At 45.3% G+C, this 52,742-nt stretch carries 41 protein-coding genes and 3 pseudogenes (1 of these 44 only partly in view); 9 read left to right on the top strand and 35 right to left on the bottom strand.

Annotation, left to right across the window (positions count from 1 at the left end):
• From AB4Z45_RS23550 to AB4Z45_RS23615, 14 genes are all read right to left on the bottom strand, one after another.
• A protein-coding gene (locus AB4Z45_RS23550; protein WP_441911992.1) for a family 4 glycosyl hydrolase crosses the window boundary here: on the bottom strand, positions 1–164 show its 5' end (the start). Its footprint begins 1,183 nt before the window's first position; 164 of the gene's 1,347 nt are visible here — the first part of the coding sequence; it begins with the start codon at positions 162–164; the stop codon falls past the left edge of the window.
• Between the two features lie 49 nt (positions 165–213).
• Positions 214–993 (bottom strand): SDR family NAD(P)-dependent oxidoreductase, encoded by a 780-nt coding sequence (locus AB4Z45_RS23555; protein WP_441911994.1) that lies wholly within the window; start codon positions 991–993, stop codon positions 214–216.
• A gap of 36 nt (positions 994–1,029) precedes the next feature.
• Entirely contained in the window at positions 1,030–1,860 is an 831-nt protein-coding gene (locus tag AB4Z45_RS23560) for a carbohydrate ABC transporter permease (RefSeq protein ID WP_441911995.1), read from the bottom strand.
• Positions 1,861–1,869: 9 nt separating this feature from the next.
• Entirely contained in the window at positions 1,870–2,736 is an 867-nt protein-coding gene (locus AB4Z45_RS23565; RefSeq protein ID WP_083681827.1) for a carbohydrate ABC transporter permease, read from the bottom strand.
• 67 nt (positions 2,737–2,803) lie between these two features.
• Positions 2,804–4,129, bottom strand: coding sequence for an ABC transporter substrate-binding protein (locus AB4Z45_RS23570; RefSeq protein ID WP_441911996.1), 1,326 nt, complete (start codon positions 4,127–4,129; stop codon positions 2,804–2,806).
• A 152-nt stretch (positions 4,130–4,281) separates the two neighbouring features.
• On the bottom strand, positions 4,282–5,856 hold the full coding sequence (locus tag AB4Z45_RS23575; protein ID WP_441911998.1) for a response regulator transcription factor: 1,575 nt from the start codon (positions 5,854–5,856) through the stop codon (positions 4,282–4,284).
• Positions 5,853–7,673, bottom strand: a complete 1,821-nt coding sequence (locus AB4Z45_RS23580; RefSeq protein ID WP_441912000.1) for a cache domain-containing sensor histidine kinase — start codon at positions 7,671–7,673, stop codon at positions 5,853–5,855. Before AB4Z45_RS23580 ends, AB4Z45_RS23575 begins: the two co-directional genes overlap by 4 nt.
• Before the next feature lie 297 nt (positions 7,674–7,970).
• Positions 7,971–9,851 carry a molecular chaperone HtpG gene (htpG, locus tag AB4Z45_RS23585; protein ID WP_441912001.1) on the bottom strand — a complete coding sequence of 627 codons (1,881 nt, stop codon included), beginning with the start codon at positions 9,849–9,851 and terminating at the stop codon, positions 7,971–7,973.
• A 266-nt stretch (positions 9,852–10,117) separates the two neighbouring features.
• Entirely contained in the window at positions 10,118–11,176 is a 1,059-nt protein-coding gene (locus AB4Z45_RS23590) for a polysaccharide pyruvyl transferase family protein (RefSeq protein WP_441912003.1), read from the bottom strand.
• Between the two features lie 16 nt (positions 11,177–11,192).
• Entirely contained in the window at positions 11,193–12,314 is a 1,122-nt protein-coding gene (locus AB4Z45_RS23595) for a glycosyltransferase (RefSeq protein ID WP_441912005.1), read from the bottom strand.
• Between the two features lie 6 nt (positions 12,315–12,320).
• Positions 12,321–13,013, bottom strand: a complete 693-nt coding sequence (locus AB4Z45_RS23600) for a glycosyltransferase family 2 protein (RefSeq protein WP_441912007.1) — start codon at positions 13,011–13,013, stop codon at positions 12,321–12,323.
• Positions 12,989–13,864, bottom strand: a complete 876-nt coding sequence (locus AB4Z45_RS23605) for a glycosyltransferase (RefSeq protein ID WP_441912009.1) — start codon at positions 13,862–13,864, stop codon at positions 12,989–12,991. Before AB4Z45_RS23605 ends, AB4Z45_RS23600 begins: the two co-directional genes overlap by 25 nt.
• Positions 13,848–14,048, bottom strand: coding sequence for a hypothetical protein (locus AB4Z45_RS23610; protein ID WP_076267366.1), 201 nt, complete (start codon positions 14,046–14,048; stop codon positions 13,848–13,850). Before AB4Z45_RS23610 ends, AB4Z45_RS23605 begins: the two co-directional genes overlap by 17 nt.
• 187 nt (positions 14,049–14,235) lie before the next feature.
• A complete protein-coding gene (locus AB4Z45_RS23615) occupies positions 14,236–21,777 on the bottom strand; it encodes a glycoside hydrolase family 3 N-terminal domain-containing protein (RefSeq protein ID WP_441912011.1) in 7,542 nt (2,513 codons plus the stop codon).
• Between the two features lie 334 nt (positions 21,778–22,111).
• Between AB4Z45_RS23615 and AB4Z45_RS23620 the strand changes: the two genes are divergently transcribed.
• Positions 22,112–22,558, top strand: a complete 447-nt coding sequence (locus AB4Z45_RS23620; protein WP_441912013.1) for a tellurite resistance TerB family protein — start codon at positions 22,112–22,114, stop codon at positions 22,556–22,558.
• 79 nt (positions 22,559–22,637) lie between these two features.
• On the opposite strand, the gene AB4Z45_RS23625 is transcribed toward AB4Z45_RS23620, so the two are convergent.
• From AB4Z45_RS23625 to AB4Z45_RS23700, 16 genes and pseudogenes are all read right to left on the bottom strand, one after another.
• Positions 22,638–23,228 carry a thymidine kinase gene (locus AB4Z45_RS23625; protein WP_339205085.1) on the bottom strand — a complete coding sequence of 197 codons (591 nt, stop codon included), beginning with the start codon at positions 23,226–23,228 and terminating at the stop codon, positions 22,638–22,640.
• 53 nt (positions 23,229–23,281) lie between these two features.
• Positions 23,282–23,851 carry a hypothetical protein gene (locus AB4Z45_RS23630; protein WP_441912015.1) on the bottom strand — a complete coding sequence of 190 codons (570 nt, stop codon included), beginning with the start codon at positions 23,849–23,851 and terminating at the stop codon, positions 23,282–23,284.
• A 314-nt stretch (positions 23,852–24,165) separates the two neighbouring features.
• A complete protein-coding gene (locus AB4Z45_RS23635; RefSeq protein ID WP_076267371.1) occupies positions 24,166–25,260 on the bottom strand; it encodes a toxic anion resistance protein in 1,095 nt (364 codons plus the stop codon).
• 18 nt (positions 25,261–25,278) lie between these two features.
• Complete coding sequence (locus tag AB4Z45_RS23640; protein ID WP_441912017.1) at positions 25,279–25,971, bottom strand: hypothetical protein; 693 nt, start codon at positions 25,969–25,971, stop codon at positions 25,279–25,281.
• 169 nt (positions 25,972–26,140) lie between these two features.
• Positions 26,141–27,169 carry an ATP-grasp domain-containing protein gene (locus tag AB4Z45_RS23645; protein ID WP_076267373.1) on the bottom strand — a complete coding sequence of 343 codons (1,029 nt, stop codon included), beginning with the start codon at positions 27,167–27,169 and terminating at the stop codon, positions 26,141–26,143.
• Positions 27,170–27,217: 48 nt separating this feature from the next.
• Positions 27,218–28,015, bottom strand: a complete 798-nt coding sequence (locus AB4Z45_RS23650; RefSeq protein ID WP_441912019.1) for an HAD family hydrolase — start codon at positions 28,013–28,015, stop codon at positions 27,218–27,220.
• The gene (locus AB4Z45_RS23655) at positions 28,012–29,166 is read right to left on the bottom strand and encodes a cysteine protease StiP family protein (protein ID WP_441912038.1); all 1,155 of its coding nucleotides are present in this window, start codon (positions 29,164–29,166) and stop codon (positions 28,012–28,014) included. Before AB4Z45_RS23655 ends, AB4Z45_RS23650 begins: the two co-directional genes overlap by 4 nt.
• 27 nt (positions 29,167–29,193) lie before the next feature.
• Positions 29,194–30,495: pseudogene (locus tag AB4Z45_RS23660) on the bottom strand (phosphoribosyltransferase family protein); the annotation flags it as partial.
• Positions 30,437–31,642, bottom strand: coding sequence for an HpcH/HpaI aldolase/citrate lyase family protein (locus AB4Z45_RS23665; RefSeq protein ID WP_441912021.1), 1,206 nt, complete (start codon positions 31,640–31,642; stop codon positions 30,437–30,439). The gene AB4Z45_RS23665 and the pseudogene AB4Z45_RS23660, both read right to left, overlap by 59 nt.
• Positions 31,643–31,742: 100 nt before the next feature.
• Positions 31,743–32,534 carry a TerC family protein gene (locus AB4Z45_RS23670; protein ID WP_076267376.1) on the bottom strand — a complete coding sequence of 264 codons (792 nt, stop codon included), beginning with the start codon at positions 32,532–32,534 and terminating at the stop codon, positions 31,743–31,745.
• Between the two features lie 23 nt (positions 32,535–32,557).
• Positions 32,558–33,838, bottom strand: a complete 1,281-nt coding sequence (locus tag AB4Z45_RS23675; RefSeq protein WP_339205092.1) for a TerD family protein — start codon at positions 33,836–33,838, stop codon at positions 32,558–32,560.
• Positions 33,839–33,911: 73 nt separating this feature from the next.
• On the bottom strand, positions 33,912–34,490 hold the full coding sequence (locus AB4Z45_RS23680) for a TerD family protein (protein WP_076267378.1): 579 nt from the start codon (positions 34,488–34,490) through the stop codon (positions 33,912–33,914).
• A gap of 168 nt (positions 34,491–34,658) precedes the next feature.
• Positions 34,659–35,240, bottom strand: coding sequence for a TerD family protein (locus AB4Z45_RS23685; protein ID WP_076267379.1), 582 nt, complete (start codon positions 35,238–35,240; stop codon positions 34,659–34,661).
• Positions 35,241–35,268: 28 nt separating this feature from the next.
• On the bottom strand, positions 35,269–35,862 hold the full coding sequence (locus AB4Z45_RS23690) for a TerD family protein (RefSeq protein WP_076267380.1): 594 nt from the start codon (positions 35,860–35,862) through the stop codon (positions 35,269–35,271).
• Between the two features lie 542 nt (positions 35,863–36,404).
• Complete coding sequence (locus tag AB4Z45_RS23695) at positions 36,405–37,100, bottom strand: response regulator (protein WP_441912023.1); 696 nt, start codon at positions 37,098–37,100, stop codon at positions 36,405–36,407.
• Positions 37,097–38,689 carry an ATP-binding protein gene (locus AB4Z45_RS23700; RefSeq protein ID WP_441912025.1) on the bottom strand — a complete coding sequence of 531 codons (1,593 nt, stop codon included), beginning with the start codon at positions 38,687–38,689 and terminating at the stop codon, positions 37,097–37,099. Before AB4Z45_RS23700 ends, AB4Z45_RS23695 begins: the two co-directional genes overlap by 4 nt.
• Before the next feature lie 262 nt (positions 38,690–38,951).
• Between AB4Z45_RS23700 and AB4Z45_RS23705 the strand changes: the two genes are divergently transcribed.
• The 5 genes from AB4Z45_RS23705 (at position 38,952) to AB4Z45_RS23725 (ending at position 43,811) form a co-directional block, all read left to right on the top strand.
• Positions 38,952–39,968 (top strand): Bug family tripartite tricarboxylate transporter substrate binding protein, encoded by a 1,017-nt coding sequence (locus AB4Z45_RS23705; protein ID WP_441912026.1) that lies wholly within the window; start codon positions 38,952–38,954, stop codon positions 39,966–39,968.
• 108 nt (positions 39,969–40,076) lie between these two features.
• Positions 40,077–40,532, top strand: coding sequence for a tripartite tricarboxylate transporter TctB family protein (locus AB4Z45_RS23710; RefSeq protein ID WP_339205098.1), 456 nt, complete (start codon positions 40,077–40,079; stop codon positions 40,530–40,532).
• 17 nt (positions 40,533–40,549) lie between these two features.
• Positions 40,550–42,076 (top strand): tripartite tricarboxylate transporter permease, encoded by a 1,527-nt coding sequence (locus tag AB4Z45_RS23715; protein ID WP_441912027.1) that lies wholly within the window; start codon positions 40,550–40,552, stop codon positions 42,074–42,076.
• A gap of 39 nt (positions 42,077–42,115) precedes the next feature.
• Positions 42,116–43,537 (top strand): NAD-dependent malic enzyme, encoded by a 1,422-nt coding sequence (locus tag AB4Z45_RS23720; protein ID WP_441912028.1) that lies wholly within the window; start codon positions 42,116–42,118, stop codon positions 43,535–43,537.
• A 28-nt stretch (positions 43,538–43,565) separates the two neighbouring features.
• Positions 43,566–43,811, top strand: coding sequence for an HPr family phosphocarrier protein (locus AB4Z45_RS23725; protein WP_339205101.1), 246 nt, complete (start codon positions 43,566–43,568; stop codon positions 43,809–43,811).
• Between the two features lie 104 nt (positions 43,812–43,915).
• Here AB4Z45_RS23725 and AB4Z45_RS23730 read toward each other — a convergent pair whose 3' ends face one another.
• The 4 genes and pseudogenes from AB4Z45_RS23730 to abc-f all read right to left on the bottom strand — a co-directional run bounded on the left by AB4Z45_RS23730 (position 43,916) and on the right by abc-f (position 47,468).
• Positions 43,916–44,104 (bottom strand): hypothetical protein, encoded by a 189-nt coding sequence (locus tag AB4Z45_RS23730; RefSeq protein WP_076267388.1) that lies wholly within the window; start codon positions 44,102–44,104, stop codon positions 43,916–43,918.
• A gap of 546 nt (positions 44,105–44,650) precedes the next feature.
• A pseudogene (locus AB4Z45_RS23735) lies at positions 44,651–44,857 on the bottom strand (helix-turn-helix transcriptional regulator).
• Positions 44,858–45,172: 315 nt separating this feature from the next.
• Positions 45,173–45,622: a DUF4362 domain-containing protein gene (locus AB4Z45_RS23740; RefSeq protein WP_441912030.1), complete on the bottom strand. Its 450-nt coding sequence runs from the start codon at positions 45,620–45,622 to the stop codon at positions 45,173–45,175.
• Between the two features lie 31 nt (positions 45,623–45,653).
• Positions 45,654–47,468 carry a ribosomal protection-like ABC-F family protein gene (gene abc-f / locus AB4Z45_RS23745; RefSeq protein ID WP_441912032.1) on the bottom strand — a complete coding sequence of 605 codons (1,815 nt, stop codon included), beginning with the start codon at positions 47,466–47,468 and terminating at the stop codon, positions 45,654–45,656.
• 434 nt (positions 47,469–47,902) lie between these two features.
• Here abc-f and AB4Z45_RS23750 point away from each other — a divergent pair, with 434 nt between their 5' ends.
• Together AB4Z45_RS23750 and AB4Z45_RS23755 are read left to right on the top strand one after the other, a co-directional pair.
• Positions 47,903–49,777, top strand: coding sequence for a 3-oxoacyl-[acyl-carrier-protein] synthase III C-terminal domain-containing protein (locus tag AB4Z45_RS23750; RefSeq protein ID WP_441912033.1), 1,875 nt, complete (start codon positions 47,903–47,905; stop codon positions 49,775–49,777).
• A complete protein-coding gene (locus tag AB4Z45_RS23755) occupies positions 49,774–50,658 on the top strand; it encodes a DUF6999 family protein (RefSeq protein WP_441912034.1) in 885 nt (294 codons plus the stop codon). Before AB4Z45_RS23750 ends, AB4Z45_RS23755 begins: the two co-directional genes overlap by 4 nt.
• A gap of 65 nt (positions 50,659–50,723) precedes the next feature.
• Here AB4Z45_RS23755 and AB4Z45_RS23760 read toward each other — a convergent pair whose 3' ends face one another.
• On the bottom strand, positions 50,724–51,962 hold the full coding sequence (locus AB4Z45_RS23760; RefSeq protein ID WP_441912036.1) for a TraB/GumN family protein: 1,239 nt from the start codon (positions 51,960–51,962) through the stop codon (positions 50,724–50,726).
• A 564-nt stretch (positions 51,963–52,526) separates the two neighbouring features.
• Between AB4Z45_RS23760 and AB4Z45_RS23765 the strand changes: the two are divergent.
• Positions 52,527–52,732, top strand: a pseudogene (locus AB4Z45_RS23765) (transposase); the annotation flags it as partial.
• Positions 52,733–52,742: the final 10 nt, after the last annotated feature.

Consider the following 52,742-nt stretch of genomic DNA (forward strand, 5'->3'; position numbering starts at 1 on the left):
TTGGCGTAGCGTTCGCAAAGGGAATATGCGCTTTCCAATCTCTGCTCATCTATATCCATAAAGCTGACGACACTGCCTTCAAGAGAAGGCGTCAAGCAGATGTCCTTGATTAGGCTGAGGGAGAACATCGCAGAGCCTGCTCCGATAATACTAATTTTAGCCATAGGTATAACCTCCATATGAGAGTGAATGATTTTGATTGAGGGCTTGTTATCAAATCGCAGCCGATGCTGCTCCGTCAATGCTTAGATTAGAGCCATTAACGACGACCGATTCGTCAGAGGCCAGAAATAACACTGCATACGCGACCTCGCGCGTCGTTGCCATTCTTCCGAGCGGCTGCTGCTGCTTGATGATCGGGTACAATTTATCCATTCCGCCCATGCTTTCGGCGAGACGGACGTTCATGTCGGTCTCCACCCAGCCTGGCGAAATCGAATTGCAGCGGATGCCTTTCTCGGCATAGGAGACGGCAATCTCTTTGGTTAAACCAATAATGCCTGCTTTGGAAGCAGAATAAGCGGTATAGCCAGGCTCCGTTAAGGAGGCCATGACAGAAGATGTATTAATGATGGAACCGCCATTTCTCTTGAGCATTTCGGGAATCGCCTTTTTACACATTAAGAACATCGACTTTAAGTTAACCTGCAGCACTTCATCCCAAGTTTCTTCCTCATAATCCAAAATATCGCCAACAGGCATAATGCCCGCATTGTTAAAAACGATATCTAGCCCGCCGTAAGCGTTGACCGCGCTTGCCACCGCATCTTCAGCTGTCTTCATCAGGCCCACGCTGCCGCATACGATCTCGCAGCTTCCGCCCATTTGGCGAATTTCGGCAGCCACATCGTTTAATTTCTCCTCGTTGATGTCGACCAGGATAAGGCTCGCGCCTTCTTCAGCAAAGAGCAGCGCCGTTCCTTTACCGATTCCTGATGCCGCTCCTGTAATAATCGCTACTTTTGAAAAGAGCCGTCCTTGCTTCGTACTCATGTGATGACATCCTTTCCTATCCTCATTCGATATCGTTTATTTAACAGCTCCGATAACCAGCCCTTTACGAATATAGCTTTGAAAAATAATATAAATCGCAATGGGCGGCAGCGAAGCAAGCAACAGCCCTGACAATAACAGCGGGTAGTCTGAGCTGAACCGATTGAGCACAGTCGCCACCGCAACGGTTACGGTCTTTAAGCCATCCGATTGCAAATAGATGAGCGGGGTTAACAAATCGTTCCACCAGTTCGTCGCATTGAAGATCGAAACTGTGACCACGCCCGGCAAGCTCATGGGTAAAATCACTTTGAACATCGCCTGATAATATTTGGCACCGTCTATTTTTATCGCTTCGAGCACTTCATCGGGCATGGCTCTCATTAGTGAAGTGAGTAAGAAGACCGTGCTCGGAATAGCCGAGACAGACCAGATGGTCACCACGGATATGATATGGTCGGTCCAGCCGATCTTTGACATCAACAAATAGTTTGGAATGATAAAAGTAATACCCGGTATGGTCATCGTAGCGATCATAATAATATAAAATCCGTTGCGGTATTTGAATTTTAATTTGGCAAAAGCATAGGCTGCCGGAATAGACAAGGCTAGGGAAGCAACTAAGCTAAGTCCCACGTAGACAAGCGTATTGCCAAACAACCGAACAAGAGAGAAGCGATAAATGAGTGCGATGAAGTTATCAAAATACCAGCTTTTTGGAAGACCCATCGGATGTTTGATATATTCTATCGTCGGCTTCATACTGCTGATGGCCATGTAGAACAACGGATACATCGCCATGAAGGCAATGACAGCGAGCACGATAAAAATCAGAAATCTAACCATTCTTCTAGAGGCTGTTTTCATAATGTCCTCCTATTGCTCCAAGCGCTTGGATATTTTCAACTGAATCCAGGTAATGAACATAACAATGAAGAACAAGAAAACCGAAAGCGCGCTCGCATAGCCCATATTTCCGCTTCGGAAAGCTTGAATATAAATCATATAATCGATTGGCGTTGTCTCGTAACCGGGCCCGCCGCCTGTGATCGAATAAACAAGGCCAAACAGCCCGACAAAAACGTAAATAACATTGACGATCGTAAAGTAAAATATCGCTGGATATAACGACGGTATGACGATGTACATTAATCGCTGACGCCAATTGGCTCCGTCTATTTTGGCCGCATCAAACAATTCATTGGAGATCGAAGATAGCCCCGATAAAAAAATGAGCGTTCCTTGGCCCAGCGTCTGCCAGTAAAAACATAAAATCAAGATCATAAATTCGGTCGGCACCGTATTCAGCCAATCCGTCGTGAACGCGCCAAGTCCGGCATTTTCCAGAAGCGTATTCACGATCCCTTTGTTCGTAAACATGGATTTTGCCAAAAAACCGATAACGACCGAGGAGAGGATCGCCGGCAAGTAATACACCGAACGAAACAAGCGCCACCCCGGAACCTCCTCATGCAGCAGAACCGACACCGTAAGCGATATGAACAAGATGCCCGGTACCGATAATAAAAAGATCAGATTGTTGCGCAGCATAAGCGGCAAATCGCCATTACTAAGGATCGTCTTAAAATTATCCCAGCCAACAAACGTAGAAGTGACCCCATCCCATTCCGTAAAGCTATGAAAAAACGTGTTGAACATGGGATAACCTACGAATACAGCTAGCAACAGAAAAGCCGGCAGCAAGGAGAACAAACCTACCCATCGTTCTTGCTTGAGACCCATCCTTCTATTCCTCCTTGCCTTTTGGTAGAAGCGGCCTCCTTTCCTATGAAGGCCGCTCCTTAACCGCCTATTTATTTTTTAGAAGCGAATCGCGTTTCTGGTCGATTTTTCTCATAAATTCCTCTGCCGTCATTTTCCCGCTGGAAACCAGGGATTGCAGCGACATCATCTCGCTTGTCAGCTCCGCTGGGTAAACATTGTCCGGCCAGAAAATAGTGCTAGGTTCATTGGCCATATCCTGCATCGTTTTCACTAGCGGATCGGATACGTACTCGTTCACATCCACATCGTTGACGACTGTAATACGTGCTTCGCCCGACTTAATTTTATTGATTTGCTCTTCCTTGCTCATCAGGAATTTGACGAAATCAGCCGTTTCTTTCTTGTGCTCCGAGTAGTTCGTCACCACAAATGCAGCGCCCACCCCGCCAGGACCGCCATCGTGGATTTTGACATCCTCGCTGAAGTCTGGAATTTTCATAAAGCCGACCTTGTCGCCCATCTCCTTGCTGAAGTTCAAGATGTCCGCATTTGCTCCAACCGTCATGCCGAGCTGCTCTTGAATAAACAGTTGTCGAACGGAATCATCGGCAATGACCAAGTTTTTCTCGAACAGCTCGCGCCAGCCCTTCATGACATTCACCAGCTTAGGATCGGAGAAATTGGTTGTGCCTTTGACCAAGCTGTCGAGACCCGGAATATCCACCGTTTGAGCAATCCAATAGTCCGGTACATGAAGGAAGCTGTCTTTAAACAAACCAAGCGGCGTAATATCCTTCGTCTTCACTTTCTCCAGCATAGCCACAAACTCTTGAAAATTTTTCGGGCGCTGGGCAATGGGATCGATTCCGGCATCCGCAAAAATTTTCTTGTTATACGCTAGAAGAAAAGTTCCGTCTGTCCCAAATGGAACGCCATAGGCTTTGCCATCAGCCGTAAAGTCTTCCGTTGTTGCGCTCCATCCAACGATTCTGGATCTTTCTTCACCTGAAAAGTAACTATCCATCGGCTCTAAAAATTGCTTAAACCGAAGCATATAGGAACCCGACCAGAGTACCGTTAAATCAGGACCGTTCTTGGCAATGCTGGCCGTTTGGAATTTAGCAAACAGCTCATCTCCGGAAGGAACATCCTGCACATCAATCTTCACATTGGGATGGGCCTTCTCATACCTTGCAACGGCCTGAGAAATGTAGAAGTCTTCTTTTTTCTTCGCTTTGTTATTTTCATCAATGGTCGCAAACCCTGAATTCCAGAAAACAATATTGACCTTCTCCTGTCCTTCTCCACCTGTAGAAGCGCTTTCATTTTCATTCTTGGAACATGCAGAAAGCGACATTGTAACCAGCATCATTAAAGCTATACTTAAAACAGACCATCTTCTCATTCTCATGGAAACCTTCCTTCTTTCGTTAGTTGATGTCTTGCTTCCTAGTATAGAAGCTTTCCATAAGCAGATGAATCTCCTAAGCCAACCATTTGATTTATCACTTTATATCCGAAGAGGATACCATTTATCATTTTTCAAGCCGCAGTTAACATCTTTTAATTCTTTTCAGCATCTGCATAGTGTGAGGGTGCAATCCCCTTAATTTTTTTAAACATGCGGGTAAACGAGCTTAAGTTTAAGTAGCCCAGCTTGTCCGAAACCTCAGTTAAGGTCATTCCGCTGCGGATCATCGTTTCGGCCTGCTCCACCTTGGCTGTCAATACAGCGGTGCTGAAAGAAATCCCTTTCTCTTCTTTATATATTCTGCTGAGATATACAGGGCTTACTTTAAGATGCATTGCGATGGCATTTAAACTAATTTCATCAAACCTGTGCTCTTGAATAAACATTTCGGTGGCTTCAACAAACTTCTTTCTTTCATGGCCGTTCTTCTCTTTGAATGCCGGTTCCTGCAGCACATGGATAGCGTTGTATAACAAATGCACCGCTTGCGTTAATGAAACGCAGTCCAGCAGCTCAGATCTTTGGAAATAAGTCTCCGATGGTCGCCGTCCCGACATTTCGCAAATTTGCTTCAGCTGAAATAAAATATCCTCCAGTACATTTTGCAGCAGGTTTGGTTTGGGATATGGCGGGCCGACGACCTGCTTGAGGTTTGCCAGCAGATCTCCTGCCTGCTCGTATTGAAAGCTGGACAGTTTGTTCATTATCGCCTTTTTCCAAATAAACACGGCATCGGAAAGCGTTGCTTCAGGCAGCTCGCCCTGAAACAGGTGGTCATTTTCACAAAAATATTTGAGGCTTAGCAGGTCGCTGGCAAAACGATCATACACGGTCCACTCCCGCCAGTCTGTAAACCTTTTACTCACAGCAATGGATAGAGCATGGCCCAGATACTGCGAAACCGAGTCGATCAACAGCTTCGGGTCGATATCCGAGCTATTCGTGCTGCTTACCAATACATGCCATCGGTTATCATTTATGTTTTCCACGAACCCAATTAGCCTGCTGCGGTAAAGTTCAACAGCCATATGGTCAATCGAATGGCCTATTTTAACGATTTCTTGGGAAGTTAATTTGGATTCATCCTGAGAAGGATCTAACGCCACAACCCATGCCTCATATTCTCCCTTTTGCAGAAAATATTTATACTCTCCCAGCTTCTCGGCAAACGCTTCTGTCTCTTCACTGTTATACAAGCCGTGCAGCCAATCTCTTAATAAGCTGGCTTTACGAACGAATCTTGAACCCGCTTCCGGCGTCCCTTCTTCCTGAAAATGATGCTCCAGCAGCTTGGCCTTCATCTTCGCTGTCAGCTGCTTCAAAATAAGCTGAAGCTCTTCAATTTCCATCGTTGATTTTACGATGAAATCATGAACGCCCAGGCGCAGCGATTTGCGAACCGTTTCGAAATCTTGATTGCAGGTCAAAATAACAAATTCCCCGTCCGGATTTAAGGGCTTTACCTTCTCAATAAAATCAAGCCCATTCATTCTGGGAAGCAGAATATCCACTAGTGCGATATCCGGCAGAAATCTCTCATACAGCTCAACAGCTTCAACACCGTCTCTGGCTTCACAGACGACCTCCAGCCCCATTTCAGACCAAGGAATTAATGATTTGATCCCCATTCTAACTAGCATATCGTCTTCAATAATCATCACTTTCATTCCGAATCTCCTCCATTATGATCGATATAGGGAAAGGTAAGCGTTACGTTCGTCCCTTTACCCACTGCACTTCGAATTTCGATGCCATACCTCTCGCCATACTCCAGCTGCAAGCGACGATGCACATTTTTAAGCCCGATCCCCGAGGTTCGTTCCTCATCCTCGTACTCATTCGAATCCGTTATCAGCATACCGGCAATGGAGCCTTCTTCAATTCCGACTCCGTTATCTATAACCTCCACCCGTACCTGCTCCCCTTCCATCGCGCAAGTAATCGTCAGCTGTGGCGTAATTCCATCAAGATTAGTAAATCCATGCATGATTGCATTCTCGACAATCGGCTGCAGCGTCAGCTTCAATATTCTTGCACCCTGCACCTCATGCGGCACATCCCATATCGTTTCAATTTTGATGAACATCCGTTTTTCCTGAAACGCAATATAGCTTCTGACATAATCCATTTCCTCGCCGACCGTGCTCCATATGGTTCGTGATTTGCTTAGTGTATAGTTCAGCATGCTGCTTAAATTAACAAGAGTCTGGGCAATCATCTTCTCGCCCTTCATTTCCGCCATCCAACGGATCGAATTAATCGAATTATGCAGGAAATGAGGCTTGATCTGGGACAGCAAGAGATTGAGCTCCAGGCTCGACTTTTCCCGTTCATCCGTTTTAATTCGCTCAATCTGTTCATTAATCCGGCTTAGCATTTGCTGAATGCCCGAGAATAAAATTTCGATTTCCTCCAAGCCTTTGTATTGAAAATTTCCAATGACATCCTGCCCCTGCCCAGTGTCATTAAAGCGTATTTTCCGAACCATCCTCGATAAATTCAGCACGGGTATCATCGCTTTTCTTGTGAATATATACAGGATAAGTGAAATCAAAAGAATGGACGACACGGTTACCGTGAGCGTATGGCTCCACAATTGCTTAGTGGGACTTGCCAAAAGCTCTTCCGGCGTTAACGCAATTAAATACCATCTTAAGAAGGGAATGTTTTGGATGGAGCAAAAGTAGCTTTGGCCGTTCCACTGAATCAAAAAGCTTTCATATCCCCCGCCGTCCACCTTCGCCTTCGATATCGCCTGTCTGGATAGCTCCTTCAGGCGGTCGTCATCATCTTCGCTAGAAATAAGCAATTCGCCGTCTTCCTGACTTATGAATGCAAGGGTTGAGCTGTTCAGTTGAATTTTGCGCAGCAGCCGCTGAAATAAACTCTCGTTGACCTCTACGTTCAAGAGGCCTAACGCCGAATTGCCATGTACAATATTTTTAGTGAAATAAAATGCGTTCTGCCCCTCCGAGAGGTCGTGAAAATTGGGGCCCACATTGCGATACATGACGTTATTATCATAAGGTATCCTCTCGGAAGGCCAATTAAACTGCTGCACCACTTGCTTTAACCGTTCAACTTCTGTGTCATGCAAAACGCTATTGCTGAATACTTCCCCTTGATCGTTAATAATTTGTACGTATAAGGGCACTCTTAACCGATACGCAGCAGTGAACGACTTCAGCCGGTCTCTGACCGCATGTTCATTTATGGGAGCGTTATTATTTCGACTTAACAGCCTCTGTAATTCCTGATCCTGCGACAAGGTGCGAATATAATCCTCAATATGGTTCACATAAAAGTCCAAACTGATGGAGAGCGACTCCATATTGCTCGAAACCGATTTATCATATAGTGTCTCCACTTGCTGAACCGCTCCTTTGCCCAACATATAACCTTGGATAAGAACCGGAACAATAATAATACACATGAGCAGCAAAATAAGCGTAATTAAGTTCAGCCGGCGTTTTATCCGTATCATCTATAAACCCTCCTCTGCGGCTTCACATTTATTCATACAATGAATATTGTTTATTTATTTATTTGTTTATTTATTTGTTTCTGCATTCTTATTCAATTATTTCTTATCTTGTAGTGCTATTATATCCGGAATAATAATCAATACCATGATTTATTATATTTCCGCAAACACACCACGCGCCTCGTGTAATTTTATCGGTAGCTATGATCAGCATCCATAATTGTGCTATCGTAGAAAAAAAGCCCGTACGGGAATGACCCCGTACGGGCTTTTTACGCTTGCTTGTCGCTTGCTCTATTAAACCATTACTTTGCAAATATCGTTCGTAAACGCAACTGGATCTTGAATTGGCAAACCTTCGATGAGAAGCGCTTGGTTGTAAAGCAAGCTTGTATAAAGAGCCAGCTTCACTTTATCCTGCCCAGCAGCATCCTTCAACGATTGGAAAATTTCATGGTTCACGTTAATTTCGAGCACCTTGTCTGCTTTTACGTCTTGGCTGTTCGGCATCGCATTCAAGATTTTTTCCATTTCAATCGTTACTTCGCCTTCTGTGGATAAGCACACAGGGTGTGTTTTAAGGCGTTTTGAAGCTTTTACGCTTTTTACTTTATCGTTAAGAATTTCTTTCATCTGCTCGAAAAGCTCTTTATTGGCATCCTGCTCTTCGGCCGTTTCCTTGTCCTTCTCGTCCTCTTCAATACCAAGATCGCCGCTTGATACCGACTTGAATTCCTTATCCTTATACTTCGCAACCATCTTGATAGCAAATTCATCAATATCGTCCGTGAAGTACAAAATTTCAAAGCCTTTATCCGTTACCAGCTCGGTTTGCGGAAGTCTATCAATCCGCTCAATCGATTCACCGGAAGCATAATAAATGTACTTTTGATCCTCGCTCATTCTTGACACATACTCGTCCAGTGTAACTAGCTTCTTCTCTTTCGAAGAGTGGAACATAAGCAGGTCTTGAAGCACTTCTTTGTTCACGCCGTAATCGTTGTATACGCCGAATTTCAGCTGTCTGCCGAATGCTTTGTAGAACGACTCATACTTCTCTCTGTCATCCTTCAATATGCCAAGCAGCGCGCTCTTGATCTTGCTGTTGATGTTTTTCGCAATCAGCTTCAGCTGACGGTCATGCTGCAGCATTTCACGTGAAATGTTGAGCGATAGATCCTCCGAATCAACCATACCTTTAACGAAGCTGAAATAATCCGGCAGCAGGTCTGAGCATTTATCCATAATTAGAACGCCATTTGAATAAAGCTCCAGCCCCTTCTCATATTCCTTCGTATAATAATCGAAAGGTGTGCTCTCTGGAATATACAAAATCGCATTGTACACAACAGCGCCATCCGCACTAATATGAAGATGCTTGATCGGTTTGTCGAAGCCGTAACGTTTTTCAAAATAAAACTGATCATAATCTTCCGATGTCAGCTCATTTTTATTTTTACGCCAGATCGGCACCATGCTGTTAACGGTTTGCTCTTCTTGATATTCCTCAAACTCGTTTTCCGCATCTGCTTTAGGCCGTTGGCCTTTGACATCCATCTTAATTGGGTATCGAATAAAATCAGAATATTTTTTGATGATCGACTTCAAACGGTACTCTTCCAAGTACTCATCGTATTGATCATCTTCGGTATTTTCCTTAATATTAAGTACAATTTCCGTACCAACGGAATCCTTCTCGCATGACTCAATCGTGTAGCCGTCCGCGCCAGTTGATTCCCATTTGAACGCCTCATCGCTGCCAAGCGCTTTGGTCACAACGGTAACCACATCCGCCACCATAAATGCAGAGTAGAAGCCTACGCCGAATTGACCGATAATGTTATGTCCATCCTTAAGCTCATTTTCCTTCTTAAAGGCAAAAGAGCCGCTCTTCGCAATAACGCCAAGGTTATTCTCCAGCTCTTCCTTCGTCATGCCAATCCCTGTATCGGTGATCGTTAATGTTCGTTTTGCCTTGTCGGCAACGACTTTAACATAATAATCCTCTTTGTTAAATACCATTTGGTCATCAGTTAGCGCTCTGTAATATAGCTTGTCGATCGCATCGCTGGCATTCGAGATCAGCTCTCTCAAAAAAATCTCGCGCTGCGTATAAATGGAATTAATCATCATTTCCAGCAATCGTTTCGATTCTGCTTTGAACTGTTTTTTGGACATGGATAGATCCCCTTTCCATTCATCAATAATTAGTAAGCCTAAAGGTAACGCAACAGGAAGGCTTGTTCAACGTTTATTAAACCGCTACCTTATATTTTAGCACTCAAACTCTTTGAGTGCCAATCCTTCTTTTTATATATCATAAACTATTTTTCGATGTCAACCTTCTTCCTATAATATCCATCCTTTGTCTATTAAAAAAAGGAGCTGCCCCGAAAGGTAATAAACCTTCGGGCAGCTCCTCTTACGCTGTTGCAGCTATTTCCTTAAAACAGTTGTTCTTGAAATGGCTTTTTCAGCAGCTTGCGATAACGGCTCTGATGCGAATAAAACTTTTCGCGAATCATATCCGTTTCTTTTTCAATTTTGGCTGCTCTGTCCAGAATGCTTTCGCCAAGTGCCGTATCGCCGGTGGAGAGCACATAATCCTGAAGATCCACCGAACAGCCAAAGTCTATGCATTTGAATCGATATCCAAGGCTTACGAACGGCACCCCTGCCGCTGCTGACAGGTAACTAGCATGCAATTTGAAATTGATCGTCAGCGCATAGGACTTTAGCTTCTCCATCAAATCCTCATGATGGTACAGCTCCAAATCAAGATCCACATTCGTCTGGTTTCCCAGCTTCGAATATAGACGCTTGCAAGCTTCTCTATCAGGACCCCAAACGGAGAAAATATTGATGCGATAGCCCTGCGATATTAATATACGCAGCGCCTCTACCAATTGCTGCTCTACCTTTTCCTCATTGCCGCCGAATATTCGATTATAAGCAGTTCCCCAGTTCACACCAATCGTTCTGCTAGCCTGCCCATTCTTGCGTGGCGACGGTGCAGGCAGCAGAAATGCCGGGTCACCGCTTATGATCGCCTGCTCCATTCTGACGCCAGAATCCTCGAGAAACTGATAGGACAATGGACCTCGGACGCCGCAATACTTTGACATCTTCACTAGCTCAGCTAATTTCTCATTAGTTGCCAGGTTCTCATCGGTGTAGGCCAAATGGGCTGCGACCTTCCCCGAGGCATCAAATACAGGAAACTCCTGTCTGTCATGACCGCTGCCCCAAATCATTACTTTTTTATGGTTCCTAGCCGCTTGATAAGCAACATCGATATAACCTGGAATGAGCAGCGAGCCGCCGCCGAGCACAACAACATCATACGGACCCGAATTCCGAATATCTACGCCCGGTATTGACGGAATGACATCATATTTTTTCTCAGGCAGATAAGCTCTGCACAGGTCGCGAAACAATAGCCACATTAACTCATCACCAACATTGTTAAACCCTAACCAGCCTACATACAAAATTCTTTTCACTCCGTACCGCCCTTCATTAAATCTCTCCTATTGCTGAACGATATACGCTCATAATTTGATCAATGGAATGATCGATATGAAACTCATGTTCCACCCACCGTCTTCCCTCTATTCCATTAGCGCGCAGCCCCTCCAGCCTGCGGCATCCATCTGCAATCTCGCTTGCAAACAAATAACGGGAATAAGCGGCAGACGAACCGTGGTCTCCAAAATAGTTAAGCCAAGCCTGCTCATAATTGCTCGGCTCCACCCAGCCAAAATAACCATGGTTGCCGATGGCAAGCACTGGCTTCTCGCAAGCCATTGCCTCCAGCGCAACGCGTCCCGTACCGACAACGATATCTGAAGCATTGTAATACTCTCGCATTTGAGATTGTTTTCCAACCATATGAATGAACCGTCTTCCGATTTCCACCTGAATGAATTCCGCAAGTTCTGAAATTGCATTATATTTAGGGCCATCCCCGACAACGACAAGCTCAAGCTTATCCCACCCATAACGATAAAGATCCTTCATCGCCCGCAGCAGGACATCACATGCTGTTGCCTTTCCCCAAGCCAAGCGGCTAGCATACATAAGTACAATTGCATCTTCAGAAATACCTAAGTCTGAGCGAAGCTTTGCGCCGCTGGATGGATAAAACTCCGCTAGATCGATGCCGTTCGGGACAACGATAGACGGAAAGCCAAGCCGCGTGATGTAGCTTTGAAGAGGATCACTTACACAGATGATCGATTCCGAGTAAACAAGCAGCGATTTTAGAGCAGTTTCCGGATAATAGGTGCCATGAACGGTAAATATAGACGGAATTCCTAATAGATTAGCTGCCTTTGCCGTAAACAAGCCTGATGGAGTCTGATGCACATGAACGCAGTCTACTTTCTCGCTTCGCATAATTTCCTGCAGCCTAACGATTCGCTCCGTTTGAACTGACGCTCCAGCTGGCTGGAATTCAAACAAATATACATGGCACCCGGCATCCTCAAACCGAAACCGCATAGGGCCGTCCGCGGCAATTATACTCACTCTTTGACCTATTTTTATTAGTGCTTTTGCTAGACTTAATACATGTGTTTCCGTACCGCCGGCATCCATACTGTCCAGAGCCATTAAGACGGATAACGGCGAGCCTGCCATTTCACCTCACTCCTTTTTCGCATAAAAAGCCAATGATCGTTGGCTCGCATGCAGACGATAGTAATAAAGAATTTCAGGTATATTTTCAATACGAGCTTTGTTATTCAAAAATTTAACGATAAACTCATAATCCTCCGCCCCGACAATTCGTCGGCTCAATCCGCCCATTTGGTCAAAAGCATCGCCGCGAAACATGATCGTCCCATGGCAAACACAGTGACCGCCGCTGCAGTAAACATCATGAATATCATCACCGAAACGCAGCCATTTTTCCTGAACATACTGCCTTTTCTCGGCCTCATCAAAGCTAGCGTAGCTCGTTCCTACCAGTGCAACCTCTGCATGGCTTTGGAGATATGCTACTTGTTTCTCTAAACGCTGCGGATGAGAGAAATCGTCCGCATCTTGTACCGCGATATATTGTCCGCGAGCGTGGAAGAAACCCGTCGTTACGGCTCCAGAAAACCCAATATTTCTAGGAAGTCTAACGAGTACTATAGATTCTGTACCCGCTACTCCGTTCGCTTCGCACCAAGCCTCGATAACATCCAGCGACCTATCGGTCGATGCGTCATCTACAATGATAATTTCTTTATTCAAATACGTTTGACTCAACAAGCTGTCCAAACATTCAATGAGATATGCTGCACGATTATAATTTGCAATAACGATACTTACTTTTCCAAATTCCCGCTGCACCCTATCTCTCCTTTCTTGCCCTCTCTCCTATGAATGGCATGCAGAGCCTCAAAATGATCCCCTATTATTTGCATCGTTGCAATGGAATGGTCTCCTCCGGCATTGCTGTGTTTGCTCGGACGATAACGGTTTAAGCGATCAACTTCCACGCAGTGAACGGGTTGGACGGTTAACCCCCCGAGCAGTCCCAGCGCATAAGCTTTCGGCGGACATAATAAATTGGACCAATGAATAACATTAAGCGCCCGCCTATTCAGCGCAAATGGAACATGCACGAGTGAAGCATTCGCCAGATCCTCGCGGCCAACTGCCATATTCAGTGCTATTTTCAGCGTTGTCACGGCACTCCAAGGCACGCGCATGCTGAGGTGGTGATCCAGCTTGTTAATAGCCAAATCACATTCCCTTAGCAGCGCATAAGGAAAAGGAGCAAGCTCCTTCCAAGGGATATGAAAATCACCATCCACAAACAGCAGCGCATCGCCAGTGGCTGCATATGCGCCAATAGCTCTGCCAACATCCGTTCCGAGCGGCTCCTGAAAAACAATGACCGACGCGCCAAGCTCTCTAGCAATACTCTCTGTACGATCATTGCAGCCATTAACAACTACGATAATTTCAGCTGGCGACAGCCATGTTATTTCTTGGATGACACGTCCTATTGTCCGCTCCTCGTTTTGAGCGGGTATAATCACTGACAAGCGCTGGTGCACCCCGCGCCGATTGCCTGCTTGGGAGAAATCTCTTCCTTTTCGTAAAGGAGGCAGCACATCCTTATCTGCAATCAATCGCTCGACATAGTCACGCCTTCTTCCATCATCCGTACAGCCATTCCTATAAAATCCGGACATATTCGATGACCCGCAAACGTATCAACACATCTTCCGTCCCACCGTATCCGGGTACACTCAAGGTTCGAACCACAATGTACGAGAATCCTACCGTCAGCAGCACACCTGCAACCACATCCCCATTAGAGAGAATAACTTCTACATCTCTCCCTAGGTACGTGCGCAGCTTAAAATAAAATGACACCTAATCAACTCCTACCGTATGATACCCTCATCCTATTCGCTAGATTAATAGAGAGAACGGCATACGACTATTTTGAAAAAAATTTCATAGAATAGGCAAAAAAAAGAGAAGCCCTCTTTCCCACTTTATCAGTGAGTTCGAAGGCTTCTTCCTCGTCATTCAATGAGCCGCATCGCTCATCCCAATCTTATTGCTTGTTGTAAATGGCATACATAATAACTGCTGCTTCCGCGCGGGTTGTATAACCAAGCGGGTTAAGCTTAGCGCCGTCGCCCTTCACAATGCCGTTCGCTACGAGAAGAGCAGCACTGTCCGTTGCATAAGCTGCTAACTGCTTCAAATCGGTGAAAGATTGCAACTGCTCCGAGCTTCCTGCTTGCAGCTTTTTGCCAGAAATATTTAACGCTCTTGCTGTCATCGCGATCATTTCTTGCCTTGTAATGGAGGCATTCGGATCAAACGTACCGTCCGCACGGCCAGTTACTACGCCAAGCTTCTTCGCAATGGCAACCGCATCATAATAATAAGAACCCTTTGCCACATCGGTAAACTGACTATCATACGCAGCGTTAAGACCTAAAGTTTTCACGAGCAGGGTAATAAAATCTGCCCGCTTCACATTTTGAGCTGGAGCGTATGCTTTATCCGATATGCCGTTGATGACGCCTTTAGCCGACATTACCTTAATCGCTTGTTGCGCCCAAGGATATTTGCCAAGATCGTCAAACGTTTTGCTTACGAATACTACGCCATACGTACTGAAATGATTTACTGTGAAAAGCACAGCACCTTGCGATTTGTCATACTTGCCGCTTGGCACTGCAATTACTTTACCTGCTGCGTCGAAATACCACACTGTAATTTGCTCGCTGCTCGCCAGCTCATCAGCTGTTGGAGTATAACTAAGCGATACGTTTACAGCAGCTTCTGGATTGCTCCATTCCACTTTAACGCCGTCAACGTAGAGATTCAGCTCAACCGCAGGACGGCTGCCGATGGCTGCTCTCACTTCTTCGCTAAGCTTTGTTTTATCGATGTTCGCAATCACAATGGACACGTTTCTCGCATCCGAAGGCAGTGATTTCAACATATGGCTTGGTACAACAATCGTACCCGTACCTGTCTGAATTTCATACTTTACCGATAGCTTAGCCTCGCTAATAGTCCCTTTAGGCAATTGCACCTCGTAGCCATTAGCTCCATTTACACTCGGTACTTTAATTGTAATGGTTTGAACGGTACCATTATTTCCTTCTACTGCTTTCAAAGCTTCGTCGATAAGCGTTTGGCTTATCGCAGTTTTACCAAGTCCGCTAGCCGTGTCCATGACCGGAGTTGGTGCCGGTATTGTGCCCTTCCCACTCGGAGGCGTCGTAGGAGCTGGCGTTACAGCTGGCCCCGTCGGTGACGTCGGTGTTGGCGTTGGCTCCGTTGGTGTCGTCGGCGTTGGTGTTGGTGTTGGTGTTGGTGTTGGCTCTTCCCCTGGCGTAATGATATACGTAAATGGTGCAACAAAGCTGTCCTTCATTCCTGCTTTAATCGCAATCGTGCGGAGCACTGTCAGCTCCGAGAGCTTAAGCTCTCCTTTGTACAATTGCCCGTTTGTACTGCTAGGCAGCGATCCATCTGTTGTATAGTAAATGGCAGCCCCTTCTGTAGCAGTCGTTAAAGCAACCGTTTTGGTTCCTTTGTAGGCTCCAGCTTTCAACGAAGCAGTCGGAAGCGCTGTGGCACCTGTAATTTGCGTAACCGCTTCAGTCTGCTCAAGCGTAATCCAATCCAGGTTTGCCCCATCATTATTGCTAGTAAATTGAATCGTTTGTACGCCTTCCGCAAGCTCTACAATGCCAGAAGCCTCCGCATATTTATCCCATCCGCCACTTGCTCCTAGCGGCGTAGTAGACAACTTTTGCCCATTCACGGACAACGTTCCACTCACGCCAGCTTGCGGCGTTGCATAACGGTAGGTCACTTTGTAGAAGCTCGATTTTGCGATATTTACGTCAAAATAAAGCGAGCCTGCTGCCGCGATAAAACCTACATTTTTGAATAACAGCGTTTGTCCGTCCATATTGCTTTGAACAGCAGCCGCATCCGCATGGGTGTAGCTTTCCGCTTCAATTTTCATAACGCCGCTCTGATCCATTACCTGTACAACATAAGGCTCAAACTTAATGCCTCTAAGCTCGTAGCCGGATGCTCCAGCCAGAATACGAAGCTTTTGGTCACCTTCAACGAGATCAATGACGATTCGCATTTCAACGACCTGGTTGTAAAGGTTTGGTACGTTAATCGTTTTCCGAACAGCGCCGTCTTGCGCCTCCAGCACGATGCCATTCACAGCTTGGCCGCCAGATGTAGCCTTAAAGGTTGCAACGTAGGAACCAGTTTCTGGCACGTGTACCAAATAATCAGCATAATCGCCCGCATCAATTTGGGTTAGCCTGCTCGCGCTTCCTGTTCCAGTCACTGCGAATCCTTTTAATCGATTGAACTGATCCAATGAATCAAGGGACAAAAGATTTACTGGCTCCTTCACATTTTCGGTTCCAAGCAGCACTGCCTTAGCGTTTAACGCCGTACCTCCTGTTGAATCATCGTAGGCTTGCAGTGGAACGTTAACCTGCAATTCCAATTCATTATAGTAAACGGTTCCGCTCCAGTTCAGCGTAAGCTTCACTCGATTAGGGCTGAGAAGCTCCGCCGAGCGCAGTGATACGCCTCCTTGCGTGGTCGCCGCTCCCGATACGGTTATCGCTCCAAGCTGACTCTGCACGAATGTACCGCCAGCAAGGGTAACGATTAGCTCCTTGTTATTTACGCCATAAGCAATCTGACTCTCCGACAAGGATAACGACTCCGCATCATCAATAGCCTTAATGATAACTTTAGAGCTCATCGTCTTACCTGTGCTTCCAGAAGCAGCTTCATATGTGCTGGCTGTTACCGTAGCGGTACGATCAGAGTCATAGTCTCTAGTCGCCCCTCCTCCTAAGGTAAGCTTAGCCATATGGTCATCAACACGATAAACGCTGTCTACAACCGTTCCCGCATACCCTTCGATGGACCAGTTGGAGGAAATCAGCTCCTCTTTATACGTGTCGTTAAGCAGCCGGACAAAAATATGGCTTCCAGCCTCTGCACCTTCTGTTACGGCTGAGGCATCTGCGATAATAGCAGGCCCAACCGCAATGGCATTCAAGTTGAAGCCTTGATCAACGATTCGAACTCTTAGCGTATGAACACCTTCAGTCAGAGCAACTGTATCTGAAGCCATTGCCCAAGCATCCCAGCTCTCGCTGTTTGGAAGCTCAGTCGTTTTCAGTACATTTCCTCCTAGTGAAAGCTCTGCTTTCGCTCCGTCATAGGTCGTGGAATATTGATACGTTATACCGTAGTTTCCATCCGCCGGAACCTGCACCTTATATTCCATCCAATCATTCGGATCGGCATAGCTGACCGCTGAGCCGTTTACGAGTACATTATAGGCAGACGTGAATTTACTCGCCTCTATAGATGCAGGAAGTGAAATAGCTGCCTTATCCGCCTTCGTGAACGCAATACTTCTAACATTGAAGTCGTTTTTACTCACTTTCATCGTTAATTTATGCGCACCCTCTGGAAGCATAACGCGCTCGCGGCGATTAGCGAAGTACTCCCATTGGTACGTCGTCTGATTGATCGGCAGTGACACAAGCGGCTGGCCATCCAGTTCAAAGCCAACTAGACCATCCGTTTGGAAACCTGCAATCGCCAGATCGAGTTCATACTCGCCTGCTTCTGCTACATTTACAACATAATCGAACGACGCTGTTCCATTTGGTGCAAAAGAACCTAAGTATCCGTTCGGATTAACCTGGAACTCGCCTTCTGCTGAAGCAAAGCGCGTAGCGTCAATCGTTGCTGGAACGTTTGTTATTTGCGTACGATTCCAGCGATAGGTTGCTGCTGATTTGGCTGGAATGACCGCTTCAATTTGAAGTCCATCAACTATAATTTTAAATGGCTGCGGGTCACTCGTTTGGTTGATGACAACCGTTACAATTTCTTTGCCGTCTGGGCTTGCAAACGCAACGTTGGTTACTGTCGCAGCCGAGCCGTAATTGCTATCGATTCGCACGTAACCAGGCTTCACGAATTTCGTAAACTGCCCCATCAAATAATACTCCGGCAGCAGCCAGTAGTGATCTGGATTCGAGGAATCCTGTACGACTGGGGTCGGATCAGGAATGCCTACCCATTGATGGGATGAAATATCGCTGTCCAGCATCGTAACCCAGCTGTTATAGCTTTTGGCATAGTTGCGGAAATATTGTGTGATTCGGTCAGCACCCGTAGTGCCCCATACCGCACGCTCCGTCAAATACACGCTTTTCTGCGGGAACAGCTTTTGAAGCTCCGTCATCATGGACAGCTCGCCGCCATAATCGTGGAACGCCGTCCCTTCTATGGCGTCGTAAGCCCCTTCTACGGAATTGCCCAGAATTTGTGCTGGATAAGCCATCGTATCGCCAGGATTGTGGTCGAACATCCATAGCTTTACACTTTTGATTTTTGCATTGCTATTCTGATCTAGCTTCGCCCGCAGCAGCTTGGCTAGACGTGACGCTTGCTGCCATGACATCGCTGTACTTGGATAATCAATTTCGAGCAGCGGCTCATTTTGCAGCGTCATGCCTTCAAAGTAGATGCCATGCTCTGCGTAAGCCTCTAAAAATTTCACATAATAATCTGCAAGCACAGGAAGGTATTCTTCCTTCACTTGGCCTCTAACCATGCTGCCCGTTGTTTTCATCCAGCCTGGAGGGCTCCAAGGCGATGCAAAAAACTGAACATCGGGATTAATCGCTTGTATCTTTTTGACGGTTGGAATGATGCCAAAATCAATATCCTTCTGAATGGAAAATTTCTTAAGCTCAACGTCCGTTTCACCGGCAGGTAAATCATCGTACGAATAAAACTTTTGCGCTGTAAAATCGGAGGTTCCGATCGTTAGGCGAATCAAGCTCATGCCGATGCCGTTATCCTTGTCGATTAATTGGCGAAGCAGCTCTGTCTGCTTCTCCGGAGACATTTTCACAAGATTATGAATCGTCGCTTCTTCCATGGACGAACCGATTCCTAGCATCGTTTGATACTTTTTATCCGGATTTATCGTAATCGTTGTCGCTTTGCTGTTATCTGGAAGGGTAATATCTAAATTCGTCTGCTGCTCCAGCTTCTTATCGCCAGCTTGATAACGATCCGCATAATACCATTTGCGGTCACCCGCATCACGTTCACTGGAGATCCATGCCTCAACAGCTCCGCTAATCAGTGCTGGCTGTTCGCCGCCTCCATTACCTGGATCAGTGCCGCCACCGTCGCCGCCAGCTGGAACATCGCCTGTGCGCGTAAACTCTACCCAGTTAAAATTAATGTCTCCGGCAATAAACTCAAGCCTCAGCTTTTGAATGCCTGCTTGGCTTAGCACGATATTCTCGACGCTGGCCGTTTGCCAGCTTTGCCAGCCTCCGGTGGAGCCTACGCTCAATGTGCCAAGCGTCGCTCCCCCTTCGCTCTTAATCTTAATCCCAGTTGCGCCGCCGTTGCCAGCATAGCGGAAATCGGCTTTATAGGTACCCGGTTCACTCACTTTCACCCTATAATCCAGCCATGCGCCGCCGGACGTCCAGCCAATATTTTTGCCGCCGCCAATGTCCTGCGTGTCCTCTGTATTCAATCCGCTGCTCTTCGCATCGAACGCTTCCGCCTCGACCTTGCCCGGGATAGGCAGTGAAGGCTTCTCTGGTTCTACAGGTTTGCTCGGCAGATCAGGCGTAGCCTGTCCGCTCGTCAAGCCGTATCCGATAGGAAACAGCAAATTCGGGCTGGCATCGGTCATAATTGGATAATTATTCGTTACATAAAATGGCCATTTGATCGGGTTTTTCCCTTTAAACGGTTTGCCCCCAATCAGTACATCAGCCACGCCTTGACCTTCCGTACCTGGAAGCCATGCTGCGACAAGCGCATCCCAGTCACCCAGTTGATCCGCTATCGTAAGCGGGCGTCCGGATACAAGAACAACAACGAGTGGAATGTTCGGATCAGCTGCACGAATATTTGCAATCGTTGCCAGATCCTCTTCGTCGAGATTCAGGCTCGTACGATCTCCATTCGTTTCTGCATAAGGCGTTTCGCCTACAACAGCAATAGCTACGTCATAGCCAGCAGCGCCGCGGCCATGCTTGTTGTACGTTACCGTCTTCGCGGCTCCTGCAACCTCTTTGAGCCCTTCATAAATTGTCGTTCCGGTCGTAATCGCCCCGGATGCTCCCTGCCAAGTAATCGACCAGCCGCCAGATTGGTTGCCGATATCGTTCGCATTTTTACCTGCTACGAAGATTTTGTCCATATCCTTCAGCTGAGACATAATCGGTGAACCGTTCACCTCATCGTTCTTCAGAAGAACGAGCGACTCCGCCGCAGCTTGACGCGCAAGCGCACGATGCTCAGATGCACCGAAGTAGCCTGCCAAATCCGTATCTGTCTTTGGATTCTCAAATAGGCCAGATGAAATTTTCACCTTCAAAATACGAAGAACTGCATCATTGATACGCTCTTCCGTAATGCTGCCATCCTTAACAAGACTAATTAAATGCGCAAGGCTGGCTCTCCAGTCACCTGTCAGCATGAACATATCTACACCTGCATTAACAGATGCTTTCAGCTGATCTTTCAAGCCGCTGACTGCTTTGCCATCTTGATCACGCGTGATTTGCTGAATCGCGTTATAATCCGAAATAACAAAACCTTTAAATCCAAGCTCACCCTTCAGCACATCCGTAAGAAGCCGCTTATTCGCATGCATCTTAAGGCCTTGAATGCTGTGGTAAGATGCCATTACCGTTTGTACCCCTGCATCAACGGCAGCTTTGTACATCTCTAAATCACTTGCAATGAGCTGATCCTCTGTATACTTCGTTATATTCCCTTGGTTAACGCCGTTATCCGTATAGCCTTCACCTAAAAAATGCTTCGCAGCGCCAACGACATGTTTCGTCTGACTGCGCTCCGCAGCTGTTTCTCCTTGCAGCCCTTGAATGTACGCTGCACCAAGCACCTTGGATATCGCTTGATTGCCGCTGTATCCTTCATAGGTCCGGCCCCATCGAATATCCTGCGGGGCTGCAATCGTCGGCGCAAAATCCCAATTTGCTCCGGTTGCGCGTATTTCCTTTGCTGTCGCGGCGCCGATTTGTTTCACCAGCTCAGCATTATTCGCTGCACCCAAACCGATATTATGAGGGAACAAGGTTGCTCCCTTCACATTGTTATGTCCGTGTACTCCGTCTACGCCATACAGCAGCGGAATCCCAAGACGCGTAGAAAGCGCGCCGTCCTGATAGCCGTCTATAAGCGTCTGCCAATTTTCACGCGTGCTGTCCTGCTGCTTGCCGCTTGGGAACGAACCGCCGCCGCTAAGCACCGAGCCGATAAAATATTGCCTTACTTCCTCAGGTGTAATATTCGACTTCTCTGGCTGTATCATTTGTCCTGCGCGCTCTTCTAGTGTCATCCGGGCAAGCAGATCCGCCGCCCTTGCATCCACGCTTTTTGATGGGTCCAAGTACGTCGGCAATCCCCCATTTGACTGCATCAATGGCGCTGCTCCTACTGAAAACAAGCTCGTCATTAGCGATATGACCAGCAACATCGCCGTCATCATCGACATTTTTCTTTTCAAACCAAACCCTCCCCATAACTATAATTGTCGTCTCACGGCATATCCCTTCTTTATTGAAATGGACAGCTGTAGACGAGATTACTTACAAGTATAAAATTGAAAACGATTTCATAATATGAGTCATTTTTAAGATGATGTGCGTTGTTTTTTGTATAATATAATCGATTTCAAAAATACATCGTCTCTCCTTCTATAGTTCATCCTATTTCCTTTTCATTCAACAATCTAATCTAACAGCATAAACAGACAATTTACCGCAAAATTTGCTAAATGACCCCAATTAAATCTACAATAGAATAATAAGATTTAAATTCACTCTAGGAGGCTGAGCTAAATGAGCTCTTTCAAATCATGGCTGCAAACAAGTAAGCAAGGACTAACCGATCAGGTCAAAAAATTTAAAAATAAAGATTTCCTAGATGCGGTAGTAGCTGGCTGTGCGATTGTAGCAGCAGCAGACGGTTCCGTCGACTCCAATGAAAAACAAAAAATGGCCGGCTACATAGGCCGCAGCGAAGAATTAAAAGTTTTTGATATGAGTGATGTGATTAACCGTTTCAATCACTTTGTAGGCAATATGGAGTTTGACGCGATGATTGGCAAGCAAGAGGCGCTTAAAGCGATTGCCAAATTCCGCAGCAAACCAGACGTTGCTCGTGTAATCGTTGGTGTGTGCAGCGCAATCGGAGCAGCAGACGGCGATTTCGATATGAAGGAACAAGCTGCTGTGCGTGACATTTGCAATACCCTTGGACTTAATCCAAGTGAATTCAGTCTTTAATAGCAAACCAAACAAAAGAACCTCCAAAGCCACTGCAACAGTGGATCTGGAGGTTCTTTTGTATTGTTATTACCTCTGCTTACGCATTGCGAAAAGCTTCATTATAGCAGCGTCTGCATACAGGCTTATAATCCTCGTTGCCGCCAATCTGGATTTGCGCACCTGCATTCATCGGCTGTCCGTCATTATAGCGTATAACCATTGTTGCTTTCCGATCACAGAACCAGCAAATGGTTTTAATCTCTTCAATTTTATCCGCCTGCACGAGCAAGTTATAGCTGCCCTCAAATAATTGATTTTGAAAATCGTTTTTGAGCCCAAATGCCATAACAGGGATGTTAAGCTCATCGACGACTTGTGTAAGCTCCAAAATATGATGTTTCTTCAAAAACTGCGCCTCATCCACGAGTACGCAATAAATTTTGGATGGTGCAGCTCCTGCAACGAAGCTTTTCACACTTTCAAAAAGGTTCGTATCCTCTTGAACCGGAATGGACTCCCGCTCGAACCCTACACGAGAACCTACACGATCCACACCGCCTCTTGCACTTACCGATGGTGAATAAATAAGAACCTGCTTGCCTTGCTCTTCATAATTGTGAGCCACTTTAATGATTTCGAAAGATTTACCGCTGTTCATTGTTCCATATTTGTAATAAAGCTGTGCCAACCTAATCTCCTCCAGAACCATTCAGTGCTTCTATTATACAGGAAGTGACTCCGTTATTGTATCGTTTGGAGCCTTGTTTTCGCTTCCCCATATGTTTTGACAATTTGTTGAATTTTCTGGAATTCCGGGTCGGTTGGACCTAGATCAGCCATGAACATTCGGTGCAATATTTGATTATAAAGATTTTGACGCGATTCAATCATTTGTACCTCGAGCCGAATAAGATCCTCCAGGTCGTTTTCTTCAATTAACTGTTCGATATTGATTTCTTCTGGCTTGGAAGAACGCTGTTCATCAAAGATTAGGTCCGAACCACCGCGCCCTATACGAGGAAGCGCTTCGTACTCCACCTCTGTCTCCTCCTGCTGTCCAAGCGGAATGGATGTATTCAGCTCGGAAAGAAGAATGCCTTCTTTGGCTAACATCACTTGAAAAGGCTTATGCTGGATCAAATCTGCTATGACAAGCCTGCTCATATCTTTATTGCGAATCAAAGAGGAATCAAAAGGATGAAGGACCCATTGCTGGTCTCGATTGAACAGATTAAAAGTAAACCACTCGCCGCCATAGATGAACCGTACATTAATATTCGACTCCGAAATAATTTCATAGGTAAACTCCAATTGGAACACCTCCGATCAGCCAGTATAATTCATCCTATTATACCAAATCAGAGGTGAACACAAACAGCGATGCTTAAAAATCTTTCAAAATATCCTCCGCCCGTTCAAAGCTGGCAACAACAATTAAGACGACAATGAGTGCAGCTATGGCAATTTCGCCAATCATAGCATGATCACCTCGTTTTTTCTTTAAGACTATGCTGTTTCTTTATGCTTTATGAGCCATTACTTGTAGGACATCCGTCATTTCTTCTCAAAAAACGCAAAAAAACGAGCCCTTGGAGAGCTCGTCCTGCTAATTATGCTTTTTTGATTTACTCCAAAAATCCTTTGGCTGCTGAAGAAGGAAGCTCCGCTTGGCTAGCTCCAGAACCCGCTTGAATGCCTAAGCGTTGTCCAACCTTTTGATTAATTTGCGTCATTTTTTCCGTTTGCTGGGATACCGTTTGTATAATTTGTCGATTGGAGTTCTCGTACTTGTCCATCGCGGAGAAGAGATCCGACATTGCCCGCTCCACAAGCTCCATGCTCATAGCCGGCTTCGTTAATGCTTGATTAGCTCGCTCGCTCGTTTCATTCAAAAGACGCGCGTTCTCAGCAAATTGATTGCCTAACATTTCATTCGTTGAATTGACAGCTTCTATTGCCTTCATCTGGTCATCAATCGCACTGGCAATCAAGACTGAAACCGACATGAGATGCTGGGTTTTATCAATCGAGCTGTCCAGCGCATCCATTAGCTTATCATTTGTATCATTAATAATATCCGTTGCGGCAATCGCTTGCTGATAAAGCATGATCATTTCCGTATACGTTTGAAGCTTCGTTACAACCTTGCGTAGTCCGCGCTCCAAATAGGTTTTCCGGTGCTCGTTCTCTGGCTTAGCAATTTCCTCTTCGAACATTTTTTTGAGACGATTGCCATATTCGACAAGCAGCTGCAGGTCATATACATTGTCTAGACTGCTGCGCTTCAAGTTTCTCATGTGAATGACGTTCTCTTCCAAGTTGTCGCGGCCGTCTCTGAGCGATTTGACGATCACCTGCACGTTAGACTTTGCAGATTGATATTTATAAATATAAGCCTTCATCGGTGCTTTCCGAAGCAGCTTCTGCACGAGCGAGAGCTGCTTGCTTTTGCTCAAATCCTCAACCTCGCTGCGAAGCTTAAGCATGTTGTTTGCTACCTCAGACCGTTTGCCTGACATGAGATCCGACAGCGGTCTCTCGAGCATCGTAAGCGTCTGGCTTGAGCGCTCAAGCGTCTTCTGGCCTTTTTTCGTAATCTCATCCATTAGTGTATCCAGATGCATAGCATCGGTTGTCGCTACCTTCTGCATCGTGCTTTGCACTTCTTGCTCCAGCTTTTGAATATCTTCATTTTTTAATTGTACGAGTTGTTGCGCCATTGTTCATTTCCCCCTTCATTAGTCAGTAAGTCGATAACGCTGCTGAATTAATTCAGCCTTTGTATGAAGCTCCATAAGATCCTTTTGCTCAAGCGTCTTCGTATAAAAAGTAAGCTTGGAATCTACATCCTTAATGCCATCAAGCAAAAGCCGCCTATTCTGGCGTTTCGCTTCGCCGCTGAGCCGAAGAAATGGATTAATGGTCGAATTTAAATCCTTTCGCACCAATCGCAAAATGTTGTGATTAATGCTTGAGTCTCCTAACGCCATTAAATCCGGAATTAATCGGTTTAGCCGCGATAGCAATGCAAGCGTCTTCTGAACAATTTCATCGTCTAAATTATTTTTCTCGCCTTCGAGTAAAATCATATCTTCAATGATTCCGATGTATTCTAATGCAGAAGCAAGCTCCGGATCTAGAACCTGCGGCGGAATAACAGCTGCAGGAGCTGGCTTTGAGGCCAATGATGCTTGAGCAGCTGAAGCTGCACTTGGTTGTTGTATGGGCGGGTTTTGCGTATTTTGCTGCAGCTCTGGCTCGCGTGTTGGCTGATTAATTTCTTTCCTTGGACGCTGCTTCCATGATAATGCGATTAACAAACCGAACACGGGAACCGCCATAGCTATATATGGGGAGGTAATCCCATTAACAACTAATGCGACAGCATAAACGCCAATCGCGATGGCTGCGTTTTTTTTCAATGCATTCATTGCTGCACCTCCATATGAGCTTTCTGAACCTAATCTTTATGCTCGTCTTCTTCCTACAATTATCTCGTTATTGGTATATAGAAGTCAATTTTAAAAAATAAAAAAAGGATGTTGTGCCAAATTAATGAGCACAATATGAAAAAAAAGGGGCTCTCGCCCCTTTCTTCGGTTATTCTACTCTGTTCATTTCCATGATCAAAGGCTGCTCTACATAACCCGCTTGTATGCCGAACTTCGGATCAGGCGGATCAATCGTTTTTCCTTGCAGCGCTTGAACGGCCAAATAAGGCATATTTACGCCAGACAAGCAGGTAATATAAAGGCCGCCAGACATCCGCGGGTTGATCTCCAGCAATTTCGGTATGCCATTGTTGTAACGCACCTGAATATTAAAGGCATAGGGAATGCGAAGGCTTGTCGCAATACGATCTGCAATCGCCAGCAGCTCCGGCGTATCCTCCAATAGATAAGTCCTGCCCGTTGATTTGCGGCGAGGAATAGCTGTAATGAGTTCACCCTCAGCAGATGCCACACAATCGATACTATACTCCGTACCGTCGAGCAGCTCCATCACCATCAGCGTGTCAAAATGCTCCGTTAATGACAACGTTTCATAAGCTTGCTCAAACGTTGTAGAAAGGGTTACATAGCCATACAGGTCACGCAGCGGGTCCCGTTCATTATCAATAATCCGGAAACCCATGCCGCCTTCTGACTTCGTTGGCTTAAAGCACACCTTATGGCCAGCAGCTGTGAGCTCCTCATAAGCTTGCTTGAACTGTTCTGCTGTATTTACGACACGGTAGTCTGGAATCGTCACGAGATCTTTTCCTTGTAGCGCTTCGTAAAATTTATCCTTCTCAATCATGGAGTCCAGCAATTCGATATCACGGCATACCATAACCTTCGTGCCGATCTCATCAAATAAATGAACATATCTTGATATTTCCTCCATATGCAAACGAGGAATGAAAATATCAATTTGGTTTCTTTTGCAGAAATCCACACAAAAATCTACGTATTCGCGACCAAAAACAGCGGGCTCTGTTCCGATATGATCGGATGCAAGCAAGGACATATGATTAATATCCGGATGCGTGCCAAAAAACTCAAACGACTCGCCGTCTGGATTATTGCGAATCATATTAATGTAATGGTAAGCTACCGAAAACCAACGATTCATATAAACTCGTGTCATGTATAAAAACCTTCTTCCATCTGATTAGATATATTTTTGCGATTGCATTTATAATCTTCGTGCATGCTCTAAGATGGAGTCTAGCAGTTCTTCCGAGGCAAGCGCGCCTCTTGCTTGTGTAAATTGAATATGCGGATGTGCCGAATAGGATCGTCCTAGTTCACCATGTACAGGCGATATGGCATAATCAGCTGCCAGCAGCAGACTCTCATCGAGCAGGCTGTCGCCAGCCGCATATACGAAATTTGAAGCGAGCTTCTCTTTCACATACTGGATGGCCGCTCCCTTGCTTACCTTCTCTGGAACCAAATATATTTTACGGCCTTGAAGTGAGTAGCTCCAGCCAAGCGAAGCAAGCTTCGGCTTCAGCTCCTCCAACGTTTCATGAGGCAGCTGATCTCTCTCTACCTTAATGGAATAAAATAGCTCATCACAAAGATCAGTCGACTTCACCCAGTGGGTAGAAGCAATTTCCGCAAACAGGCTCGCAATTTCCGTATGCTCAGCACAATTCTCCTTCACAGCTTCACGAACGAAGCTATGCCACTCCTGATCAATTTCTCCGTTACGGAGAACGGTACCGCCGTTGCTGACGATCACATATTCAGGACGGAACTGTTCTCTTATCGCGAAGATACGGTTGTATTGCTCCGGAATTCGCGTCGTCACAGGAACAAATCGCATAATGCTGACAAGCTCTTGCAGCTTCTGAATCGCCGGCTTGGTCATATAAGAAATATATCTTTCCTCATAACGCTCAACGGGTACCATTTCTTCAAGCTCTATCTCGCCCTTGGATCTTACGGAATAAATTAAAGTTTGGTCCAAATCGCTCGCAAAAATCATTCCGTCTCCCCCTTCAAAGCCTTAATAATACCGCAGCAGGAATAGGTCATGTTTGGATATTCCTCCACAGGTACACCACGGTCCTTAGCCAGCAGCAGGATATGCTTCAAGTTAGGATTATCAAGACGATCAACGAGTATTTTCCAAGGGACTCTGCGCAGAAGAACACGAGTCGTTTCACCTACGCCAGGCTTGATGAAATTAATATCAGTGATTGCAAAATCAGTTTGGATACGAGCAATATCCTGCATCCCTTGCCAAGTCATTTCATTTTCCGCAGGATTTGCTTCCATTTGAAGAGCTTCCGCTTTGGAGTCATCAGCTGTCTGATCAAAATAAGCAGAAATCGTGTCCACAAATAATTGAGACAGATCAGAGCTCTCCCACTCCTTATAATACTTTGCACCATGGAAATCATCGGCGCCAATAAGATCGCTGCGCAATACAGTCCGGCTGACTAAACCTGACACCGTTGAATTAAGGCAAGCGCTTGGAATGAGGAAATCCTCTCTTGTCCCGAACGTACTTGCACAATAGCCGGGGTCTGCGAGCACCGCAAGCTCATCGTTCAGTTCAATGCCGTATTTTTGCTTCATCTGGCTGCAAGCTGCTATGAGCACTTTGGCAATTGCACCTTTGCCCGTCCAGCCATCTACAAATTGCACGCGTTTATGCGGATGGTTCTGATTGATATACAGCAGCGCATTCTCATCAATGCCTTTGCCTCTAATAATTGAAAGGCTATAATGCGGAACCTCAATACCATACATATGCTTGATATATCGCTTAATTAATACGCCAATTGGCGTACCGCCTCGCGCTAAGGATGCAAGCACAACATCAAATCCATTTTTTTGAATGATTCGCTCGGAAACCGTTCCTACCGCTCTTGCGATTCGAATGGCCGAATCACTGAGCGTGTTTTGAAACAATTGTATATACTCATCAGTAGGCTGATATTCAATCGGCAAGCTTTCCGAATAGTGGCCGCCTGTTTGCATGGCCGCTTCCCGGTCCTCCGTTCGCTGCTCTAACGAAATATCGCTAAGGTCTTTTAGCAAAAAAGTAACATCCTCCTGCTTATAGCTCCCGATAGGAGCCGGATCGGCAAGCCTTTTCCGACTGAAATAAACGATATGAACACGCTGGATTCCTAAGGAGAGAAGCACCTTATTAAGCTCCTCCATTTGCGCTCCTGCAACCTCGCGCTCCATAAACAAAAACATCTCATCATAATAGCCATTCGGTATGTTGTACATAAAATTCATGACGTCAGCATGTTCAGGGGAAATAAAGGGATAAGCTGTATTCACCGCATATTGTGAACTGGAGTCCGGATGAATGGGGCTTCTTGTACTCGATTGATACCATACATCATCGCCTAGTTCTGCTGCTACGCGCATAGGAATGAACATAAATTCGCCGGTTCCCATGCAAAGCACCTTGCTGCCCGTTCTATGTTCTCGGAGGAACGCCGCCGCCTGTCCTACTTCTGCGTCAAGCACCAGGCTTTCTTCAGCCGTTAATCCGAAGCGGCCAGTATGCTTCAGGTAGGAAACTTCTCGATTCAAAGAGGGAAGGCTAGCAAACCGATTGTTCACATAGAGAACATTAATGGCAGGCTCCGACTCATTTGTTTGCAACTCTGCTGTTTTGTCAGCATTTTGAATTGGGGTACCCTTAACAGATATCCGCCCCGTTACAAGCGATAGGCAGTTTACCGATATGCCAAGCTCTTGCTCCAGCTCATCAAAACGTTCCATATCCTCGTTTGAACGCCAATCAAGCAAACTAGCAACAATATATTTTTTCTTCCCATACCTTGCATTCAAGTCGTGAATTATATTGATGGCCGTTTTCCCGGTCGTCATCTCATCATCGACCAGCACAATCGTTTCTGCATTCTCGAATACAGCTGGATTGTCAGCATAGCAGCGATGTGTAGTCGCATGGGAATGCTCTTCCTCAAAATCGATGCAGGACGTCATATAGTCGATTTTTTCCCGCGTGGTGTGCAAGAAAGACGCATTACCCTCGAACATATCGAACATGCTGTGTCCAAGCGCTGTTGCCGTTTCCGCAAAACCGATAAACAGCGTTTTTTCATCTATAATCATTTTGTTTTGCTTCATCTGTTCATAGATTTCACCTGCTGCCTCAGGAGATTCAAAGGCATGCAGCAGCTGCTCCATCTGGATAGGAAGCTTCTCACCTTTAAACTGCTGATATAAAAGCCCCAGTGCCGCACCCGATAATAAGGACACATGCGGGCGAACAGGAATATGCTTGCCAAGCACCTTGCTTACGAATAAAAAACTGCGTTTTTTATTAATTCGGGCTGCCATTTGAAAAAGCTGCTCAAGCGGTATATGAAATGAATTACTCGTAACCTCAATGGTAATCTCTAAATCTCCGATAATATTAAACGATTGCTGATTCTCGTTCTTCTGCGAGCAAGCAGGTGAAGTTTTGGTTTTCATTTAGCACCCCATAAATGTCTGATCTGAACAATATTCGTTTGGCCCATGTCATATGCGGCTTAAACTCATTCATTTTGTTCGAATAACGGCTCTTCATCACACCCAAATCGCCTTGTTCATTTTCCATAATGTGCAGGGCATCCATATACTCCTCATGCGTCACCACAAGCATCGACTGTACAGGCTTAATATGGGTAGGATGGATAATGGTTTTGCCGATTATCCCGTTTTCCTTATCCATAGCGACCTCGCGAATAAGCCCGTCCACATACTTATTAATATAATCCATACGCAAAATCCGTCCGTGTCTTCCCATGCTTTCCTCAAAAGGCGTTTGCCTGAGCTGGGGCTTAAATACGCGATCGCTTTTAAAATATTCCCATACGGGGCCGGAGATCACATAATGATTATCCATCCGTCCAAACACATTTACGATATCCGCAATACAATCACGAATGACGCCGATGTCGTAGATCGTATGATCCGGACTTCTTCGAAGCCCAAATAAACTCGAAAAATCTGTTGCTCCAATCCGAACATTCAGCACATAGGCCTTATATTCATTCAGCAACTGGGAAATGCCCATTAGCGTTTCCATTCTTTTCTCGCGATAAATGACGTCAGAGCTTTCCAAAATAGGCATGCCGTATAGCGTAGAGCTTGTAGATCGTTTGTTCGTGTTGTATTCATGCAGCAGTTTTAAATACTCACCGCCAGTCTCCACATTGAACTTTGGAAACACGATTCCTGTAATATATTCAATCTCTTCACCGAAAAACGAGAGCAGTCGTTTAAGCTGTTCAACAGAGCGCACTCTTATAAACATAAGCGGAATATCGTCGGCATGGAGCAAACCAATCGAAATGTAACGGCCAATCTTAATCAACGTTGCCTTCAACGTCTCTTCGGCAAATTCGATTTGATTATCACCTACTGCATCTTCAAGGTCTATCACCATAGACACGAGTCCTTCGTGTTTTCCGGTTACCAAATCATCTGCTATGTTATCCTTGGTGGCAGGCATGTAGAGCGCTGCACCAATCGCGTGAGCAATAACTTCTTTGTCAGCATAATTATTGAACTGAGTTGGAAGGGAGTAAAAGAAATTTTGCTCTTCTTCATTGGTAAGATAGTTAAAATACCTCAAAGTGATCCCTCCTAAAAGTTGTGTAAAGCAATCTGAGAGTGAAAAAATATCCCTCGCGATCCATTGAGGGATATTTTTCATAAACAGAGTATTATCGAATCTAAACCGCTTTTGATTCTCTTTTCTTACGTGCTGCGCTGTAAAGAAGGGTACCGCCAAATACAGCTATAATTAAACCGAAGAACAAAGCGTGCGGCACATGCAAGCCATACGCTCCGCCAATCATTTTTGCTGCGATAACGATGATTAGAATAAACGCCGCTTTCTCAAGCTCAGGGAACTTGTCAATCAACTTGAGGAATACTTGAGCGACGCCACGCATCATTAGAACGCCGAGAATACCGCCGAGGAACAGAACCCATACCTCTTCGCTTACGCCGAATGCAGCTAGTACGCTGTCGATACTGAACGCGATATCCATAATTTCAACAGCAAGTACCGTACGCCAGAAGCCGTAGCCTTTATTTTGAACTTCAGCATCATCGTCGTTGCCCTTCTTGCCGATGTAAGGAATTAATGGAATGTTGCCGACACGAGCAAGCTTGAATTCCAGATGGAATAGATTGCTTAACGCAATCCATAACAGATACAATCCGCCCGCTACTTTAATCCATGTAATTTGTACGAGATAGACACCTACTCCGATTGCGATAAATCGGAAGATATAGGCACCAATAATACCGTAGAACAACGCTTTTTTCTGCTGGTCTTTCGGCAAATGCTTTACCATAACCGCTAGTACTAGCGCATTATCTGCCGATAACAAGCCTTCCAAAAGAACGAGTGTTGCAATTATTCCCCAGTTTGTCGGGTTGGTGAGAACTTGTGACAAGTTGTCCCAGTGAAAGAAGCTCCCGAAGTTGGCTATTACATTTTGAAAAAAGTCGACCATCTCTTAAACCTCCGCATTTTTCTTTATTTGCTTCCTTGTACCCATCTGAGACCCCAGCGATAAGCCTCGTCAAGCTCTTTATGGCCTGAGAAATATTGCACGAGCCGCTGAATGCTGAAGGTTTGATCATTTACATTCTCGATCATCGCAATCGCACACATACCCTTGCGATTATTATGCTCGTCCATCCGCACCTCTATATCAGGCCCGCCTGTTTGTGTGATGGTTACAATACCAGCAGCCTCCGCCCAGTTCGTGGCTCCTTCATAGATGTATGCGTATATGACAATTCTCTTAATCTCAGAAACTTTATTACCGTTGATTCTAAGATTTTCACCCGTTGTAATAGAGCCGGTTCGGTCATCCCCGTCAAGCGAAACGTACGGCGCTCGCGAAAAATCTCCGAAGCTGTTGCCTAGCGCTTGAACAGAACCTTTCATACCATTTTTTAATTCATACAAACATCCGACATCTAGATCTACACCGCTGCTTGAACGGCCAAAAAAACCAGTGGAGGCTTTTTTCTGATTCCAGTTCAAATTAACGACAATCTCACCAAGTGATCCGGCACCTTTTTGTAAATTGATGACATCACCGCGTTTGGTAAGCGAGATTTTGCTGAGGCTTATTGGCGGACTGCTTGGTTCTGGTACGATTGGTGCGGGAGGTTTAGGTGGAATAAGTGGAGCTTTCACTGGTGCTGGTGCTGGAGTTGGCGCTTCAGCAGGAGCGTCTGCCTTTACTTCAATACCAAAGCTATTGCAGAGTGCAGCAAGACCGCCTGAATAACCAGACCCAATGGCATTGAATTTCCATTCGCCATTATATCTATATAAATCTCCTACGACTATCGCAGTCTCAATAGAGAAATTTTTTCCAAGATCATACCGCAAAATTTCGCGTCCTGTTCCTTCGTCAATAACCCGGATATAGGCATCATTCACGCTAGAAAAATTTTGTCTCTTCGCTTCCCCATCATAAATGGTTAAAGTAAATGAAATACGTTCAATCGTTTGAGGCACATCGCTAATCGCGATCAATACTTGTTCCGTATCCGTTTTTCCTGCAAAACTTCGTTTATTGCCGCTTGCCAGTTGTATAGAACCGCTGACATCCTTAGGATTGCTGTAAAAAATCAAATCTTGGTCTCCAGCTGTTTTTCCATTCGCTCGTAATAGAAAAGCCGAAAAATCGACATCTACACCTGCTGCAGTGTTCCATCCCATGCCAACTAGAAGGTTTTTTATGGAAGGATTATTTTTGGTAATATCCGCTTTTTGACCTTTCATTAATGCCAGCTCCATGCTTAAACCGCCCTTCGGTAATAATAGAATAGGGTGACAAACCCTCAAACTGCCACCCTATACGCCAGATGAATTAAACCGTAAGCCCGTAATTACGACAAAGCGCTGCTAGTCCGCCCGAGAAACCTGAACCTACCGCTTGGAACTTCCAATCGGCATCATGCCGGTACAGCTCGCAGAAGACAATCGCTGTTTCAACGGAGAAATCTTCTCCCAGATCATAGCGCAGCACTTCTCTTCCAGAAGACTCGTCTACTAGACGAACAAAGGCATTGGATACTTGACCAAAGTTTTGCAGCCTGGACTCGGCATCATGAATCGTAACGCTAATTCCGATTCGTTGAATGTGCGGAGGGACTTTTTGGAAATCAATTTTGATTTGCTCATCGTCACCTTCACCCTCACCGGTACGATTATCGCCTGTATGCTCAACAGCGCCGTTATAAGCAATCAGCGCATTGTAGAATACAAAGTCCTTCTCGTCCTTGGCTTTGCCATCCTGATGAAGCAAAAACGCGCTTGCATCAAGGTCAATTTCTCCGCCGCCTGAATATTTGTTCGTATCCCAGCCTAGACCGAGAACAACCTTCGTAAGACCTGGGTTTGTTTTTGTAAGATCAATGCGTTGACCTTTGGAAAGATTTATAGACATCGTTCTATTCCTCCTTGAATTGACTAGGTTTGAACGCCAAAGTCAGTGCAAAGGCCTACTAGACCGTTTTGATATCTGCTGCGACTTTCCGCTGTTCACTTACTTATAAATTGTTATATTTTAAAAAAGGGCCGCCGCTGGCGACCCTTTACGGGTAGATAAGTATGACTAGCTAGCAGAAAGACCAAAGTTGCGAGCAAGACCGCCTAGGCCGTCTTGGAAGCCGCTTCCGATTGCGCTGAATTTCCACTCGCCGGAATGACGATATAGTTCACCAACGATTACTGCTGTTTCTACAGAGAAATCTTCTCCAAGATCATAACGGATAAGTTCTGTGCCGCTTTGCTCGTCCACGATACGAACGAATGCGTTGGATACTTGTCCAAAGTTTTGGCTGCGTTCTGCGCCATCATAGATCGTGATGCAGAATGCGATTTTGTCAGTTTCAGCTGGGATAGCAGAAAGGTCAACGTTTACTTGCTCATCGTCACCATCGCCTGCGCCTGTACGGTTGTCACCTGTGTGAACAACTGAACCGTTTGTGTTTTTTGGGTTGTTGTAGAAAATGAAATCAGATTCAGAACCCGCTTTGCCTTGTGCATTCAAGCAAAATACAGAAGCATCAAGGTCAAAGTCTTTTCCGCCGTCATATTTATTAGTATCCCAGCCTAGACCTACTGTAATCTTTGTAAGACCTGGGTTTGTTTTCGTGAGATCGATTTTTTGTCCTTTGGATAAGCTGATTGCCATTTTAAAAGCCCTCTTTTCTCACATAAATTTATTGGTATTGACGTGCAAGGATATCAACATGGGCAGCATGAGTGCCTTCCCCAATTGCATTAAACTTCCATTCACCATTGTGTCTGTAAAGCTCACCTACGACTAGAGCCGTTTTGCCTGAATAATCATCCGTCAAGTTAAAGCGAATCAGTTCTTGATTGTTCGCAGGATTGACGATACGAATAAAGGCAGATTTGATCATGCCAAAATCTTGTCGTCTGGATTCACATTCGTAAATGTTAACTACGCAAAGGATTTTGTGAATATTAGCAGGAACACGATCAAGCTGCACGATGATTTGCTCATCATCGCCATCGCCCTCACCAGTAATATTATCACCCGTATGAACGACCGAGCTGCATCCGCTTTGCTTGTTGTAGAAACAAACGAGATTTTTCTCGCCACTTAGCTTGCCGTTTTCATCAAGCAATAATGCCGATGCGTCACAGTCAACGTTAGCCGCTTTTTTCATTCCGAAAAAACCGCCTTTAGTTTGAGCCGGGTCCCAGCCTAAACCAACGATAACTTTGCTGAGACCAGCATTGCCTTTCGTTAAATCTACCTTTTGACCTTTTACGAGAGAGATAGCCATTGTATTTGCACCCCCTTTCCATAAGGTTCACTACTAAAAAAATATCCAAATACAGCGATTCTGAACCTACTAACCAACAATACGCCTATTCGACATGCAAGTTCCAAAAAAAAATGTATGATCCATACATTATTCTACAAAACCTGAATATTACCTCTTCTTTACGGCAATTTTACATAGAAAAAAGTGCATTGGCAGCAGGCAGTTCCTTATCGCCTCTCCCAATCAATTTTATAACAATTGCTGCTCCAAATACAAATTTCTACAAATAGTGAACCTTAAAGCGGAATAAACATAGGCTTAGGCACAAAAGCACGTATTTTTTCTGTCACAAACTTATTAATCGCTTCATTTTTACCAAAAAAAAGGTGGAAAAATGAGCCCAAAAACGAGATAATTATATGTAGTAAAAAAAAGTGGCGAGGTGTTCAAATGGAATTTATAAAAAAGAATAAAACCGGCCTTATCTTTGGTGCGCTGCTCCTCATTAACGGGCTATTTTTATTATCCATTGTCCTCTCGAAAAACTAAGTATAGCAGCCTCATATTTGCTCTTTTCTTTTGTAAACCCGCTCCGGCCTTCCAACGGTTCCATAAGAAATATCAGCTATTAATTCACCCTTGGCCACATAATACTCCAAGTAACGCCGAGCGGTCGTACGGCTGAAACCAGCCTTTTTCCCAAGCTCCTCCGCCGTTAATACTTCAGGACCTGCCTGAATGAAGGAGAGTATTTTCTCATTCGTTATCTTATCGATGCCTTTTGGCAAATAAGAATCCTTATCCGTACGATCATTTACGCCCCACAGCAGCTGATCAATCCCCTCTTGATCCACTTGTTTATTTGAGCCGCCGAGCAGTGCCATTTGGTTATGATATTTCTGATAAGACTTCAGCTTCTCTTGAAAACGTTCAAATACAACCGGCTTGATCATAAAATCATATACCCCGCCGCGAATGGCTTCACGAACCGTTTCAAATTCCTTAGCGGCCGTAATAATAATGACATCTGTTAACGGGTTGTTTTTCTGTATGTAGTGAAGCAGGTCAAGTCCGCTCATATCAGGAAAATATAAATCAAGCAGCACTAAATCCGGAGCCAAAATATCTAAATGCTCATGCGCCAGCTGCTTATCTGTTGCAATTCCAACGACTTCGAAGCCCTCTATCTTCTCTAGAAAGCGTCGATTGATTTGTGCAATTCGAAGGTCGTCCTCGATAATGACCACTCGTATCATATATCTTTCCCCTTTTCTTTTGGAATCACAACGGTAAAGATCGTCCCTTCCTGCGGACGCGATTCAAAACGGATATGACCCCTTAACTGTTGTATCGCCTGCGTAACAATCACTAGCCCATAACCCCGATGATCCTCATTTTTCGTGGAGAAACCGAGCTCAAACAGCCGCTCTGCGACATCCTCCTTAATGCCGCTCCCATTATCTTCAATAATGATCGTAAAAGCTTTACCTACGTCAGACAGAAACACCTTCACGGTTCGATTCTCATCATTTTTCTCGAGAACAGCATCCAGCGCATTGTCAATTAAATTGCCGATAATCGTTACCAGGTGATTGCGGTTTAGATCATCGGGGATCGTTTTAAAGGTGCTCTTGGAATCAATCTCAAGCTTCACCTTAAGCTCATTCGCACGATTGAACTTGCCAATTAGTATGCCGCCAATAATAGGATCGGGAATTTCCTGCAGGAGGAAATGGATCAGATTTTGATGAACATCGGTTTCATGTGTAATAATATCCATCGCTTCTTGATACGACTCCAGCTGGATTAGCCCATAAATCGTATACAGCTTATTGGAGTATTCATGCGTTTGTGAACGCAATGCCTCGGTATATCGCTTCACCTGCGTCAGCTCCTCCGTTAATCGAAGCAGCTCGGATTTGTTGCGAAAGCTGGAAACCGCCCCTACGACCCGGTGCTGATGATCGAATATCGGCAAGCGATTGACGACGACACTGCTTTCGTTAATGGTCATTTCTTGATCGATTTCCGATTGCCCTGATTTAATAACCTCCATTAGCCGCGATTCTGGAATGACATCCCGCACATGCTGCCCGGTAATCTCCATTTGCTCGAGCGGATCGATCAGTTTCAAAGCCGTTTGATTAACAAGGGTAATCGTTCCCTCTGTATCAACGGCAATTATGCCTTCATGGATCGTTTCCAAAATAGCTCTCTTCTCCTGATACAACAAGCCGATTTCCTCAGGCTCTAGACCATGGATCGATCGTTTTACGCTATTGGCAATAACAATGGCTCCGCCAGATCCAACCATCAGCGCAATGGCTGCAAAAATAATCATCGCATTACGATAAGTCACTGCCGATTGTTCAATGTCTTTTAATAAAATACCCACTGATACAATGCCTATAACTTCATTCTGATCATTAAAAATGGGAGTTTTTCCCCGCAAGGAGGGGCCCATCGAACCAACGGCCTCTGAAATGATCGATTCTCCATTGAGCACAGGCCCATTGTCACCGCCGACCATTTCTTTCCCGATTCGGTCCGGCAGCGGATGCGCATAACGAATTCCCTCTTTATTCCCAATGACGATGTACTCAGCGTCTGTTTCCATTCTAATTTTCTCAACGATGGGTTGAATGATGGCTGAAGGATTCTCCTCTTCAAAGGCATGCCTAATGACGTCCATCAACGCTACTGTCTTCGCAATTTTCAGAGCTGATGCACCTACATTTTTCTGCAGCGTCGTCACTAGTATTCTCTCAAAGCTGAAGGTAAGTGCAATGATAATAATAAATAGCAAAGTTCCAATTAACAAAATCAATCTCGTTTGTAATCGCATTCAATTACCTCCATGCAAAAACTTCTCATCCGCGGGACGCTGATTTTATTGTATTCTACATGCTTCCCCGAACATAGTCCCTTGAGTCGATAATGGCCGTAAATTTTATGAACAAAATAAACAATATGACTACTTTTCAACTTATGTGGTTATTGTATTCAACCCCAATTCGCGATGATAGTATGAAGCATATCAAACAGGTAAGCGCTTACAGTAATCATTCATACGTTTACTTGAATGAAACTAAAGGGGGATTATTCGTATGGGATACCAAACAAAAAATTGGAAAACTATAGTAGCTGCTGCTTTTGTTGCTGTTAGTTTGACGGCCTGCGGCGGAACAGCATCAAAAGGCGGATCGGCTAATTATCCTGAGAAACCTTTCATTGTGACAGCCCCATCGGGAGCTGGCGGCGGATGGGATAAGACAGCAAGGTCCTTGGCCAAAGTGCTGGGTGAAACGAAGCTCGTTGATCAAACGATGACTGTTGAGAACAAGCCCGGTGGCGGCGGCACTGTGTTTTTAGCCGAATATGTAACCAAAGACAAGAATGACCCATACAAGCTGTTTGTCAGCTCCCCGCCTATTCTTATTAACAATCTCAAAAAAGAAGGAAACAGCCCTTACGGCTACAAGGATGTTACCCCGCTCGCACAAATAACGAAGGATTACGGTGCAATCGCGGTTGCTGCAAATTCCAAATATAACGATCTTCATTCACTAATTAACGACATTAAGGCAGACCCTTCTAAAGTTACGCTTGCCGGCGGATCAGCGCCTGGATCTATGGATCATTTAATTAGCGTACTGCCTGCATTTAGAGCAGGCGTTGACCCAAAAACAGTCAAGTACTTGTCCTATGATGGCGGAGGCGAAGCCATTGCTGCGCTGCTCGGCAACAATGCTGATGCGATTGGAACAGACATCTCTTCCCTCGGCAGCTATTTAAAAGCAGGAAAAATCAAAATTTTGGCCGTAACTTCTGATGAGCGTATTGGAGGCGACTTTAAGGATGTGCCTACTTTAAAAGAGCTGGGCATAGATGCAGAGTTCACGATCTGGCGCGGCGTATTAGGTCCGAAAGGCATGACAAAAGACCAAATCGCATATTGGGACAAAACATTGCAATCGCTTTCTGAAAACGAAGCGTGGGCGAAAGAATTGGAAGCTAACGATTGGGTCAGCGAATACAAAAACTCCGAAGATTTCACTGCCTTCCTTGCTGAGCAAGAAGTTGCGGTGAAAGAGCTATTAACAGCTCTTGGTATGCAGAAGTAAATAACTGAACGAAGAGCAAACGCTTGATAAAAGCATAAGCATGAGTGATTGGATGGGAGAGAGCTAGTCTCTCTCCTCTCCTTTCATCATTCATCGGAGGTGAAGGCCTTGAACAAAACATTTGATCGATACGCCAGCATTATATTTTTCCTTCTCGGTGTTGGATTCATGTGGCAGAGCACATTAATTAGCGCTTCATCCTACGGCAGCAAGGTCGGTCCTAATATCGTTCCCTTTGGTCTGGGGGCGCTGCTTGTCATTTTAAGCTTACGTCTATTTTACGAAGTATTAAAGTTTAAAGGCTCTAGCAGCAAAGCGGGAAAGCTTGATTACAAGAAATTTCTCATTATTTTCGCTTCTGCTTTTTTATACGCCTTCTTCTTAGAAACGATCGGCTATATCATCGGGACATTCCTCTTCCTTCTCATTAGCTTTCAAGTTTTGGAAAGAGGAAAATGGCTAAAATCGATCTTGATCTCCGGATTGTTTGCAGTCGGCGTTTACGTCATCTTTGTTGTCATTCTGGAAGGTTCAATGCCTGGTTTTCCGTCATGGCTATCGTAACTAAAGGAGGCATATGAATGGATACACTACAATTTCTCGCAGACGGCTTTGCGACCGCCTTTCAATGGCATAACTTGCTCTTTGCTTTCATCGGCGTATTGATAGGGACGGCTGTAGGGGTATTGCCTGGTATAGGACCCATGAGCGGTGTCGCCTTGCTTATACCTGTAACTGCATCAATGACGGGCGGATTAGCTCCTGAAGCAGCGGCCACAAGCTCTATCATACTTTTGGCCGGCGTTTATTACGGTGCGATGTACGGAGGATCAACGACCTCTATTCTGCTTAATACACCTGGGGAATCCTCCTCTGTCGTGACAACATTAGACGGCTATCAAATGGCTAGACAGGGTAGAGCTGGTGCTGCCTTATCCATCTCTGCAATCGGTTCTTTCGTTGCAGGAGTATTTGCTGTCATCGCGCTCATCGCATTAGCAGAACCGCTGTCAGAGGTTGCGATAAAGTTTGGTCCTGCCGATTATTTCTCCTTAATGCTTCTTGGACTATGCGCCGTAAGCGGCTTGGCTGGAAAGTCCATTACGAAAGCCCTCATTATGACCGTATTCGGATTGCTGCTCGCAACCATCGGGATGGATACCGTATCGGGTGTTGCAAGGTTTACTTTCGGCATGCCGTTGCTTTATTCCGGCCTTGAGTTTTTAACAGTAGCAGTTGGTCTATTTGCATTGGGAGAAGTATTCAAAACCATTTTGGAGAGAGACTACACCGCCGGTAAAGCAGCAAAAATTGAACGTATCCTGCCGACAAAAAAGGATTTGAAGGATAGTGCAGGACCGATTGCCCGCGGTTCGGTTTTAGGCTTTTTTATTGGTATTTTGCCGGGTGCCGGTGCGACTTTAGCTTCTTTCTTCAGTTATATTTTGGAGAAAAAAATAAGCAAAAATCCAGAAACCTTTGGCAAAGGCAATATTGCAGGAGTGGCTGCTCCTGAATCAGCGAACAATGCTGCATCAGGCGGGGCTATGATTCCTTTACTTACACTCGGTATACCTGGTTCAGGTACAACCGCTATATTGATGGGCGCTTTAATTATGTATAACATTCAGCCAGGTCCTTTGTTATTTGAGGAGCATCCGCAAGTAGCTTGGGGGTTAATTGCCAGCATGCTAATCGGAAATCTCATTTTACTCGTACTCAATATGCCGCTCGTGAAGGTGTTTGCGAAAATCATTCAAACGCCGCCAAAATATTTGATACCGATTATTATTGCGATTTCTATATTTGGCGTTTATGCCGTGCAGGCTCAAGTTTTTGATTTGATGCTGCTGCTCGGCTGTGGAATTGCAGGATTCTTTCTTGTACGAAATGATTATCCGCTAGCTCCACTCGTGCTTGGTTTAGTGCTTGGGCCTATGATTGAAAACAATATGCGGAGAGCTTTAACGACATCTAACGGAGATTTTATGATTTTCTTGCAAAAACCGATGTCGCTTGTTTTCTTAATTATCGCAGCGCTCTGGTTAATTATACCTATTTTGCTAAAGAAGAGAGGGAAAGAGGTTGTCATTAACGAAGAAGGTTAATCACGAACGATAAAAAATACAGATTTGATGGGGGTAGCCATGGATAACAATAAACTAGGTGGGAAAAGTGTCATACTGCGTCTCGAAATGAATACGAAAGAGGTACATTTCGGACAGGTTGCATCCTCTATTTTCGAAGCCGGTGGAGATATCGTGGCCATTGACGTCATTCAGACCAGTCAGCATATGACGATAAGAGATATTACCATTACCGTCACGGATACAGTCGATATTAACATTATTACCGAAATGATTAAGAACCTGCACGGGGTCAAGCTAGTGAATATTTCGGATAGAACATTTCTGCTGCATCTTGGCGGTAAAATCGAAACTAAACTGAAATCGCCTATTCAGAACCGCGACGATCTCTCTCGTGTTTATACGCCCGATGTTGCGCGCGTCTGCTTAGCCATTCATGAAGAACAAAGAAAAGCATTTACATTAACGATCAAGAGAAATACGGTTGCTGTCATTTCGGACGGCAGCGCTGTCTTGGGGCTTGGCAATATTGGCCCCTATGCAGCTATGCCCGTTATGGAAGGAAAATCTATGCTGTTCAAGCAGCTGGCAGACGTAGACTCCTTCCCTATCTGCCTTGATACGCAAGATACCGAGCAAATTATCGCAACTATTAAGGCGATTGCTCCCGGCTTCGGCGGCATTAACCTAGAGGATATTTCATCGCCGAGGTGCTTTGAGATTGAAGAAAGATTGCGTGAAGAGCTCGATATTCCTGTATTTCATGATGACCAGCATGGTACAGCAGTTGTATTGTATGCAGCGCTAATCAATGCATTAAAAATTGTAAATAAGCCCATTCACGACATTAAGGTCGTTGTTTGCGGAATCGGTGCAGCAGGCGTCGCTTGCACAAAAATTCTTTTATCCGCCGGCGCTACAAACATCATTGGTGTAGATCGGAACGGCGCGATAACCGCTGGAACTGACTATGATAACCGCATGTGGAACTGGTATGCCGAGCATACCAACCCGAACCGCGTTGAAGGCTCTTTACGAGATGTAATCCAAGGGGCCGATGTATTCATTGGACTTTCTGCTGGAGGACTGCTGCGACGCGAAGATGTTATGGCGATGGCCGAAAACCCTATCGTCTTTGCCATGGCGAATCCAACACCTGAGATCAAGCCTGAGGAAGTTGAGGATATTGTAGGGGTAATCGCCACCGGACGTTCGGATTATCCGAACCAGATTAACAATGTGCTGTGTTTCCCCGGTATTTTCCGCGGGGCACTGGACTGCAGAGCTACTACGATTAACGAGGAAATGAAGCTGGCGGCATCAGAGGCGATCGCATCCGCAATCTCGGATGAAGAACGAAGCAAGCACTACATTATTCCAAGCGTTTTCAATCAGGCCGTTGTGAAAGCCATTCGTGATCTCGTCATTAGAGCAGCGATCAAGACAGGCGTAGCACGCAGAATACCGCGGGAGTACAGATAAACAAGAAAGTGGAACGGAGGTTATCCAAGTGACAGCTGGAATCAGAGCTATCGTTGATATTAATCAAATGGCGGCCGATTTTAAATCAAGCATCGTTCTCCGCACCAGTGATTCCAAATTTATCGATGTCAAAAGCATCCTTGGACTTAGCATCATCTTGTACCAAACCCATGCCTACCACCTTGAAATACATGGTCCAGATGAAGAGGAAGCCAAAACCGCCATGATTCACATTTTCAAAAAACATAATCTTCAAGTCGATGTGAATCGATAATCCCACGCTTCAATTGCCTCGTACGTTGGTTGCAGTCCTTTTAAAAATAGGGGTTGTCCCATAAGCAGATGTCATTGCTTATAGGACAACCCCTTTCCTCTACCTCACGGCCCCGTCCCTACGCTCGCTACGTACCATAACGGCCCCAGCTTCTTCAAATAAACGGCTCCCAGCTCATCTCCCGTAGGGTAATGCATATACCCGTTCACATTGTATAAATGACCGTACTTTTCATCGACTCTGCTCGTTGTGGAAATATCCGCTTTCAAGCTATTGATAGGCTGCAAGCTCATTAGTATATGTCTGCGGATCGTCCACTCGGGAGATAGAAAGGTAAGAATCCATGTAAAAACAACTACAATAGCTACAACGATAAATATTGCCTTTTTCTTCTTTAAGATCGCATTCACCTCCGAGTAATGGTTAAATCATTAACGTTATAGATACTTCCGATAATTGTAAATGCTTATATTACTCAACACTCAATTATCAATCTCTACTAAAATATTTCAATGCTTTAGTCCAAAGCATTCTAGCATGGTGGCTTACCTCAGCCATCTGTGTTTCATGCTTTATCCTAACGAACTCAGGTGTTGTTATTCTTGAATATCAGGGCTATATTAATTTCTAACGAACTCAGGTGTCGTTATCTGCCCTTAATAGAGCCAAATGATTGAAATTACAAGAAATAAGGCTCGCTGTGTTCGTTAGATTCAAAAATAGAACGCTAAGCAGCAAATAAGGCCTCTGGAGTTCGTTAGCTAAAATGCCAAACGCGTGATGCCCCTACTTTTGCACTTCTGACGTGATCCGTTTATCTCCGAGCTTCTAAACCTTCATCAAGACGCCTCCCAAAATAGATCGTTTAACGTTTTGCCGAGTGTCTTGCAAATAGCGATACAAAGAAGAATACTCGGATTGTAATTGCCAGCTTCATTGTGTGCGACCGTCTACCTAGTAGCACCAACCGCTTCAGTCAGCTGCTCCTGCGACATATCGTTTTCCACTCTTGCCAGCTTTAATTTCACATTTCCATGTTCACCCATCCGTATTCACAACATCTGCCATCATTCACATTGTAAATACTGTAATTTATATCCATATAGATGTAAACCATATATTGCATTTCAAACTTTCAAATTCCAGTCGTACTACTCTTCACTATTTCAAAGCAACAAAAAAAGGGGATATCCTAAAAGGGTAAATCTGAGTAAGAGAATCCCATAGTATTTGCAAAAGAACCTTCAAAACCACTATGAAAGTGAGTTTGAAGGTTCTTTTTTTTCAGATTATTACGTGGAAAGTGGGGGCTGTATATTCGGAGATTGCTTTAAGGAGAGCCCCTCCCTTATATCTCCTGCCTAAATCGGAACGTCCAACAAATCTATCGGCTTATTGGCTGCGCCACAGCCGCTTAGCTTATAGGCGTAAGCGCGCCCCGATTCTTCTTTTTTCAACCCGTCACATGAATAGGTTTTTACGCTTGATGATCCATACTGATCCTGTGATGTATCGTAACGCACCTCGATCTGATCCTCCGCCCACGCAAGATTATAAAAAATCGGGTTTCCTTCCGTTATAAAACGTACAACTCGCACCTGATCTACAGCTCCGCTCACAAAAGCATCTAATTTCTCGCTATTCGTTACTTCACCGGACCTTGCAATAACATCCTCAATCTCATTAATCGTATAGTCATAGGGTTCATCTGAAGCTGAAGTTTGCTTCGGCACTTTATCCTGCTCCTGACCAGCACATCCAGCCAGCATGAGCATCGCTAAGACTATAAACGCCATGTTTCTCCTAACCATGCTGTAAATCCACCTTCCTCCAGCCTGCCCATCAGCTACTTATTTGCGCGCGCAGCTGGCGAATTTCATTCATCAATTGCTTCTGCTCCGCTGGATCTTCCGGCTCAGCGCAGCTCATAAGCTGCGTTAAACGCAGCTGCAGCATCTCCCGCTCATTTTGGCTTACCTGTTCATCCGCTGAAAGCAACCGGCTTCGATCCTTAGACATATATTCCTCATACGATCCGTGGAACAAGCTTGGTTCACTTTTTCCATCGAGTACGAGCAGTCGATTAGCCGCTTGGCGAATTAAATAGCGATCATGCGTGACAAGCAGAACGGCGCCCGGATAATGCTGAAGCGCTTGTTCGACCTGCTCTCTCGTGCTAATATCCAAATAGTTCGTCGGTTCATCGAGCACGAGCAGATTTGCTTTGCCAAAATAAAGCTTCAAGAATGCGACTCGGCATCGCTCACCCATGCTTAAGTCCCCGATTCGCTTAAATACGTCCTCCTTCGTAAACAGGAAGCAGCCCAAAATCGTCCTTGCATGCGACTGCGTCATCTCCGGCAGCAGCAATAAGCTGTCAAGGATGGTCATCTCATTGTCGAGCTTATCAAGCTCCTGCTCGAAATATCCGATTTTCACCTGTGGATGAATGCTAACCTTGCCCCAGCTAGGCAGCAAGCTCCCTGTCGCAAGCTTTAACAATGTCGACTTGCCTACACCATTCGGACCAAGCACAGCTAATCGATCACCTCTACCTAAGGTGAGGTTTAACCTGCTTATAACGCTCCTATGCCCCTCATAGGCAAAACTAACGTCCTCCATCCGAAGCAGCGTAGTCGCTCCAAACCCGCCCGACTCCAGCTGCATTCGCAGCTGTGAGTCCTCGCGCGGCTTCTGCACCTTATCCTTGTTCAAACGCTCAAGCGCAGACTCCTTCGCATGCAGACGCGACACGTTTTTCTTAGATTTTGATCTAAGAAAATCATTTTGGCCCGCCGCCTTATGCGCCTGCTGGAACCATTCGGCATACATGCGTATGCTCTCAAGCAGCTTCTCCCGCTCCAGCTCCTGCTTCTTGTGCAGCGCCTCCTGCGTCCTTAGCTCCAGCTCTTTCTGCGCCTTATACTGCGTGTATCCGCCCGAATAGCGCCGGCATCCATCTCGCTCAAACTCAAGAACAGTCGTTGCTGTCCGGTCGATAAACGTACGATCATGCGACACATAAATAACCGTTCCCGGGTAATCCTGCACCCATGCTTCCAACCAATCCAGCGCCGAAGAATCCAAGTGATTCGTCGGTTCATCCAGCACAACTAGCTTCGGCTCTCTTACCATCAGCGCAGCTAATTGTGCTTTCGTCTTTTGACCTCCGCTTAGCTGCGAAAATGATAAGTGCCATAACGAGGGATCAAAACTTAACTGCGTTAAGCATCTCTCCACCTTCATCTCCCAGCTATAGCCATCAAGCTGAGCATAACGTTCGTACAGTTCACTGTACTCGCTTAACAGCGACTCACTTGCATCCTCTTGCATTCGCCTTGTTAACTCCACCATCGAACGTTTTAATCGAAACAATTCTTCTGTCCCTGCCTGCACGAATTCAAGCAGATTGAGTGAGGAATTCATCTGTGCCTGCTGGTCGAGCCAGCCCCACTCTGCAAGAGGAAGCAGCCGCTGCACCTCACCATCATCGAATGAGATTCTGCCTGTCAATCCTTGCAGCAGCGTCGTTTTGCCCACGCCATTGCGTCCAAACAGAGCCATCCTTTCGCCTTCTCTGACTTCAAAATTTATATTTTCGAACAGGATATTGCCGTCCCATTCCTTGTTCACATGTTTAACTTTTAATAGCATCATTGAACATTCCCCATTTCAAAAAAACATAATAAAAAACCGTGGCCAGCGGCACACGGTCGAATACGCAGGGGAATATCAGGTAAACGAAAATAACGATGCGTCACACCGCTAGTTAGCGGGTAAACATCTCGTATCTATCGCTGCTGATTGACTATTCATAAGTCCCCAAATCGACGCACGTATCCCTGACCGGTTCTCGCTAATGAGAACGCCGCTTGTACTTAAACAAGTTGTTTACAGGAATCGTGTACTTACTTCATCGGCTGGGTTACCTCCGTCAGTCATCAGTTTTGATATGCGTTTATTATATAAGACGATCATGCATATATTCAAGCCCTACTTTAGTTGCGGTACCAAATAAAGTTAGTACTAGGCTTGAAACGCTGCATAACCGATCATAAGACTTATAAATATTTCTTATTTGGAGGTGCTTGATGAATCCCGTCTATATAACTAGCATTGGCAAATTTCTTCCCGGCTCCCCTATCGGCAATGATGAAATCGAGGATTACCTCGGCAAAATAAACGGTAAAAGCTCCAAGTCGATGCGGCGCATTCTTGATCAAAACAAAATACGCTTTCGGCATTATGCGATAAACAAAGAACAAGAGAGTCTATATTCAAATGCAGAAATGGCCGGACTTGCGATACAAGATGCGCTCTCCCGCAACCAAGCGGCACTGAGCGATCAAATCGCATTTCTCGCTGTCGGTACGACCCAAGGTGATTTGCTTGTTCCCGGCTTCGCGAGTATGGTGCATGCCGAAACGAAGCTGCCTGTTATGGAGGTTGCGACACATCACGGTGTTTGCGCCAGCGGTATGCAGGCGATGAAAAACGCATTCCTGCGTGTGCAGTCCGGAGAGCAGCAAACCGCCATTTCCTGCGCCAGTGAATTTCCGAGCCGCGTATTCAAAAATACGAGGTTCGAAGCGCAAAAGGGTGTCGCCGATCATCCAATTCCTTTCGACACTGACTTTCTTCGGTTTATGTTGTCCGATGGAGCAGGTGCAGCGGTTCTTCAGCATCAACCTGCCGCCAGCGGTTTATCCCTGCGCATCGAATGGATCGACAACAAATCCTACGCTAATCTATACGATGTCTGCATGTATGCAGGAACCAACAAGGATAATGCCGAGCAGCAAAGCTGGCTTGACTATGCCACCATTCATGAAGCTGCTGACGACGGGGCCCTTAATCTCAAACAAGATATTCGGCTCGTTAATGAAATGCCTAAGGTCGGGGTTAATCGATTTTTCGAGCTGGTAGATGAGGGCAAAATCGAACCGAGCGCTATCGATTGGATGGTATGCCACTATTCATCTCATTTTTTCCGCGACGAAATATTTAAGCTGCTGCAGCTTGGCGGACTCACCATTCCTGAGGAGAAATGGTTTACGAATTTATATACGAAGGGCAACACCGGTGCTGCTTCAATCTACATCATGCTGGAGGAGCTGCTTAACGAAGGCCATTTGAAGCCAGGTGAGCTGGTGTTATGCATGGTGCCGGAAAGCGGCCGATTCCAAACCTCCTATATGCTGTTGACGGTTGTTGGCGACACAGCTGATGTGGGACATATCGCAGAGCCGGTGTTTGAAGAGAGGCAGCCTGAGGCACCTCATCTCGAGTATAACGAAGCAGACCACGTTCAAGCACAGCTCGTTAGGCAGCTCGTACAGGTTTGGATTGATTTTGAGCAAAAGCTGGCTCATGTCCCGGTTATTCATAAGCTGTACAACAACAAGTTCACCCTTCATGACTACAAGCTGCTAATGGAAAACATCCGCCAACAGGTCATTGACGGTTCGCAGTGGATTGCGCGGGCAGCCTCATATATCGCGATTGAGCATATCGATCTCCGTTCGACATTCATAGCCCATGCGCGCGATGAGCATCGTGACTTTCAAATACTTGAGCGCAACTACGTCGCCATCGGAGGCGACCTAGCGCACATCCAATCAGGCGAAAAAAATATTGGCAGTGAAGCATTGTCTGCTTATTTGTTCCAGCGTGCTAGCCGCGAGAATCCCATTGATCTCATTGGCGCTATGTGGATTATAGAGGGACTTGGATGCCGCATGGCGCGCTACTGGGGCGAAATGATTCGCGATCAGCTTGGGCTTAGCGATGAAGAAGTGTCGTTCCTGCTTTATCATAGCGACTCTGATGAGAAGCACTTCGAGAGGCTCGAGGCAGTCGTCCAGCATCCGATGCTTACTGCGGAGATTGCAGGACGAATAGTGAAAACTGCAAAAACGACGGCGCGCTTATACTTGCTGCAATTAGAGGAGCTGGGCAATGTATGAGCAAAACTGATTATTTTCATCAAATGCCGCATGACAAAAACGATCCCAATCCGTTTCTAGCCATCTTTATGGATCAGAGCATTCCCTTTAATGAGGAGGCCAAGGCTGCCTACCTTAAGGATTGCTCTAGCAGATCACGGCAGTTTCTGCTGCCCGTACTGCGTCCTTTTGCGAGATTAATGATTATTGTTCTTCAGGTTTACAAAATAATCGTACCTAAAGCACTCACCTCATCCCGGCTGCTGCACCGCGTCCTGCATTTCGGAATGAAAACCTTCGTAAGCCCTGATGCCAATTATATGATTTTGCGCCACTTCTATCTTGGCTCTGAGGTGCTTGGCTTCATTCGTGATAATGTGCCTGACGTTCAGATTGAGATGAACCCGCTCAAACCAACCAATCTAGAACCTGTAAAAGATGATCTTTTTCTCATTCACGATCTCAATTTATACAACTTCGTCATCAATCTTAATCGCGAGCTGCGTCACAAAGGAATTGAGGTTACAAAGCAGGACCGGCTTAACTTTAACGCCATCACATCGGAACCTCTGCCTATTGAGCAAATGCCTAATCGCTGGACCAATTTTATGGATTTGACGACTGCCATTGAATGCTTCACCCCTGTCTATCAAATGTTTCTAACCGATAATGACTTCTGGCGTGCGACAAACTCCCTTCAGCTCGATGAAACGATTGGCATCCTTGCTTCCAAAATTATCGGCAGCAACGACCGACTGGCGCTTATCAACAACAAACATCCCATGGTGCCGCTCACGACGCTTAAAGCAGGCTTTCGACTCGTACTGCATGGCCTAGCGACAGAGCAGCTGCACGCGCTGCTTGTTGAGCTTAAACATAAACAGCAGCAGCATATCGGCTGATCACACCATGAACAAAAAGAAGGCAATCACGCTCACTGCGTGATTGCCTTCTCTCTTTCATGCTGCTATTGACGAACTACAGTAAAACCTTTCTTCTCCAGCAGTGGAACGATACCGTTCTCGCCGAGCATATGTGCAGCTCCTACGACTACGAAATAGGTTTTTTTTGTCGTGTCATTCAAGTAACCCGTTATTTTCTCAACCATTGGAGCATTGCGGTCAGTAAGCAGCGCTTTATTAAGCTCCGCATTCGACGAAGCTGATTTCGTCAGCTCGAGCAGCTGCTCCTCATTTCCGGTAACCCACATTTTCGTAAGATCTTCAATCCCTGATACTTCTGCAAAATAGTTCTCAATAGAGCCTTTCAACATTTCTTCTTGCAGTTTGTCTGAAAAATTATTGAACATATTAAGCTGATATTCGATCGATTCCAGCTCTAGAATTGGCTTCTTGTTCTCCAACGACTGCTGCAAGAAATGGGCATCAATCCCTATGCCTGAATCATAACCTTCTTTTGCTGAGCTAAGATAATCCACAGTAGACGAAACGCTCCAAGGCTTATAGGTATCCAGCGTATTTTCCGGTAAGCCGTTCTCCTTCAAAATCTCGCCAAGCTTCTTGTAAGAATCAGCTGAGATATGATCTTTAAGCGTTGTATTATCCTTCAATACGCTTAAATCAAGCACTTGCTTTTGTACCTTCTCATCATTCATCTTCGAAATATCAGCCTCTACAACCAAGTAGTCGGATGCATCATAAGCTTTTTGAATTTCAGAGCGCAAAGGGTACATCGCTTTGTTCGCAATATGTATCGACCCCAGCAAATATACGGTGCTGCCGTCCTTTTCTACTTTCCAAAGGAAACCTTTACTTGGCTCATTCTCCTTAAGGGAAACAGAGCGCTGCTCTTTATTCCAAGTAATTTCGTAACCTGCTGCTTCACTTACCGTACGCAAAGGAATATAAACAGTTCCTTTAACGACCTTCGGCGCAGCAAGCAATCCAATTTCCGTCTCGTTAGCCATTGCCCCTAAGTTGTCGATTTGGAATAAAAGGGTTAGTCCTTGCTTCTTTCCTGAAATAACTTTATTTTTCTGATCCCAATTTACTTGGAAATCAAGCTTTTGAAGAACCGTCTTCGCCGGAACAAGAATCGTTCCCTTTTCCATCGTAGGTTGATTCTCACCAAGCTGTACCTGCTCGCCGTCTATCCAAACTGAAATAGGCTTAGCCTCTGCTTGGATGTTCGTTACGAAAGAAAATAGTAGAGCTAATGATAGAAATAATGATGCAAACTTTTTCACGAATAGACCCTCTCCCTCTCATCTTAGCGGCTTCATTTCATCTACAATAACCAATAATTACCGCTCTGCCTTACATATTTTACACATTTTCACCACGCAATAGCTAGTTCGGAAAATACGAATCTAGTTTTCGTTGCTTTACATCATATTCATAACATATAATGCCTCATCTCATAAGTTATCAGCAGACTTTTATAAAAGGGGCTGGCTCAAAAGTCATTTTGCGATTTTTTGAGCACTACTTAGAACTTATTTTCATCGAGAAAAAGGACCTCAAGCTCCACTATGCAGTGGAATTTGAAGTCCTTTCATTTGAAAACGGGGATGTTTCCCTGATGCAGCGCCTGCAGCATCTTCATCTAAGTGCAGAAATGCACTTATTTAACCAAATTTTCTTCAAATCTGATCAATTAGAGGTATTAGTACACCTATTTGCAACATTCCAATCTTGTTTGTTAAAAACAGGTGCACTTTTACACTTATTTACTCTCCACTATCGGTTCGCGCACATTACAATCATACGACGATCATCGCCGATGCTGGATATGGTCAGTCTGAGTTATTATGCGCTACAAGCAGCAAGCAAGGGAGAAACTGAGCTGCGAGGAAGGATATTCGCTGTCGGTAAGATGAATGATTGAACCCGAAAGTATTTTAGGACAGATAAAGAATAACCAAGGATTCCGGCGTTTCTGCTTCGCAGCTTACCTAAGGTAAGTCTGGAGGTCGGGTGGCTTTCGCTTGCCCATAATCCTATGAAGCAAGCATAGACCAGAATAG

The organism is Paenibacillus sp. MCAF9 (assembly GCF_052114265.1).
GTDB lineage: Bacteria > Bacillota > Bacilli > Paenibacillales > Paenibacillaceae > Pristimantibacillus.

Bases quoted from the DNA above. Each gene is read 5' to 3' on its own strand.
- AB4Z45_RS23700 (WP_441912025.1), bottom strand. From the start codon at position 38,689: ATGCGATTACAAACGAGATTGATTTTGTTAATTGGAACTTTGCTATTT.
- AB4Z45_RS23680 (WP_076267378.1), bottom strand. From the start codon at position 34,490: ATGTCTATAAATCTTTCCAAAGGTCAACGCATTGATCTTACAAAAACA.
- abc-f (WP_441912032.1), bottom strand. From the start codon at position 47,468: ATGATGCTATTAAAAGTTAAACATGTGAACAAGGAATGGGACGGCAAT.
- AB4Z45_RS23575 (WP_441911998.1), bottom strand. From the start codon at position 5,856: ATGAAAGTGATGATTATTGAAGACGATATGCTAGTTAGAATGGGGATC.
- AB4Z45_RS23595 (WP_441912005.1), bottom strand. From the start codon at position 12,314: ATGGCAGGCTCGCCGTTATCCGTCTTAATGGCTCTGGACAGTATGGAT.
- AB4Z45_RS23695 (WP_441912023.1), bottom strand. From the start codon at position 37,100: ATGATACGAGTGGTCATTATCGAGGACGACCTTCGAATTGCACAAATC.
- AB4Z45_RS23555 (WP_441911994.1), bottom strand. From the start codon at position 993: ATGAGTACGAAGCAAGGACGGCTCTTTTCAAAAGTAGCGATTATTACA.
- htpG (WP_441912001.1), bottom strand. From the start codon at position 9,851: ATGTCCAAAAAACAGTTCAAAGCAGAATCGAAACGATTGCTGGAAATG.
- AB4Z45_RS23730 (WP_076267388.1), bottom strand. From the start codon at position 44,104: ATGAGCTTGCAGCCTATCAATAGCTTGAAAGCGGATATTTCCACAACG.
- AB4Z45_RS23650 (WP_441912019.1), bottom strand. From the start codon at position 28,015: ATGATTTTTGCGAGCGATTTGGACCAAACTTTAATTTATTCCGTAAGA.
- AB4Z45_RS23570 (WP_441911996.1), bottom strand. From the start codon at position 4,129: ATGAGAATGAGAAGATGGTCTGTTTTAAGTATAGCTTTAATGATGCTG.
- AB4Z45_RS23715 (WP_441912027.1), top strand. From the start codon at position 40,550: ATGGATACACTACAATTTCTCGCAGACGGCTTTGCGACCGCCTTTCAA.
- AB4Z45_RS23565 (WP_083681827.1), bottom strand. From the start codon at position 2,736: ATGGGTCTCAAGCAAGAACGATGGGTAGGTTTGTTCTCCTTGCTGCCG.
- AB4Z45_RS23705 (WP_441912026.1), top strand. From the start codon at position 38,952: ATGGGATACCAAACAAAAAATTGGAAAACTATAGTAGCTGCTGCTTTT.
- AB4Z45_RS23580 (WP_441912000.1), bottom strand. From the start codon at position 7,673: ATGATACGGATAAAACGCCGGCTGAACTTAATTACGCTTATTTTGCTG.
- AB4Z45_RS23740 (WP_441912030.1), bottom strand. From the start codon at position 45,622: ATGGTTAGGAGAAACATGGCGTTTATAGTCTTAGCGATGCTCATGCTG.
- AB4Z45_RS23685 (WP_076267379.1), bottom strand. From the start codon at position 35,240: ATGGCAATCAGCTTATCCAAAGGACAAAAAATCGATCTCACGAAAACA.
- AB4Z45_RS23640 (WP_441912017.1), bottom strand. From the start codon at position 25,971: ATGAATGCATTGAAAAAAAACGCAGCCATCGCGATTGGCGTTTATGCT.
- AB4Z45_RS23620 (WP_441912013.1), top strand. From the start codon at position 22,112: ATGAGCTCTTTCAAATCATGGCTGCAAACAAGTAAGCAAGGACTAACC.
- AB4Z45_RS23750 (WP_441912033.1), top strand. From the start codon at position 47,903: ATGAATCCCGTCTATATAACTAGCATTGGCAAATTTCTTCCCGGCTCC.
- AB4Z45_RS23675 (WP_339205092.1), bottom strand. From the start codon at position 33,838: ATGGAGCTGGCATTAATGAAAGGTCAAAAAGCGGATATTACCAAAAAT.
- AB4Z45_RS23755 (WP_441912034.1), top strand. From the start codon at position 49,774: ATGAGCAAAACTGATTATTTTCATCAAATGCCGCATGACAAAAACGAT.
- AB4Z45_RS23560 (WP_441911995.1), bottom strand. From the start codon at position 1,860: ATGAAAACAGCCTCTAGAAGAATGGTTAGATTTCTGATTTTTATCGTG.
- AB4Z45_RS23605 (WP_441912009.1), bottom strand. From the start codon at position 13,864: ATGTCCGGATTTTATAGGAATGGCTGTACGGATGATGGAAGAAGGCGT.
- AB4Z45_RS23645 (WP_076267373.1), bottom strand. From the start codon at position 27,169: ATGACACGAGTTTATATGAATCGTTGGTTTTCGGTAGCTTACCATTAC.
- AB4Z45_RS23690 (WP_076267380.1), bottom strand. From the start codon at position 35,862: ATGGCTATCTCTCTCGTAAAAGGTCAAAAGGTAGATTTAACGAAAGGC.
- AB4Z45_RS23670 (WP_076267376.1), bottom strand. From the start codon at position 32,534: ATGGTCGACTTTTTTCAAAATGTAATAGCCAACTTCGGGAGCTTCTTT.
- AB4Z45_RS23635 (WP_076267371.1), bottom strand. From the start codon at position 25,260: ATGGCGCAACAACTCGTACAATTAAAAAATGAAGATATTCAAAAGCTG.
- AB4Z45_RS23720 (WP_441912028.1), top strand. From the start codon at position 42,116: ATGGATAACAATAAACTAGGTGGGAAAAGTGTCATACTGCGTCTCGAA.